The 54,553-nt window shown below is 72.0% G+C and carries 64 protein-coding genes (2 of these 64 only partly in view); 30 read left to right on the top strand and 34 right to left on the bottom strand.

Translation table 11 applies throughout. The features are described 5' to 3' along the window. The 3 genes in view from QJ852_10325 to QJ852_10315 are tightly spaced (each overlapping or abutting the next) and all read left to right on the top strand, a layout consistent with a single transcriptional unit that may run on beyond the window. Positions 1-185: the 3' portion of an alpha-1,4-glucan--maltose-1-phosphate maltosyltransferase gene (locus QJ852_10325; GenBank protein WGX98825.1), read on the top strand. It extends 1,837 nt beyond the left edge of the window; the window shows 185 of its 2,022 coding nt (coding positions 1,838-2,022); its start codon lies beyond the left edge, outside the window; the stop codon is at positions 183-185. Beyond that, on the top strand, positions 182-1,897 hold the full coding sequence (gene treS, locus QJ852_10320; GenBank protein WGX98824.1) for a maltose alpha-D-glucosyltransferase: 1,716 nt from the start codon (positions 182-184) through the stop codon (positions 1,895-1,897). The genes QJ852_10325 and treS overlap by 4 nt, the downstream gene beginning before the upstream one ends. Further along, positions 1,894-3,222, top strand: a complete 1,329-nt coding sequence (locus QJ852_10315; protein WGX98823.1) for a hypothetical protein — start codon at positions 1,894-1,896, stop codon at positions 3,220-3,222. The genes treS and QJ852_10315 overlap by 4 nt, the downstream gene beginning before the upstream one ends. A 4-nt stretch (positions 3,223-3,226) precedes the next feature. Here the strand turns inward: QJ852_10315 and QJ852_10310 are convergent, their stop codons facing one another. Continuing rightward, complete coding sequence (locus tag QJ852_10310) at positions 3,227-4,243, bottom strand: hypothetical protein (protein WGX98822.1); 1,017 nt, start codon at positions 4,241-4,243, stop codon at positions 3,227-3,229. A 118-nt stretch (positions 4,244-4,361) separates the two neighbouring features. Here QJ852_10310 and QJ852_10305 point away from each other — a divergent pair, with 118 nt between their 5' ends. Beyond that, entirely contained in the window at positions 4,362-4,742 is a 381-nt protein-coding gene (locus tag QJ852_10305) for a hypothetical protein (protein WGX98821.1), read from the top strand. 220 nt (positions 4,743-4,962) lie between these two features. Here QJ852_10305 and QJ852_10300 read toward each other — a convergent pair whose 3' ends face one another. Beyond that, positions 4,963-6,213, bottom strand: a complete 1,251-nt coding sequence (locus QJ852_10300) for a multidrug effflux MFS transporter (GenBank protein ID WGX98820.1) — start codon at positions 6,211-6,213, stop codon at positions 4,963-4,965. A 35-nt stretch (positions 6,214-6,248) separates the two neighbouring features. Between QJ852_10300 and glgB the strand changes: the two genes are divergently transcribed. Together glgB and QJ852_10290 are read left to right on the top strand one after the other, a co-directional pair. Then, complete coding sequence (gene glgB, locus QJ852_10295; GenBank protein WGX98819.1) at positions 6,249-8,195, top strand: 1,4-alpha-glucan branching protein GlgB; 1,947 nt, start codon at positions 6,249-6,251, stop codon at positions 8,193-8,195. 4 nt (positions 8,196-8,199) lie between these two features. After that, complete coding sequence (locus QJ852_10290) at positions 8,200-8,994, top strand: NUDIX hydrolase (protein ID WGX98818.1); 795 nt, start codon at positions 8,200-8,202, stop codon at positions 8,992-8,994. On the opposite strand, the gene QJ852_10285 is transcribed toward QJ852_10290, so the two are convergent. Continuing rightward, complete coding sequence (locus tag QJ852_10285; GenBank protein ID WGX98817.1) at positions 8,918-9,901, bottom strand: EamA family transporter; 984 nt, start codon at positions 9,899-9,901, stop codon at positions 8,918-8,920. The genes QJ852_10290 and QJ852_10285 overlap by 77 nt on opposite strands. A gap of 73 nt (positions 9,902-9,974) precedes the next feature. On the opposite strand from QJ852_10285, the gene QJ852_10280 reads away from it, so the two are divergent. Beyond that, positions 9,975-10,865 (top strand): LysR family transcriptional regulator, encoded by an 891-nt coding sequence (locus QJ852_10280; protein WGX98816.1) that lies wholly within the window; start codon positions 9,975-9,977, stop codon positions 10,863-10,865. 24 nt (positions 10,866-10,889) lie between these two features. Here the strand turns inward: QJ852_10280 and QJ852_10275 are convergent, their stop codons facing one another. From QJ852_10275 to QJ852_10265, 3 genes are all read right to left on the bottom strand, one after another. Further along, complete coding sequence (locus QJ852_10275; protein ID WGX98815.1) at positions 10,890-11,648, bottom strand: EI24 domain-containing protein; 759 nt, start codon at positions 11,646-11,648, stop codon at positions 10,890-10,892. Positions 11,649-12,017: 369 nt separating this feature from the next. Continuing rightward, entirely contained in the window at positions 12,018-12,971 is a 954-nt protein-coding gene (locus tag QJ852_10270; GenBank protein WGX98814.1) for a tetratricopeptide repeat protein, read from the bottom strand. 66 nt (positions 12,972-13,037) lie between these two features. Beyond that, entirely contained in the window at positions 13,038-13,805 is a 768-nt protein-coding gene (locus tag QJ852_10265; GenBank protein WGX98813.1) for an IclR family transcriptional regulator, read from the bottom strand. Positions 13,806-13,890: 85 nt separating this feature from the next. Here QJ852_10265 and QJ852_10260 point away from each other — a divergent pair, with 85 nt between their 5' ends. Genes QJ852_10260 through QJ852_10245 form a run of 4 tightly spaced genes read left to right on the top strand, consistent with a single transcriptional unit; the run spans position 13,891 to position 17,685 of the window. Continuing rightward, positions 13,891-15,039 (top strand): cupin domain-containing protein, encoded by a 1,149-nt coding sequence (locus QJ852_10260; protein WGX98812.1) that lies wholly within the window; start codon positions 13,891-13,893, stop codon positions 15,037-15,039. Then, entirely contained in the window at positions 15,036-15,884 is an 849-nt protein-coding gene (locus tag QJ852_10255; protein ID WGX98811.1) for a fumarylacetoacetate hydrolase family protein, read from the top strand. Before QJ852_10260 ends, QJ852_10255 begins: the two co-directional genes overlap by 4 nt. Then, on the top strand, positions 15,881-16,531 hold the full coding sequence (locus tag QJ852_10250) for a maleylpyruvate isomerase family mycothiol-dependent enzyme (protein WGX98810.1): 651 nt from the start codon (positions 15,881-15,883) through the stop codon (positions 16,529-16,531). The genes QJ852_10255 and QJ852_10250 overlap by 4 nt, the downstream gene beginning before the upstream one ends. Positions 16,532-16,581: 50 nt before the next feature. After that, the gene (locus tag QJ852_10245; protein ID WGX98809.1) at positions 16,582-17,685 is read left to right on the top strand and encodes an AraC family transcriptional regulator; all 1,104 of its coding nucleotides are present in this window, start codon (positions 16,582-16,584) and stop codon (positions 17,683-17,685) included. Here the strand turns inward: QJ852_10245 and QJ852_10240 are convergent. The 7 genes from QJ852_10240 to QJ852_10210 form a co-directional block, all read right to left on the bottom strand. After that, entirely contained in the window at positions 17,657-19,111 is a 1,455-nt protein-coding gene (locus tag QJ852_10240) for an aldehyde dehydrogenase family protein (GenBank protein ID WGX98808.1), read from the bottom strand. The two genes, QJ852_10245 and QJ852_10240, sit on opposite strands and share 29 nt — an antisense overlap. Beyond that, positions 19,108-19,692, bottom strand: a complete 585-nt coding sequence (locus tag QJ852_10235; GenBank protein WGX98807.1) for an NADPH-dependent FMN reductase — start codon at positions 19,690-19,692, stop codon at positions 19,108-19,110. The genes QJ852_10240 and QJ852_10235 overlap by 4 nt, the downstream gene beginning before the upstream one ends. Continuing rightward, on the bottom strand, positions 19,689-20,240 hold the full coding sequence (locus QJ852_10230) for a flavin reductase family protein (GenBank protein ID WGX98806.1): 552 nt from the start codon (positions 20,238-20,240) through the stop codon (positions 19,689-19,691). The genes QJ852_10235 and QJ852_10230 overlap by 4 nt, the downstream gene beginning before the upstream one ends. 2 nt (positions 20,241-20,242) lie before the next feature. Beyond that, complete coding sequence (locus QJ852_10225) at positions 20,243-21,385, bottom strand: LLM class flavin-dependent oxidoreductase (GenBank protein ID WGX98805.1); 1,143 nt, start codon at positions 21,383-21,385, stop codon at positions 20,243-20,245. Between the two features lie 150 nt (positions 21,386-21,535). Further along, complete coding sequence (locus QJ852_10220) at positions 21,536-22,093, bottom strand: PH domain-containing protein (protein ID WGX98804.1); 558 nt, start codon at positions 22,091-22,093, stop codon at positions 21,536-21,538. Between the two features lie 11 nt (positions 22,094-22,104). Further along, a complete protein-coding gene (locus tag QJ852_10215) occupies positions 22,105-22,275 on the bottom strand; it encodes a hypothetical protein (protein WGX98803.1) in 171 nt (56 codons plus the stop codon). Between the two features lie 122 nt (positions 22,276-22,397). Further along, positions 22,398-23,876 (bottom strand): M1 family metallopeptidase, encoded by a 1,479-nt coding sequence (locus QJ852_10210; protein WGX98802.1) that lies wholly within the window; start codon positions 23,874-23,876, stop codon positions 22,398-22,400. Between the two features lie 179 nt (positions 23,877-24,055). On the opposite strand from QJ852_10210, the gene QJ852_10205 reads away from it, so the two are divergent. Next, positions 24,056-24,907, top strand: a complete 852-nt coding sequence (locus QJ852_10205; protein WGX98801.1) for an RIO1 family regulatory kinase/ATPase — start codon at positions 24,056-24,058, stop codon at positions 24,905-24,907. 33 nt (positions 24,908-24,940) lie between these two features. Here the strand turns inward: QJ852_10205 and QJ852_10200 are convergent, their stop codons facing one another. The 3 genes from QJ852_10200 to QJ852_10190 are packed head-to-tail and all read right to left on the bottom strand — an operon-like array spanning position 24,941 to position 28,413. After that, on the bottom strand, positions 24,941-25,987 hold the full coding sequence (locus QJ852_10200) for a maleylacetate reductase (GenBank protein ID WGX98800.1): 1,047 nt from the start codon (positions 25,985-25,987) through the stop codon (positions 24,941-24,943). A gap of 22 nt (positions 25,988-26,009) precedes the next feature. Then, the gene (locus QJ852_10195; GenBank protein WGX99444.1) at positions 26,010-27,095 is read right to left on the bottom strand and encodes a homoserine O-acetyltransferase; all 1,086 of its coding nucleotides are present in this window, start codon (positions 27,093-27,095) and stop codon (positions 26,010-26,012) included. Positions 27,096-27,126: 31 nt separating this feature from the next. Then, a complete protein-coding gene (locus tag QJ852_10190; protein ID WGX98799.1) occupies positions 27,127-28,413 on the bottom strand; it encodes an O-acetylhomoserine aminocarboxypropyltransferase/cysteine synthase in 1,287 nt (428 codons plus the stop codon). Positions 28,414-28,536: 123 nt separating this feature from the next. On the opposite strand from QJ852_10190, the gene QJ852_10185 reads away from it, so the two are divergent. Then, a complete protein-coding gene (locus tag QJ852_10185) occupies positions 28,537-29,493 on the top strand; it encodes a Rossmann fold nucleotide-binding protein (protein ID WGX98798.1) in 957 nt (318 codons plus the stop codon). Here the strand turns inward: QJ852_10185 and QJ852_10180 are convergent. Then, entirely contained in the window at positions 29,474-30,637 is a 1,164-nt protein-coding gene (locus QJ852_10180) for a glycosyltransferase family 1 protein (protein WGX98797.1), read from the bottom strand. The genes QJ852_10185 and QJ852_10180 overlap by 20 nt on opposite strands. A gap of 144 nt (positions 30,638-30,781) precedes the next feature. On the opposite strand from QJ852_10180, the gene QJ852_10175 reads away from it, so the two are divergent. Further along, positions 30,782-32,500 carry a TIGR03767 family metallophosphoesterase gene (locus tag QJ852_10175; protein ID WGX98796.1) on the top strand — a complete coding sequence of 573 codons (1,719 nt, stop codon included), beginning with the start codon at positions 30,782-30,784 and terminating at the stop codon, positions 32,498-32,500. A gap of 245 nt (positions 32,501-32,745) precedes the next feature. Here the strand turns inward: QJ852_10175 and rlmN are convergent, their stop codons facing one another. Beyond that, positions 32,746-33,885 (bottom strand): 23S rRNA (adenine(2503)-C(2))-methyltransferase RlmN, encoded by a 1,140-nt coding sequence (rlmN, locus tag QJ852_10170; protein WGX98795.1) that lies wholly within the window; start codon positions 33,883-33,885, stop codon positions 32,746-32,748. Positions 33,886-33,960: 75 nt separating this feature from the next. Then, a complete protein-coding gene (locus QJ852_10165; protein WGX98794.1) occupies positions 33,961-34,332 on the bottom strand; it encodes a hypothetical protein in 372 nt (123 codons plus the stop codon). A gap of 172 nt (positions 34,333-34,504) precedes the next feature. Between QJ852_10165 and QJ852_10160 the strand changes: the two genes are divergently transcribed. Genes QJ852_10160 through QJ852_10140 form a run of 5 tightly spaced genes read left to right on the top strand, consistent with a single transcriptional unit; the run spans position 34,505 to position 37,815 of the window. Further along, on the top strand, positions 34,505-34,933 hold the full coding sequence (locus QJ852_10160; protein WGX98793.1) for a YciI family protein: 429 nt from the start codon (positions 34,505-34,507) through the stop codon (positions 34,931-34,933). Next, positions 34,930-36,204 (top strand): sigma-70 family RNA polymerase sigma factor, encoded by a 1,275-nt coding sequence (locus QJ852_10155; protein ID WGX98792.1) that lies wholly within the window; start codon positions 34,930-34,932, stop codon positions 36,202-36,204. The genes QJ852_10160 and QJ852_10155 overlap by 4 nt, the downstream gene beginning before the upstream one ends. Positions 36,205-36,214: 10 nt before the next feature. Continuing rightward, positions 36,215-37,018 carry a tryptophan 2,3-dioxygenase family protein gene (locus QJ852_10150; GenBank protein ID WGX98791.1) on the top strand — a complete coding sequence of 268 codons (804 nt, stop codon included), beginning with the start codon at positions 36,215-36,217 and terminating at the stop codon, positions 37,016-37,018. Positions 37,019-37,039: 21 nt separating this feature from the next. Next, on the top strand, positions 37,040-37,240 hold the full coding sequence (locus tag QJ852_10145) for a hypothetical protein (GenBank protein WGX98790.1): 201 nt from the start codon (positions 37,040-37,042) through the stop codon (positions 37,238-37,240). Beyond that, complete coding sequence (locus QJ852_10140) at positions 37,237-37,815, top strand: nucleotidyl transferase AbiEii/AbiGii toxin family protein (GenBank protein ID WGX98789.1); 579 nt, start codon at positions 37,237-37,239, stop codon at positions 37,813-37,815. The genes QJ852_10145 and QJ852_10140 overlap by 4 nt, the downstream gene beginning before the upstream one ends. Here QJ852_10140 and QJ852_10135 read toward each other — a convergent pair. The 8 genes from QJ852_10135 to rpsB form a co-directional block, all read right to left on the bottom strand. Continuing rightward, positions 37,808-38,680 (bottom strand): phosphatidate cytidylyltransferase, encoded by an 873-nt coding sequence (locus QJ852_10135; protein ID WGX98788.1) that lies wholly within the window; start codon positions 38,678-38,680, stop codon positions 37,808-37,810. The two genes, QJ852_10140 and QJ852_10135, sit on opposite strands and share 8 nt — an antisense overlap. 22 nt (positions 38,681-38,702) lie before the next feature. Continuing rightward, positions 38,703-39,257 carry a ribosome recycling factor gene (gene frr, locus QJ852_10130; GenBank protein ID WGX99443.1) on the bottom strand — a complete coding sequence of 185 codons (555 nt, stop codon included), beginning with the start codon at positions 39,255-39,257 and terminating at the stop codon, positions 38,703-38,705. Between the two features lie 27 nt (positions 39,258-39,284). Further along, positions 39,285-40,001 carry a UMP kinase gene (pyrH, locus tag QJ852_10125; protein ID WGX99442.1) on the bottom strand — a complete coding sequence of 239 codons (717 nt, stop codon included), beginning with the start codon at positions 39,999-40,001 and terminating at the stop codon, positions 39,285-39,287. 66 nt (positions 40,002-40,067) lie between these two features. Next, the gene (locus QJ852_10120) at positions 40,068-40,340 is read right to left on the bottom strand and encodes a hypothetical protein (GenBank protein ID WGX98787.1); all 273 of its coding nucleotides are present in this window, start codon (positions 40,338-40,340) and stop codon (positions 40,068-40,070) included. Beyond that, entirely contained in the window at positions 40,337-41,593 is a 1,257-nt protein-coding gene (locus QJ852_10115) for a hypothetical protein (protein ID WGX98786.1), read from the bottom strand. Before QJ852_10115 ends, QJ852_10120 begins: the two co-directional genes overlap by 4 nt. Before the next feature lies 1 nt (position 41,594). Further along, positions 41,595-42,815: an SPFH domain-containing protein gene (locus QJ852_10110; GenBank protein WGX98785.1), complete on the bottom strand. Its 1,221-nt coding sequence runs from the start codon at positions 42,813-42,815 to the stop codon at positions 41,595-41,597. A gap of 240 nt (positions 42,816-43,055) precedes the next feature. Continuing rightward, the gene (gene tsf, locus QJ852_10105) at positions 43,056-43,865 is read right to left on the bottom strand and encodes a translation elongation factor Ts (protein WGX98784.1); all 810 of its coding nucleotides are present in this window, start codon (positions 43,863-43,865) and stop codon (positions 43,056-43,058) included. A gap of 42 nt (positions 43,866-43,907) precedes the next feature. Next, entirely contained in the window at positions 43,908-44,807 is a 900-nt protein-coding gene (gene rpsB / locus QJ852_10100; GenBank protein WGX98783.1) for a 30S ribosomal protein S2, read from the bottom strand. A gap of 305 nt (positions 44,808-45,112) precedes the next feature. On the opposite strand from rpsB, the gene QJ852_10095 reads away from it, so the two are divergent. The 3 genes from QJ852_10095 to QJ852_10085 are packed head-to-tail and all read left to right on the top strand — an operon-like array spanning position 45,113 to position 46,385. Beyond that, on the top strand, positions 45,113-45,718 hold the full coding sequence (locus QJ852_10095) for a M23 family metallopeptidase (protein WGX98782.1): 606 nt from the start codon (positions 45,113-45,115) through the stop codon (positions 45,716-45,718). After that, positions 45,715-46,002: a type II toxin-antitoxin system prevent-host-death family antitoxin gene (locus QJ852_10090; protein ID WGX98781.1), complete on the top strand. Its 288-nt coding sequence runs from the start codon at positions 45,715-45,717 to the stop codon at positions 46,000-46,002. Before QJ852_10095 ends, QJ852_10090 begins: the two co-directional genes overlap by 4 nt. Beyond that, positions 45,999-46,385, top strand: coding sequence for a type II toxin-antitoxin system VapC family toxin (locus QJ852_10085; protein WGX98780.1), 387 nt, complete (start codon positions 45,999-46,001; stop codon positions 46,383-46,385). Before QJ852_10090 ends, QJ852_10085 begins: the two co-directional genes overlap by 4 nt. Positions 46,386-46,393: 8 nt before the next feature. Here QJ852_10085 and QJ852_10080 read toward each other — a convergent pair whose 3' ends face one another. The 3 genes from QJ852_10080 to QJ852_10070 are packed head-to-tail and all read right to left on the bottom strand — an operon-like array spanning position 46,394 to position 49,022. Next, complete coding sequence (locus QJ852_10080; GenBank protein ID WGX98779.1) at positions 46,394-47,335, bottom strand: tyrosine recombinase XerC; 942 nt, start codon at positions 47,333-47,335, stop codon at positions 46,394-46,396. Next, positions 47,332-48,480, bottom strand: a complete 1,149-nt coding sequence (gene dprA / locus QJ852_10075) for a DNA-processing protein DprA (GenBank protein ID WGX98778.1) — start codon at positions 48,478-48,480, stop codon at positions 47,332-47,334. Before dprA ends, QJ852_10080 begins: the two co-directional genes overlap by 4 nt. Continuing rightward, positions 48,477-49,022 (bottom strand): ATP-binding protein, encoded by a 546-nt coding sequence (locus tag QJ852_10070; protein ID WGX99441.1) that lies wholly within the window; start codon positions 49,020-49,022, stop codon positions 48,477-48,479. The genes dprA and QJ852_10070 overlap by 4 nt, the downstream gene beginning before the upstream one ends. 21 nt (positions 49,023-49,043) lie before the next feature. Between QJ852_10070 and QJ852_10065 the strand changes: the two genes are divergently transcribed. Further along, positions 49,044-50,393: a recombinase family protein gene (locus QJ852_10065; GenBank protein WGX98777.1), complete on the top strand. Its 1,350-nt coding sequence runs from the start codon at positions 49,044-49,046 to the stop codon at positions 50,391-50,393. On the opposite strand, the gene QJ852_10060 is transcribed toward QJ852_10065, so the two are convergent. From QJ852_10060 to QJ852_10045, 4 genes are read right to left on the bottom strand one after another with little or no spacing between them, the layout of a single operon-like run. After that, positions 50,380-50,868, bottom strand: coding sequence for a hypothetical protein (locus QJ852_10060; GenBank protein WGX98776.1), 489 nt, complete (start codon positions 50,866-50,868; stop codon positions 50,380-50,382). The two genes, QJ852_10065 and QJ852_10060, sit on opposite strands and share 14 nt — an antisense overlap. A 44-nt stretch (positions 50,869-50,912) precedes the next feature. After that, entirely contained in the window at positions 50,913-51,317 is a 405-nt protein-coding gene (locus QJ852_10055; GenBank protein ID WGX98775.1) for a DUF2510 domain-containing protein, read from the bottom strand. After that, the gene (locus QJ852_10050) at positions 51,314-51,883 is read right to left on the bottom strand and encodes a hypothetical protein (protein ID WGX98774.1); all 570 of its coding nucleotides are present in this window, start codon (positions 51,881-51,883) and stop codon (positions 51,314-51,316) included. Before QJ852_10050 ends, QJ852_10055 begins: the two co-directional genes overlap by 4 nt. Continuing rightward, entirely contained in the window at positions 51,873-52,217 is a 345-nt protein-coding gene (locus tag QJ852_10045; protein WGX98773.1) for a hypothetical protein, read from the bottom strand. The genes QJ852_10050 and QJ852_10045 overlap by 11 nt, the downstream gene beginning before the upstream one ends. A 285-nt stretch (positions 52,218-52,502) precedes the next feature. On the opposite strand from QJ852_10045, the gene QJ852_10040 reads away from it, so the two are divergent. The 7 genes from QJ852_10040 to QJ852_10010 all read left to right on the top strand — a co-directional run. Continuing rightward, entirely contained in the window at positions 52,503-52,784 is a 282-nt protein-coding gene (locus tag QJ852_10040) for a helix-turn-helix transcriptional regulator (GenBank protein WGX98772.1), read from the top strand. Next, a complete protein-coding gene (locus QJ852_10035; protein WGX98771.1) occupies positions 52,781-53,101 on the top strand; it encodes a hypothetical protein in 321 nt (106 codons plus the stop codon). Before QJ852_10040 ends, QJ852_10035 begins: the two co-directional genes overlap by 4 nt. A 79-nt stretch (positions 53,102-53,180) precedes the next feature. Then, the gene (locus QJ852_10030; protein ID WGX98770.1) at positions 53,181-53,525 is read left to right on the top strand and encodes a hypothetical protein; all 345 of its coding nucleotides are present in this window, start codon (positions 53,181-53,183) and stop codon (positions 53,523-53,525) included. Beyond that, the gene (locus QJ852_10025) at positions 53,522-53,857 is read left to right on the top strand and encodes a hypothetical protein (GenBank protein ID WGX98769.1); all 336 of its coding nucleotides are present in this window, start codon (positions 53,522-53,524) and stop codon (positions 53,855-53,857) included. The genes QJ852_10030 and QJ852_10025 overlap by 4 nt, the downstream gene beginning before the upstream one ends. Beyond that, on the top strand, positions 53,854-54,240 hold the full coding sequence (locus tag QJ852_10020) for a hypothetical protein (protein ID WGX98768.1): 387 nt from the start codon (positions 53,854-53,856) through the stop codon (positions 54,238-54,240). The genes QJ852_10025 and QJ852_10020 overlap by 4 nt, the downstream gene beginning before the upstream one ends. After that, the gene (locus QJ852_10015; protein WGX98767.1) at positions 54,237-54,461 is read left to right on the top strand and encodes a hypothetical protein; all 225 of its coding nucleotides are present in this window, start codon (positions 54,237-54,239) and stop codon (positions 54,459-54,461) included. The genes QJ852_10020 and QJ852_10015 overlap by 4 nt, the downstream gene beginning before the upstream one ends. Next, on the top strand, positions 54,458-54,553 hold the 5' portion of the coding sequence (locus tag QJ852_10010) for a hypothetical protein (GenBank protein WGX98766.1). It continues 933 nt past the right edge of the window; the window shows 96 of its 1,029 coding nt (coding positions 1-96); it begins with the start codon at positions 54,458-54,460; its stop codon lies off the right edge, out of view. Before QJ852_10015 ends, QJ852_10010 begins: the two co-directional genes overlap by 4 nt.

The following is a 54,553-nucleotide window of genomic DNA, read 5'->3' as shown; positions in this document are numbered from 1 at the left end:
ACCCGCACCAGGTCCGCGAGTCGATGGTGCACCTCGACCTGGCCGCCCTCGGCCTCCCGCCGGGCAGCTCGTTCACCGTCCACGACGAGCTGAGCGAAGCGACGTGGACGTGGGACGAGCACAACTACGTCCGGCTCGATCCCGCGCAGCCGGCGCACATCCTGACCGTGAAGGAGCACCCGTGAGCGAGGTCTCGACCGGCTCGACCACCAGGGACCTCGTCCTGGGCGACCAGCCCGAGTGGTTCCGGACCGCGGTGTTCTACGAGGTGCTGGTGCGCTCCTTCCGCGACTCCGACGCCGACGGGACCGGTGACTTCCAGGGTCTGACCGAGAAGCTCGACTACCTGCAGTGGTTGGGCGTCGACTGCCTGTGGGTGCCGCCGTTCTTCACCTCGCCGCTGCGCGACGGCGGGTACGACGTCGCCGACTACACCGGGATCCTCCCCGAGATCGGCACCGTCGAGGACTTCCACGCCTTCCTCGACGCCGCGCACGAGCGCGGGATCCGGGTGATCATCGACTTCGTCATGAACCACACGAGCGACGCGCACCCGTGGTTCCAGGCCTCCCGCGCCGACCCGGACGGCCCCTACGGCGACTTCTACGTCTGGTCCGACACCGACGAGCTCTACCAGGACGCGCGCATCATCTTCGTCGACACCGAGCCGTCGAACTGGACCTGGGACCAGGCCCGCGGCCAGTACTACTGGCACCGGTTCTTCCACCACCAACCGGACCTCAACTTCGACAACCCGGCCGTGCACGACGCGATGCTGGAGGCGATGGCCTTCTGGCTCGACATGGGTCTCGACGGATTCCGGCTCGACGCGGTGCCCTACCTCTACGAGCGGCCCGGCACCAACGGCGAGAACCTCCCCGAGACCCATGAGTTCCTGCGCAAGGTGCGCCGGTTCGTCGACGACAACTACCCGGGCCGGGTCCTGCTCTGCGAGGCCAATCAGTGGCCCACCGACGTCGTCGAGTACTTCGGCGACCCCGAGGTCGGCGGGGACGAGTGCCACATGGCGTTCCACTTCCCGGTGATGCCGCGCATCTTCATGGCGGTGCGCCGCGAGTCGCGCTTCCCGATCTCGGAGATCATGGACCAGACACCGGCGATCCCTGCCGGCTGCCAGTGGGGCATCTTCCTGCGCAACCACGACGAGCTGACGCTCGAGATGGTGACCGACGAGGACCGCGACTACATGTGGGGCGAGTACGCCAAGGACCCCCGGATGAAGGCCAATATCGGCATCCGCCGCCGCCTCGCTCCCCTGCTCGACAACGACACCAACCAGATCGAGCTGTTCACCGCGCTGCTGCTCTCGCTGCCCGGCTCGCCGGTGCTCTACTACGGCGACGAGATCGGGATGGGCGACAACATCTGGCTCGGCGACCGCGACGGCGTGCGCACGCCGATGCAGTGGACGCCCGACCGCAACGCCGGCTTCTCGTCGGCGACTCCGGGCAAGCTGCACCTGCCGGCGATCCAGGACCCGGTCTACGGCTACCAGAGCGTCAACGTCGAGGCGCAGCTGGAGAACCCGTCCTCGCTGCTGCACTGGACCCGCCGGATGATCCACATCCGCCGCCAGCACGACGCCTTCGGGCTCGGCACCTTCGCCGACCTCGGCGGCTCCAACCCGACCGTGCTCTCGTACGTCCGCGAGCACGCCGACGACGACGTCATCCTCTGCGTCAACAACCTCTCCCGCTTCCCGCAGCCGGTCGAGCTGGACCTGCGCCGCTTCGAGGGCCGGGTGCCGGTGGAGCTGCTGGGCGGGGTGCCGTTCCCGAAGATCGGCGAGCTCCCGTATCTCCTGACGCTGAGCGGGCACGGCTTCTACTGGTTCCGGTTGACGGATCCGGAGACGACGGGGAGGCCGGTGCTGTGAGTTCCTCGCCCCTCGCCGCGCACCTCGAGCGCAGCCGCTGGTTCGGCGGCAAGGGCCGCGCGTTCACCGTCTCGGGGACCCGCGAGCTGCTCCGGCTCGGCGCCGCCCCCGAGGTCGTGGTCCTGCTCGTCGAGGTCACCTATGACGACACCGGCGATCGCGACCTCTACCAGGTCCCCCTCGCGCTGTACGACGAGCCGCAGGACCGGCTCGAGCACGCCCACGTCGGGCGCTGGCCGGCGGACGGCACCGGCCGACCGGCGTACGACGCGGCGCACGACCGGGCCGCGATGACGCACTTCCTGCACGCGTTCGGCGAGCGGCCCGGCTTCGTGCGCCTGCCTGGCCACGACCTCGACCTCGACGCGCCCGGCAGCCTGTTCAGCGGCGAGCAGTCGAACTCCTCGGTCCTGTTCGGCGAGGACTCCGTGCTCAAGCTGTTCCGCAAGATCACCCCCGGGGAGAACCCCGACATCACCACGCACCGGGTGCTCACCGAGGCCGGGTCGCCGCACATCGCGCAGCTCTACGGCTGGATCGAGATCGAGGACCTGCAGCTCGGCATGCTGCAGCAGTTCCTGCGCACCGCCAGCGATGGCTGGGACCTCGCGCTGGCCAGCGTCCGCGACCTGTTCGCCGAGGCCGACCTGCACGCCGAGGAGGTCGGCGGCGACTTCGCCGGCGAGGCCGCCCGCCTCGGCACCGCCCTCGCCGAGGTGCACGCCCAGCTGGCCGCGTCCTTCCCCACCACCGAGCTGTCGGGCGCCGCCCTGGCCGCGCCCATGGCCGCCCGGCTCGAGGCCGCGATCGAGGTCGTCCCCGAGCTCGCGGAGTACGCCGACGCCGCGCGCGCGATCTTCGCCGCCGTCGCGCGCCTGGAGGTCGTGTCCGTCCAGCGGATCCATGCCGACCTCCATCTCGGCCAGACCCTGCGCACCGTGGTCGGCTGGAAGCTCGTCGACTTCGAGGGCGAGCCGGCCCGCCCGCTCGCCGAGCGCCTGCTGCCCGACTCCCCCTGGCGCGACGTCGCCGGCATGCTCCGCTCGTTCGACTACGCGCCGCACGCCGTCGCCGAGGCGATGCCCGAGGAGGACCCGGATGTGCTGCACCAGCGCGGTGTCCGCGCCGACGAGTGGGCCCGGCGCAACCGCAAGGCCTTCCTCGCCGCCTACCTCGGCGGACGCCCGCTGTTGCCGGCCGCGCGGGCCCTGCTGACGGCGTACGTCGTCGACAAGGCGGTCTACGAGTGCACCTACGAGGCGCGCAACCGGCCGACCTGGCTGCCGATCCCGCTGGCGGGCGTGGCTCGGCTGACCGCGGGCTGACCCGTCAGGCGCCCCGCAGCGCCGCGTCACACGACGGGGTGCCGCCCGGCTCACCGGTGGCCGGATCCTCGAGACCGGCGAGCAGGTCGCTCCAACTGCCGAAGTCGGCGACCTTCGCGCGGGGCGGCGCCGCGACGTGGACCACACCGCTGCCGTAGTTGCGGTAGTCGATCCGAACGCGCATCGTCCGCATGGTCGGCTCGGCCACGATCCGGCGCAGCCTGCGCGGCACACCGCCCTTGGATTGTGCGAGCGCGTCGAACAGGTCCGCGGCCTCGAACTCGATGGACCGGTAACGCGGTCCCACCCCCACGTCCGCCACCGCACGGATCCGGGCCCGCGGGTCGAGCGGCTTCGCCGTCGGTGCGACCAACTGCGGGAGCACAGCCGGCAGCGCCTCGTCCAGCCGGAGCTCCACCACCACCTGGTGACCGACGTCCGGCGCCGCCGCGTCGCCGTCGGCGAGCACCAGGAAGCCGAGCGCGACCGGCTCGAGAAGCAGCAGCGCCTGATAGGGCAACCCCACCGGGCCGCCCTCCTCCGGGGTCCCGGTCAGGTGCATCCAGCAGTCCATCGCCCTGCCGTCCACCGTCACCCGGATCCAGGTGTCCTCACCGAGCAGGCGCAGCTCGTAGCGGTCGTCCTCGCCCAGCCCGATCGTGACCTCGGCCGCGGGCTGCTCGGCGTCGAAGCGTCCCACGATCGGCGTCTCCCAGAGACCGCCGCCGGTCCAGGACACGTCGAAGTCGGCGTCCGGCTCCTCGAGCAGCCTCTGCTCGGCCGCGTCCACCAGCTCCTGGGCCTCGCGCTCGGTCCCCGGGACCACCTGCGCGCCGCGTCCGTCCTCACTCGCCGCGCCTCCCGGTCCGGCCGGCCTCGGCCCGTCGTCGAGCCGCCCCGCCGTCCCGGCGCTCAGCTCGTCGGTGAGCGCTTCGGGGACACCGCAGGCGGCCAGGACGGAGGTGAGCGCCAGGGCGCCGGCGAGCACGGTGACGGAACGGACCCGGGAGCAGGAGGCCATGTCGCATCCTCGCAGTTGCCGAGTCGCGGCGCCGGGGTTTCGCGGCGCCGGGCACCTGCACGGGATCTGCACATCTCCCGCCCACCTCCTGGCTGGCCGGCGGCCTAGCGTGCGGGATATGAGGACCTCCTCCACCTGGTACGCCGTCGGGCTGTCCCTCGCGCTCGGCACGACGCTGGTCATCGGCTTCGGCATCGCCGCCCTCGGCATCGTCGGGGACGGCGGCCCGCCCGATCTGCTGTACGCCGGCGCGCTCGCGGTCGGCACCGTGGGCGTCGCGGTCGCCCGGCTGCGACCGCACGGCATGGCGCTGGCACTCGGCGCCACCGCCGTCGCCGTCCTCCTCGCCGGGGCGGTCGCCGTGGTCGCGGGGCTCGCCGAGGACGACCAGACGCTCGACGTGCTCTGGCTCAGCGCCGGCTTCGCGGGCCTGTTCGGGCTCTCCGCGTGGGCGTTCGAGCGGTCGGACGGCGCAGGGCACGTCGCTCGACCGAGGTGACCGGCGTCGCGGCGGGCGAGCCGCCCGCGGACCCGGCAGATCACCGGCCGCGGATGCACGCGTGCCGGAACCTGGCGTCGGTGAGGGCCGGGGCCGTCGTACGCCGTCGCCCCTTTCGTCCCACGGGTCACACTGGGCGGGTACTTCCTGCACTTGTCGGGCGTTGCAACGCCCGACAAGCGCCGGAATCGCCGGTCGACCGGCGATTCCTGCGCACCGGCTACAGCAGCTCCACCGGCTCCCGGTCACCGACTCCCGGCACCGCGCAGTCACGGTCCTCGACGGCGCAGTGCCAGGCCCAACAGAGCTGGCCGGCGCCGACCCCGACCAGCGCCGCGACGGCGAACCCGAGCGCCGAGCCCCCGATGACGGGGACGACGGCGACGGCCGTGATCGCGTTGAGCACGAGGGTGATGAAGGTGGCCATCGAGACGACCGCGCCGCGACGGGCGGGGAAGCGGTCGAGCAGCATCAGCTGGAGGGTCGGGTAGGTGATCCCGTTGCCGAGGGAGATGAGCGAGACCCCGACGACGGCCCACGGCATCCGGTCGCCGAGCGGCGTGGCGGCGACGACCACCGCGACGACCCCGCCCGCGAACGAGGTCGTGCACCCCCAGGAGACCAGGCGGCGTGCGGAGATCCGGCCGGCGGCGCGGCCGCACAGCCAGGAGCCGACCATCATCGCGCCGATCATCGGGACGAACAGCTTCCAGAAGTCGAGCTCGCCCTGCCCGAGCACGTCGACGACGAAGACCGCCGCACCGCCGATGTAGAGGAACTGGGCGCCGAAGATGAGGGCGGTCGCCCAGCCGAGCCGGTGGAAGGCGCCCTCGCGCGCGACCTGGACGAGGCCGCCGAGGACCGCGCCCACCCGCAGCGGAACCCGCCGCTCCCGCGGATGGGTCTCGGGCAGCAGGAAGACGACGGCCAGGACCAGCAGGACGCCGAGTCCGGACTGGAAGGCGAAGATCAACGGCCACGGGCCGAGCTGGAGCAGAGCACCGCCGAGGATCGGGCCGATCGCGGGCGCGAGGCCGAAGATGATCGCGACCCGGCTCATCAGCCGCTGCGCCTGGGGGCCGTCGAACAGGTCGCGGATCACGGTCCGGCTCACGATGGTGGCGCCGCCGGCACTCAGGCCCTGCAGCGCCCGGAACGCGAGGAGCACCGGCAGGCTCTCGGACAGCGCGCAGCCCAGCGAGGCGAGGACGTAGACCGCGATCCCGGCGACCATCACGGGCCGCCGCCCGAGCGCGTCGGACAGCGGGCCGTGGAACACGCTCATCAGCGCGAACGAGCCGAGGTACACGGTGACGATCAGCTGGAGCGCCTCGGTGCCGGCGCCCAGCTCCCGGCCCATCTCCGGGAACGCAGGGAACGGCGTGTCGATGCTGAACGGCCCGATCATCGACAGCGCCGCCAGGACCGCGGGGACGAGGACGGCGTAGCGCCAGCCGATGCGTTCACTCACCCGCGCATCATTGCCTACCCACTAGACTCGGGGAGATGCCGCCCGTCGAGCGCAGCACGTCCGGGACCACCCTCGGGGAGGTCGACCTCCACCTCGTGGCCGAGGGTCGGCACGAGCTCCTGTGGCACGTCCTCGGTGCCCACGTCCACGACCCGGGCCCGGCGGGCGACGAGCCCGGGACCAGCTTCGTCGTCTGGGCCCCCCACGCCCGCAAGGTCAGCCTCGTCGGCGACTTCAACGGCTGGGACGGCAACGCCCACCGGATGGCGGCCGTCGGCTCCGGCCTGTGGGAGATCTTCGTGCCCGGGGTCGGGTCGGGCGCGTCCTACAAGTACGTCGTCGAGGGCGCCGACGGGATCTGGCGCCACAAGGCCGACCCGATGGCCTTCCACGCCGAGGTGCCGCCCGCGACCGCGTCTCGCGTGTTCGCCAGCGGCCACATCTGGCAGGACGACGCCTGGCTCGCCGCCCGCGCGGACCGGCAGCCGGTGAGCGAGCCGATGGCGACCTACGAGCTGCACCTCGGCTCGTGGAAGCGCCACCCCGACGGCTCGTTCTGGTCCTACGACGAGCTGGCCGCCGACCTCCCCGCCTATCTCGCCGACCTCGGGTTCACCCACGTCGAGCTGATGCCGGTCATGCAGCACCCGTTCGGCGGGTCCTGGGGCTACCACGTCACCGGCTACTTCGCCCCCGACGCGCGCTTCGGTGACCCCGACGGCTTCCGCCGGCTGGTCGACGCCCTCCACGGTGCCGGCATCGCGGTGATCCTCGACTGGGTGCCCGGCCACTTCGCCACCGACGAGTGGGCCCTGGTGCGCTTCGACGGCACCCCGCTCTACGAGCATCCCGACCCGCAGCGCGGCTGGCACCCCGAGTGGGGATCGCACATCTTCGACTTCGGCCGCCCCGAGGTCCGCAACTTCCTGGTCGCCAACGCGCTGTACTGGCTCGAGGAGTTCCACGTCGACGGCCTGCGCGTCGACGGGGTCGCCTCGATGCTCTACCTCGACTACGGCCGCAAGGACGGCGAGTGGACCCCCAACCGGTACGGCGGCCACGAGCACCTCGAGGCCGTCCAGTTCCTGCAGGAGCTGAACGCCACCGCCTACAAGCGGGTGCCCGGCATCGTGACCATCGCCGAGGAGTCCACCGCCTGGCCGGGCGTGACGGGTGCGACGTCCGGCGGCGGGCTCGGCTTCGGGTTCAAGTGGAACATGGGCTGGATGCACGACAGCCTGCGCTATCTCGCGCACGACCCCGTCCACCGCGCGTACCACCACGGCGAGATGGCCTTCTCGCTCGTCTACGCGTTCTCCGAGAACTACGTGCTCCCCCTCAGCCACGACGAGGTGGTGCACGGCAAGGGCTCGCTGGTGCGCAAGATGCCCGGCGACCGCTGGCAGCAGCTCGCCACCCTGCGCGCCTATCTCGCCTACATGTGGGCCCATCCCGGCAAGCAGCTGGTGATGATGGGCACCGAGCTGGCCCAGGAGACGGAGTGGGCCGAGGCCCGCGAGCTCGACTGGTGGCTGCTGCAGAAGCCCGACCACGCCGGGGTCCGCGACTTCGTGCGCGACCTCAACGCCCGCTACCGCGAGGAGCCCGCCCTGTGGCGCCTCGACAACGACCCGGCCGGCTTCGCCTGGATCGACGCGCAGGACGCCGGTCACAACGTCTTCTCCTTCCTCCGTCGCGCCGGCGACCCCGCCGGCGCCGGTACGCCCGATCTCGTGTGCGTCACCAACTTCGCGGCGGTCCCCCACGACTACCGGCTCGGGCTGCCGATCGCCGGCGCATGGGTCGAGCTGCTCAACACCGACGCCGCGACGTACGGCGGCAGCGGGGTCGGGAACCTCGGCGTCGTCCACGCCCGAGCCGCGGGTCCCCTGGAGTCCGGAGCCCCCGGAGGCAGTCCCGCGTACGCCGACCTCGTCGTCCCCCCTCTGGCCACCCTCTGGTTGCGCTCACCCGTAGGGTGACCCCGTGCCCGCGACCGAGCCCGAGATCAGCCACTGGACGGTCGACGACGGCATCGCCCGGCTGACCTGGACCTCCGATCTCACCGAGCGCGGCTGGCAGGCCGCCGTCGACGTGGTGCGTCGTCAGGTGGCCGCCGCCCTCACCGACCACGAGCGGGTCGAGGTCAAGGTCGCGATCGACGACTCCGAGGCGCAGCGGATCGCGACCTGGTCCGGGCTGCGGCGCGAGGGTGTGCAGCGCGGACGGGCCGGCGACGTGGTGGTCTACGCCCGCCTGGTCGACGACACCCCGGTGCACGAGCCCGGAGGCTTCCGGGCACTGCTCAACTCGTTCCTGCCGCGCAAGCGCGGGATCGGCCAGATGCTGATCCGCGACGCCGAGGTGGGCGGCGCGGCGGGCTCCGAGCCGCGGGTGCTCATGTGCAACCTGACCTACAAGACCGACTGGGACCTGCCCGGCGGCGTGGTCGAGGTCGGCGAGTCCCCGCGGGTCGCGGTGTCCCGCGAGGTCGAGGAGGAGCTCGACCTCGCCATCGAGGCGGGTCCCCTCCTGCTCACCGACTGGCTGCCGCCCTGGGGCGGCTGGGACGACGCGCTGTGCCTGGTCTTCGACGGGGGCGTGCACCCCGCGTCGATCGTGCAGCGGGTCGTGCCGCAGGCCCGGGAGATCAAGACCGCCGACTTCCTGACCCTGGCCGAGATCGACGACCGGGCAGCCGACTTCACCGCCTGGCGGGTGCGGGCCGCTCTGGCGAGCCTGGCCGGGACGGGCCCGGCGTACACCGAGTCGGGTCGCTGAGGATCGACGGTTCAACGACCGGATTCGTCGTCGCTCGGCCCGATTCACGACGATTCCGGTAGTTGCGTGACGACACAGCCACCCCGAGCACCAGGACCGCGCCGCCGACCAGCTCGCCGGCTGACGGCACCTCGTCGAGCAGCGCCCAGGCCGAGCCGATGGCGACCGGCGGGACCAGCAGGATCCACGGGACGACCGCGGCGGACGGGTTGCGCGACAGCAGCCCGTTGAAGATCCCGTAGCCGACCAGCGAGGCCAGGCCCGCGGTGTAGAGCGTCGAGATGGCGGCCCGCCACCCGAAGGCGGCCAGGCCGTCCGCGACCGCGGCCGGGCCGTCGACCACGAGCGAGAGCAGCACCAACGGCACGGGGACGACGAGCGCGGACCACACCGTGAGCGAGAGTCCACCGGTCGCGCCCGAGGCCCGGGAGACGACATTGCCGATCGCCCACATCAGCGCGGCCGTCAGACACAGCGCCAGTGCGAGCGCCGGGACGTGCCCACCGCGGCCGAGCCCGACGATCACCAGCCCGACGACGCCGAGCACCACGCCGAGGATCTGGGGACGCGTGGGCCGCTCGCGCAGCGCCGCGGCGGCCAGCAGGATCGTCAGCCCCACCTGGGCCTGCAGTACCAGGCCGGCCAGCCCGGGCGGCATCCCCGCGTCCATCGCGACGTACAGGAAGGCGAACTGACCCAGCGACATGAACAGCCCGACCGCCGCCACCGTGCGCCAGGGCACCGGCGGCGGGTCGAGCAGGAAGACCGCCGGGAGCACGACCGCGAGGAAGCGCGCGGCGAGGAACAGCAGCGGGGGCACCTCCCCCATGCCCCAGTCGATGACGACGAAGTTGAAGCCCCAGATCACGGCCACGAGGGCGGCGAGGGACTGGTCGCGGCGGCTCACGTCGTCCAGCATCGCGGCCACAACGTTGAAGCACCAGCGAATAGAAATGCTCTGAATGATGTAACGTCGCTGCATGATCGACCTCGACGCGCTCGCCGGGCTCCGCGCCGTCGCCACCCACGGCTCCGTGGTCGGCGCCGCGACCGCGACGGGCTACACCCCGAGTGCGATCTCCCAGCAGGTCAAGCGGCTCGAGCGGCAGACCGGGGTCCCTCTGTTGGAGCGGGTCGGCCGGGGCGTGATGCTCACCAGCCACGGCCGGCACCTCGTCGACGCCGGCGAGCAGGTGCTCGCCGATCTGGAGCAGCTCGAGGCCTCGCTCCAGCAGCGCGCCGGCGTGGTCGCCGGGCGGATCCGCCTGGCCGCGTTCTCGACCGCGATGCGCGGCCTGGTCGCCCCGATCGCGCGCAGCCTGCGCGACACCCATCCCGACCTCGTCCTCACCCTGCGCGAGGCGGAGCCCTGGGACGTCGTCGAACTGGTCGCCAGCGGCCAGGTCGAGCTCGGGATCGTGCACCGCTGGGGCGGAGTCCCCCTCGCCGTGCCCGACCACGTCGCGGCCACTCCCCTGCCCGGCGACGTCGCCGACCTGATCGTCCACCGCGACGACCAGCTGGCCCGCCGCGACCGGGTCACGCCGCACGACCTGCTCGACGTCGGCTGGATCGCCACCCCCGAGAGCACGATCTGCCGCCAGTGGCTCTCCCGGATGTACGACGGCACCGGCCGTCCGCCCCGGATCGCGCACGTCTCGGCGGAGTTCGAGTCCCACCTGGCCCTGGTCCGGGCCGGACTCGGCGTCGCGCTGATCCCCCGCATGGGACGCGCGGCGCTCGGCGACGACCTGGTCGCCGTACCGGTGGCGGACCCGGAGCCGGTCCGCCTCATCGACGCCCTGCACCGCCGGACGATGACCGACTCGCCGGCCGTGCAGGCGGTCTTGGACGCGTTCGCCCGGATCTGAGCCACGCACCTACCGAATTTGTCCTCAGAGCGGCCGGTTCTCGACAATTTCGGTAGGTGAACCGCCTTCCAGGGCGGCTCGGGCGAGGTACGTCGCGCCCGCGACGGCCGCGGGCATCACCAGGATGCCGCCCAGCGGCACCAGGAAGCAGGCCTGGACGCACACACCGAACCCGAGCATCGCCCCGCGGTGGCGTCGCATCAGCGCGGCCCGGGCGGCCCGGTCCATGCCTCGGGCTTCGAGCGGACGGGAGACGAGCTCGCCGGCGAGCAGTCGCCCGGCGACCACCAGCCCGAGGACCGCACCGACGACGGAGCCGACGACGGGCAGCAGCCCGACCACGAAGACCCCCACGGCGGTGAGCACGCCGAGCACCACAAGCACCAGGCCGTCGACCGCGCCGCGAACCCAGCCGACGCCGTGGTCCGGGACGTCGCCGCCGAGCGAGAGCTCGACCTCCTTCCAGATCTTCTCGTAGAAGGGGTCGCCGACGGCGAGGGTGAGGCCGGTGAAGGTGACGATGGCGAGCAGCGAGGCGCCGGCGAGCACCAGCAGGTAGAGCGCGCCGCGGAACAGACCGCGCACCGCGTCATCCCAGTCGTCGGCGAACGGTGTCGCCCAGCCGACCAGGTCGTCGGCGACGAAGATCAGGGTGATCAGCAGCGCGAGGACGACGACCCCGACGACCAGCGCCGGCAGGATGCCCAGCAGCATCAGCCGCGGCCGCTCCCGCCACAGGCGCAGGCCACGGAGCAGGAACCCGGCACCCCGCCCGAACCCCATCTCAGCCCTCGGCCGGCTCACGCCGGCCGAGGGCGTAGCGCACGGCCGCGCAGCGGCACGGCGCGCTGCCCGCGGGCCGAGCGGAGCGAGGTCCGTGCGGCAAGCGGCGTCTGCGACACGCTCGGCCCATCGAGACCGACCAGCCGGCAGCGTGGCGCACGGCCGCGCAGCGGCACGGCGCGCTGCCCGCGGGCCGAGCGGAGCGAGGTCCGTGCGGCAAGCGGCGTCTGCGACACGCTCGGCCCATCGAGACCGACCAGCCGGCAGCGTGGCGCACGGCCGCGCAGCGGCACGGCGCGCTGCCCGCGGGCCGAGCGGAGCGAGGTCCGTGCGGCAAGCGGCGTCTGCGACACGCTCGGCCCATCGAGATCAGAACAACGCGGAGGCGAGGGCCTGGCGGCCCTTGAGCACCCGCGGATCGTCGTTGCCGACCGCGCCGAACAGGCCGACCAGGTGCTCGCGGGCCTTGTCGCGGTCCTTGCCGGAGGTCCGCCGGACCAGCTCGACGAGCCGGGCGAAGGCGTCCTCGACGTGGCCGCCGAGCATGTCGAGGTCGGCGACCAGGGTCTGCGCGTCGACGTCGTCGGGGTTGGCGGCGGCCGCCGCGCGGGCGGCGTTGAGGTCGGCGCCCTGGGTGCGCTGCAGCACCTTGGCCATGGCGAGCCCGGCGGCGGCCTCGTGGTCGGCCGGGTTCGCGTCGGCGAGCTTCTGGTACTCCGCGACCGCGGTGTCGATGTCGCCGGCGGCGAGCGCGTCCTGCGCCGGGACGTAGCGCGGGTCGATCTCCGGCTCCTCGCCCTCGGCCGTCTCGGTCGCGGCGCCGCCGAAGGCGTTGGGCTGGTGACGGCCGGTGATGCCCTGCGAGGTGAGCTGCTGGGCGAGCTGGTTGAACAGGGCGCGGATGTCGTCGATCGGCGCGGCGCCGGGGATCGGCTGGGTCGCCGGGCGGCCGTCGAGCAGCACCAGCATCAGGGGGACCTGGGGGATCTGCATCGCCTGGGCGATCTGAGGCACGGCGTCCACGTCGATCGTCGCGGCGAGGAAGCGGCCGTCGTACTCGCCGGCGACCGTCGCGACGTCGAGCGCGAGCTGCGCGCTCTCGGGCGACTGCGACGGGGAGGCGAAGACCAGCACGACCGGCGCGGTCATCGACGCCTCGAGCACGGACTGGAAGTTGGCCTCGTCCACCGCGACGGCGTATGCCGACGTCGAGCCGCCGCCACCGCCGGCGGGAGCACCGGGGGCGCCGCCCGCGGGCGGCGGGGTCCGCTTGAGGGCCGACAGGTCGATCGCGCCGGGACGGGAGAACGGCTGCTGCGTCATGGGCGCAATCCTACGAAAGCGGCCCACCCCGTCCCACGCGGAGGGGACCTCGGGCCGGATCCCGGCTCAGCGGTAGCCGAGGTCCGCGGCGCAGCCGCGGGCGGCGTCCCGCAGCACCTGGACGATCCGCGGCAGGGCGTCGCGGGCGTAGCGCACGCTCGGCATGGAGACGCACACGCCGGCGACGGCCTCGCCGTCCGCCGTGCGCAGCGGTACGCCGACCGCGATGATGCCGCGCTCGGAGCGCCCTCGGTTGACGGCGAACCCCGCCCGCCGGATCCGGGCCAGCTCGGCGCCGAGCCGGGCCAGGTCGGGGCGGTCCTCGGGGTCCTCCTCCGCGAAGACCGACGCCAGTTGGTCCGGCGGGAGCTCGGCGAGCAGCAGCAGGCCGGCCGAGGTGCGGTGAACGGGGAAGACCACGCCCTCCCGTGAACCGACGCGGAGGGCACGCTCGCACTCGACGCTCGCGATGCAGCGCGAGGTGGCACCGGCGCGGATGAACAGGTTGGCCGACTCGTCGAGGTCCCGGACCACCTGGCGCAGGTGCGGAACCGCGGCCTCGCGCATCCGCGCGGTGAGGGAGCGCGAGTGCTCGGGAAGCCGCAGGACCGGCCCGACCCGGTAGGTGCGGGTCTCGTCCTGGATGGCGAAGTCCCGGTAGACCAGCATCGCCAGCAGCCGGTGCGCGGTGGATCGGGCCACCCCCAGCCGGGCCGCGACCTGGGTGACGGTGACCTCGCCCTCCATCTGGAGCATCACCGCGATCCGCAGCGCGTGGTCGACGCTGGAGACGGGATAGGGCGGCGGGGTCCGCATCTCGGGGTCCGACGACACGGGCATCTCCTCAGGTGGGCGCGCACCTGTTCTGGACAACAGAACATCGGTGCCAGACATTCGGCGATAGAGAACTCTTGCACACATGAGTGCGACCCATGCCCCCACTCCCGTCCGGCTCACCGCCGTCGACGGCCCCGATCAGCCGGCCGTGACGCCCGCGCTGGAGGCCCTGTACCGGGGCTTCGAGCAGGAGCTCCTGGTACCGCTGTGGACGGAGATCGGCGACCTCATGCCCGCCCACCCCCGATCCCGCGCGGTCCCTCACCTGTGGCGTTGGGAGGCCCTCCGGGCGCTGGCCGCGCAGGCGGGCGAGATCGTCCCGGTCGGCCGGGGCGGCGAGCGCCGGGCGATCGCGCTGGCCAACCCGTCCCTGGGCGGGCGCCCGTTCGCGACGCCCACGCTGTGGGCGGCGATCCAGTACCTCATGCCTGGAGAGGACGCCCCCGAGCACCGCCACACCCAGCACGCCTTCCGGTTCGTCGTCGAGGGCGAGGGCGTGTGGACCGTCGTGGGCGGCGACCCCGTTCCCATGCGCCGCGGCGACTTCCTCCCCCAGGCCGGCTGGAACTGGCACGCCCACCACAACGCCACCGCCGAGCCGATGGCCTGGATCGACGGTCTCGACATCCCGCTGCAGTACGCCACCGAGGCCCAGTTCTTCGAGTTCGGCCGCGACGCGATCTCGGACGCGGAGCGGACCACGCCGGACCGGTCGCGCTCCGAGCGGCTGTGGGCCCACCCGGGCCTGCGTCCCCTCGGATCCGCCCCGGTGACGCCCGGCTCGCCGCTGCTGGCCTACAAGTGGGCGTTCACCGACCGGGCGCTGGCCGACCAGCTCGCCGTCGAGGCCGAGGGGTACGGCGGCACCGTCGAGCCCGGGCACGCCGCTGTCCGGTTCACCAACCCCGCCACTGGTGCCGACGTCCTACCCACCATCCGCGCCGAGATGCACCGCGTCGTCCGCGGCGCGGAGACCGCCCCCGTCCGGGAGACCGGATCCTCGGTCTACCAGGTCTTCGACGGCTCCGGCACCGTCACCGTCGGCGACCGCGCCTGGTCGGTGACCCGGGGCGACCTGTTCGTGGTCCCGTCGTGGCAGCCCTTCTCCGCCCGCTCCGAGGCCGGCGCCACCGACTCCGACACCTCCGGCGGTGCCCTGGACCTCTTCCGCTTCTCCGACGCGCCCGTGTTCGAGGCGCTCCGGCTCGACCGACAGGAAGTCACCCGATGACCAAGCTCGCCACCATCCGCACCCCCCAGGGCACCCGGGCCGTCCGCCTCGAGCGCCGCGACGGACAGGAGGTCCTGGTCGACCTCGGGTACGACGACCTCGGGGCCTACCTGGCCGCCGGCGCGCCCCCCGCCGACGCCGCCGATGCCACCGGCACCGCGACCTACGACGTCGAGGGCGCCGACTTCGCCCCCGTCGTGCCCGCCCCCTCCAAGGTCGTCTGCGTGGGGCACAACTACACCAACCACATCAAGGAGATGGGCCGCGAGCTGCCCGCCTATCCGACCCTCTTCCCCAAGTTCGCCGACACCCTCGTCGGCGCGCACGACGACATCGTCAAGCCCGCCGAGACCGATGCCCTCGACTGGGAGGTCGAGCTCGTCATCGTGATCGGCCGGCAGGTCCGCCGTGCCACCGAGGCCGAGGCCGAGGCGGCGATCGCCGGCTTCACCGTCATGAACGACATCTCGGTGCGCGACTGGCAGTTCCGCACCATCGAGTGGACCCAGGGCAAGATCTGGGACTCCTCCACTCCCGTCGGGCCCTGGGTGGTGACCCCCGACGAGCTCCCCGGCGGCGTCCGCCCGGCTCTCACGGTGACGACCACCGTCGACGGCCGGGTGATGCAGCAGGACGACACCGCCACGCTGCTCTTCGACCCGGTCCACCTCGTCCGGTACATCTCCACCATCACCCGCCTCAACCCCGGCGACCTCATCGCCACGGGCACCCCGGCGGGCGTCGGCCACGCCCGCGACCCGCAGGTCTACCTGGTCGGTGGCGAGACCGTCACCACCCGGATCGACCACCTCGGCGCCTGCACGAACCGGATCGTCAAGGAATGACCGTGCCACCCGCGGACGCCCTGCGCTGGATGCGCCAAGGGCAGCGGATCTTCGACGCGACGGCCGCACGCCTCGACGCCACGGCCTGCGCCGCGCCCAGCCTGCTGCCCGACTGGACCCGCGGCCACGTGCTGGCCCACGTCGCCGCCAACGCCGACGCCCTGCTCAACCTGGCCCGCTGGGCGAGCACCGGCACCGAGACGCCGATGTACGCCTCCCCCGAGGAGCGGGCCGCGGGCATCGCGCAGGGCGGCCTCCTGCCGGCCGCGCGGCTGGCGGACTGGCAGGCCCGCTCCGCGGGCGTCCTGGACACGACGCTGGCCGGGCTCACCGACGAGCAGTGGCGCCACGAGGTGCGCACCGCCCAGGGCCGGACGGTGCCGGCCACCGAGATCCCCTGGCTGCGCGCCCGTGAGGTCATGGTGCACGCCGTCGACCTCGACCTCGGGACCGCCTTCACCGACCTGCCGGCGGACTTCCTGGCGGCGCTGGACGCGGAGGTCAGTGCCCGGCGCGGCCCGGACCTGCCCCCCGTGACCGGCCCGCTCGCCGACCGGGTCGCCTGGCTGACCGGCCGCCCACACCGGCGGGACCGACTGAGCCGACCGGACGGCACGCCGGCCCCCGACCTGGGGCCGTGGCTGTGACACTGCCTGGTGTGCATCCCGCACCAGGCACGGGCTGAGAGGAGATCCGGGTGACGCACCAGATCGTGGAGCCGCACGCCCCCGCACCCGACCACGAGCCGCTCCACCAGTACGGGAGGCTGCGGACCAGCGACCCGGACGAGGCGCAGCACGTCGTCGCCGACGTGTTCGAGCCGCATGTGCTCAGCCTGGACCGCTCGACCACGCTCCAGGCCCGGATGAACGCCGTGCAGAGCGGCGAGCTCACCATCGGTTACCTCACCTACGGGCTGGCGGCCGGCATCGATCTCCCGCCTAACGACAGTTGGTACCACATCAACGTCACCCTGCGCGGCGACAGCACGGTCACCCGCTCGGACGGCGCCACCACCGCCACGACCGGCCGGCGAAGCGCGGCGGTGCTCCTCCCCCACCACCGGCAGGCCATCGCGTGGAACGCCGACACCGAGCAGCTCGCCGTACGCATCCCCCGCGAGGCGCTGGAGTCCCAGGTCGCCACGCTGCTCCAGCGTCCCGTCCAGGGACCGCTGGAGCTCGGGCTGTACGTCGACCTCACCACGCCGGCCGGGCGCGGACTGCTGCGGGCACTGGACTTCGTCGTCTCCGAGTGGGATGCCGACGGCCTGATGGCCCACAACGCCCTGGCCCGCCGCCAGCTGGAGTCGCTGGTGCTCAGCAGCCTCGTCCTGGCCGCGACCGGGCCGCACCAGGCGGTGCTGGAGGACGACTCCCCGGCCCGGCCCGACCTGGTCCGGGTGGTGTGCGACTACATCGATGCCCGAGCGGCGGAGCTCCCGACACTGGCCGACCTGGTCGCCGTGGCGGGCGTCGGCGCTCGCACCCTGCAGAGCCAGTTCCGCGCCGCGCTGGGCTGCACGCCGATCCAGTACCTGCGTCAGGAGCGGCTGCGCCGCGTACGGGCCGAGCTCGACGCGCCCCCTTCGGGGACCACGACGGTGACCGAGGTGGCGACCCGGTGGGGCTTCTACCACCTCGGCCGGTTCTCCTCGACCTATCGCGCGACGTTCGGGGAGCTGCCCTCCCAGACCCTGGAACGCGGCCTGCGCGGGCACGGGTGCGGGCGGCCGGTCGACGCCGACCGGCCGCCCCACGACGCCGACCTCCTCAGCCGAGCACCTGCACCAGGTGCTTGACCTCCTGGAACTCCTCCACCGCACGGTGCCCGTTGAGCCGGCCCAGGCCGCTCTGCTTGACCCCGCCCTCCTCGAACTGGTCGAGCACGACCGCCCAGGCGTTCAGCCACACGGTGCCCGCCTCCAGCGCGTCGGCCATCCGCAGACCGCGCTGGCCGTCGGCGGTCCAGACCGACGCCGCCAGGCCGTACTCGGTCGCATTGGCCCGCGCCGTCGCGTCGGCCTCGTCGTCGAACACCTCGAAGGTGGCCACCGGCCCGAACAGCTCGCGCTGGACGAGGGGCGAGGCGAGGTCCGCGACCTCCAGCAGCGCCGGCCGGTAGTAGGCGCCCGCGGCGAGCGCCTGCTCGTCCGGCACCCCGCCGGGCACCAGCACCGTGGCGTCGCCGAGATGTCCCTCGACGAGGGCCACCAGCCGGTCCCGGGAGTCCCGGTCGATCATCGGGCCCATCTGGGACTCCGGGGCGTCGCCGGGGCCGACCCGGACCGCCGACAGCGCCTCCACCAGCCGGGACCGCACCTCGTCGGCGACCCCGCGCTGCACCAGCACCCGGCTCCCGGTCATGCAGAACTGACCGCTGAAGGTGGTGATGCCGGCGACGATGGTGCCGACGGCCCGGTCGAGGTCGGCGTCGTCGAAGACGATCATCGGCGTCTTGCCGCCGAGCTCGAGCGAGACTCGCTTGAGGCGTGGTGCGGCCGCCGCCATGATCTGGCGGCCGACCGCGGTGCTGCCGGTGTAGCTGATCGCGTCCACGTCCGGGGAGTCGACGAGGTGCTTCGCGATGTCACTGCCCGACTCGGTCAGGACGTTGAGGACCCCGGGCGGCAGCGAGGGGCAGGCGGCCAGGATCTCGGCCAGGCGGGCGTTGACGAGGGCCGTCTGCGCCGCCATCTTCACCACGACGGTGCAGCCCGCGGCCAGTGCGGGGGCGAACGAGCGCACCGCGAGCACCACCGGGGAGTTCCAGGGCACGATCACCCCGGCCACGCCGACCGGGACGGGCACCAGCGTCGACAGCACCCCGGCCTTCGCCTGGTCGCCCCGGCCGCTGCCGGTGAGTGCCATCGCCGCGTAGTACCGCAGCTTCGACGGCGTCAGGCTCAGCTCGAAGTGCGCCTCCGGCAGGATCTTGCCGTTCTCCCTGGCCAGCGCCATCGCCAGCTCGTCGGTGGCGGCCTCGATCGCGTCGGCCATCTCGTTGAGGACCTTCGCCCGCAGCTGGCGGTCCCGTGCCCAGGCGGTGGTCGCGAACGCGCGGCGGGCGGCGGCGACCGCCTGCTCGCCCAGCGGCAGCTGGGCGTCGTCGTACTCCCCGAGGACGGAGCCGTCCGCCGGTGAGTGGGAGGTGGCCGTGACGCCGGAGGTGAGCCACTGCCCGTCGATCAGATGGGCAGCAGGGGTGTGCGCGAGGGTGATGCTCATGTCGTGGGTTCCTTTCGGGGATCGGGGTGCGGGGGACGGTCGACTCGCGGCGCTCGCCGGGCCGCCAGGGGGGCCGGCCCGAGCCGGATCCCCTCCGGGAGGACGGCGAGCGAGACGACCTGGTCGACCAGGGCGCCGAGGTCCGCACGGACCTCGGCATCCAGCTCCGGGCCGGCGAGCAGCCGGTCGCGGAGGAACAGCGGATGAGGTGCGGTCAGCGCGCCGAACCAGGCCAGGACGTCGCGCAGGTGACGCTCCGCGCCCAGCGCGTGCTCGGGGGCGGCCGCCACCGTGAGGATCGCGACCGGCCGCGACCCGAAGGCCTCGACCGGGAGCTGGTCGAGGAGCTGCTTGAGCGTCGCCGGGAAGGAGGCGCGGAAGACCGGGCTCGCCACCAGCACGCCCGAGGCCGCCGCGACCTGCTCGGCGGCGTCCTCGGGCCAGGCGGTGGGGGTCAGCGGGCTGAGCCGGACGGCCCGCCACCCGGGCCGGCCGGCCGCGTGCGCCTCGGCCACGTCGAGCGCCCGGGCCAGCTTCCCCGGCGGCGTGGGGCTCCCGTACACGGTGAGCAGGGTCCTCACGACGCACCTCCGGCGGGGAGGAAGTCGCCGCGGAAGTAGAGCAGTGGCGCCGCGGCCGGGCCGGCCTCGAGGCTGCTGACCGCGGCGATCGCGAGCAGGTGGTCGCCCGCGTCGACCTCCCGCACCAGGGCGCACTCGATCCACGCGAGCAGCCCGTCGGGCCGCGGCAGTCCGGTCGCCGACGGCCGCCAGGCCACGTCGCGCAGCTTGTCCCGGCCGCTGCGGGCCAGGGCCCGGGCGAGCGCGTCCTGGCCGGCAGCGAGCACGCCGATCCCGAAGCGGCCGTGCTGCCGGATCCGGGGCCAGGTCGTCGAGGTCCGCTGGACGCTCAGCAGCACCTCGGGCGGGTCGAGGGAGAGCGCGCTGAACGCCTGGCAGGTGAAGCCGACCGGTTCGTCGCCGTGGAGCGAGGTGACCACCGTCAGGCCGGTGCAGAACCGGCCGAGCACATCCTTGTACGTCGCCGGGTCCGGCGCGCCGGCCGCTGCCGGCGCGCCCGGGCCGGAGCGGAGGTCGTGCTCCGGCCCGGCCCCCAGTACGCCGGCCACGCTCACTCCCGCAGCCCCGCCTCGCGCATCAGCGGCAGCACGGCCTCACCGAAGTAGGGCAGCTCCTCGACGTAGTCCAGGAAGCCGACCATCATGCCGCCGATGCCCGCCTGCTCCAGCTCGAGCAGCTGCTCGACGATCTGCTCCGGTGTGCCGATGAGGGGGTAGCCGCCGTACCCGAGGATGAAGCGCTCCTGCAGCGCCTTGACCTTGTCGAAGGATCCGCTCTCCGAGCCCAGGCCGGCGGAGACCATCTCCGCGACGGCCCAGTCGCCCTTCTCCAGGATGTGGTCGAGGAGCTGCTTGGTCTCCTTCTCCGTGTCGCGGCAGATGATGTTGCCGTAGCCGAGGATGCCGAGGTCGCGGCCCTGGGCCTGAGCGATCCCGCGCACCTGCGCGGCCGTCGTGCGCGCCTCGTCGACGTCGGCGAAGGCGATGAAGTTGAAGTCGCACTCCCGGGCGCAGAACTCCAGGCCGGCCGGCGAATTGCCGGCGTTGACCAGCACCGGCCACGGCTCCTGGATCGGCTTGGGGTCGGACATCGCGTCCTTGATCTCGAAGAACTCGCCGGAGAAGTCGACACGGTCCTGGGTCCACATCCGCTTGGCGATCTCGATCCACTCCGAGCCGAAGCGGTAGCGGGCGTCGTGCTCGCGCTGGGTGCCGCCGAACATCTCCATCTCGGCCTTGTACCAGCCCATGGTCATGTTCAGCCCGAAGCGGCCACCGGAGATGTGGTCCACCGTGACCGACTCCTTGGCCGCGACGATCGGATGCTTCGTCGGCACGTGCGTGGTCGAGAAGACCATGATCTGCTCGGTCGCCTGCGCGATGCCGGCCGCCCAGGTGTGGGTCTCGTAGTTCTCACCGTTGAAGTTCGTGTCGCCGCCCATGCCGCGGTAGCGCGCCACCGGGAGCATCGCCTCGAAGCCCAGGCCGTCGGCGATCTGGGCGATCCGCTGCGTGTGCTCCCAGGTCAGCTCGTAGCTGCTCTCGGCATGGGTGGCCATCAGGCCGTGGCTGCAGTTCGCGCCGAAGATGCCGAGCTTCATCTTGTTCCGGTTGTACATCGCCACGCCGCTGGCTCGTCGGGCCTCGACCAGCTCCTCGTAGGAGAGATCGGGGCGAACGGTGGTGACGGTCATTGCTCCTCCTCGTCTGACGGCGCCGGCCCGGTGGCCTATGACAGCCATCACATTCACTGGGTCGCGCCACAGTAGGAGCGGCCCGGCGGGCCGGACTATCCGTCAAGACGCGCGGCGGATAGCCACTTTGCGCAGCCGGAGGGACCGTGGTCAGTTCGGGACGCGGGGGCCACGCAGGCCGGAGCGCTGGACGACCCGCTGGATGGCGAGGTCGCGCTCGTCGGGGCGCCCGACATACCGGATGTCGCGCAGGCCCTGCTCCTGGGCGGCGGACTCGAAGCAGAAGTGGCCGAAGCCGAGGAGCCGGCCGTGCAGCGGCTTCTTGACCGAGATGTCGAGGATCCGGCTCAGCGGCATGGTCGCGAGGCTCTGGGACAGCACGCCGTGCACCCGGAAGACCCGCATGTTCGTGATGACGAACCGGTCGCGGAGGACACCGAGGGCGACCCAGCCGGCCCGGGTCAGGAGGATCGCGGCGACGATGATCAGGAACCAGGCGATCTGGACCGAGACGAACCAGCTGGCGACGAGCAGCACCGTCGCGAGCGTGGACAGCAGGGCGGGCCGGACGTAGGCGAACCAGTGGTGGGTCACCTCGTCGACGACGACCTCGCCCTCGTCGCGCAGCAGGTGCTTGCCGATCTTCGGGTCGCCGAGCCGGGCCACGAAGCCGGGAGCGGCTCGGGGGGCCGCGGGCAGGGAGGGCATGGCGGCGCGGGTCAGTCCATCGCGCCGACGAAGTCGATGACCCCGTCGAAGGCCTTCGTCGCGAGGTCCCAGCCGTTGCTCGCGGCCGATTTCGAGGTGTCCGCGAGGCCGGAGGGGTCGGTGAACATCCAGAACCCGAGGAACACGATCACCACGAGCGCGATCAGCTTCTTGGCGTCCATGTGCGGGCGTCTCCATCCATGTGCGGGCATGCCCCCGAGGGCACAGATCCCCACATTCGTACCAAAGGCACCACGGGTCACACGGGAGGCGCGCCCGAGGTGCCTGCCGGCACGGGAAGCACTCAGGGGCAGACCGCGGTGGCGAGGCCGTTGGCGGCCGTCGGCTCCGGCGCCCGGCCGCCGCGCAGCCACGCGTCGAAGAAGCCGTCCAGGTCGCTCTGCCCCGACACCGTCCTCGCCAGCGCCTGGAACTGCTCCACGGTCGCGTTGCCGTCGTGGTGCTCGGCGACCCAGCGTCGCAGCAGCGCGTCGAAGTCGGCAGGGCCGATCCGGTTGCGCAGCGCGGCGACCACCATCGCGCCCCGGTCGTAGACCGGCTCGGCGAAGATCTGCGCCGGCCCGGGGTTCGACAGGTCGAGGCGCCAGAACTCCGACGTCGGGGTGCGGCAGGAGCGGGCCCACATCCGGTCGAGGTAGGTCTCCACGCTCACCCCGCCGTGCGCGGCGGCGTACTCCGCCTCCATGTAGGTCGCGAAGCCCTCGTTGAGCCAGATGTCGCGCCAGCGCTGCACGGCGACACTGTCGCCGAACCACTGGTGGGCCATTTCGTGGACGACGACGCCCGGATAGATCCAGCGCCCGTACGTCGGCCGCGACTGGTTCTCGAGGGCGAAGCCGACGTCGAGGCCGGTCACCAGGCCGCCGGTGGTGGCGAACGGGTAGGGACCGAGCCGGGTCTGCAGCCAGTCGGTGATGGCGGCGGTGCGGGCGAGAGTGCGGCGGACCTGCCGACGCTCCGCGCCCGGGATGCCCTTCGAGACCGCGTTGTAGAACGGGATGCCGGCGGCCGTGGTGCCCCGGTCGATCACGTAGGGCCCGGCGGCGAAGAACGCGAGGTAGGTCGCCATCGGGTCGGTCATCCGCCAGCGGGTGGTGGCCAGGCCGCCCTTGACCTTGCGGCCGGCGCGCACGCCGTTGCTGACGACCTGCTTGCCCTTCGGGGCCGTGACCCGGATGTCGAAGGTCGCCTTGTCACTGGGGTGGTCGTTGGACGGGAACCACCACGGCGCCATGTGCGGCTGGTTCATGGCGACGACCTCGCTGCCGTTCGCCAGCCAGTTGCGCTCACCGGCGTAGCCGTAGCGGGCCGGCCTCCCGGCGTATTTCACGACGACCTTGAACCGGGCGCCGGCCGCGATCGGCCGCTTCGGGGTGACCCGCAACTCGTGCTTGCCCGCCCGACGGAACTTCGCGGCGCGGTTGTCGACCCACACCGCGGTCGCCGGCAGCAGCAGGTCGAGGGAGAGGCTGCTCAGGTCGGCCGTCGCGGTCATGGTGATCGCGGTGCGGCCGGTGAGCCGGCCGCTCGCGAAGTCGTAGCCCACGGTGATCCGGTAGTGCTGGGCGTCGGTGCCGCCGTTGCCGTCCTGCGGCCAGTACGGGTCGGTGCCCTGTGCCGACCCGGGAGCGGGCTCCCCGACGCGCCCGGAGCGCTCCGGGCCGTCGGCGCGGGCGACCGGGAGCCCGGACATGGCGACGAGGGCGGGCAGGCCCATCAGCAGGACGAGGAGCAGGGCCAGCGGGGCGGGAGGTCGGCGCACCGGGTCAATGTACGCCGATGCGGGCGCCGATAAACCAGTTGCCGGGCCACCCGCGGATCGAGCAGGGTGTCCGGTGTCCGTCCGCGTGATCGCGCGGACCCGTCGAGAGGAGCGTGACATGTCGATCGCTGTCGCCGGCCTGCCCTCAGACCGCATCCTCTCGACCCCAAGGAACCACCGTGTCCCAGGAGAACCTCTCCCCCGACTCTGATCTCGACCCGCGCTTCGTCTTCGACTACGTCGCCTACGACGACCTCGAGGACGGCCAGCGCTGGTCCACCTGGCTCGACGTCGAGCCACTGTCCCGCGGCCCCGAGCCGCGCCCCGCCTGGGTCGTCACGTCCCAGGGCGCGATCGACACCGACCTCGGCATCCTCAAGACCGGCAAGGAGGCCGACGTCTTCCTGCTCGACCGGACCGATCCCCACGACCCGGCGCAGAGCGTCGTGATGGCCGCGAAGCGTTACCGCTCCCCCGAGCACCGCAGCTTCCACCGGTCGGCGGCCTACACCGAGGGACGCAGCATGAAGCGCTCCCGCGACGAGCGGGCGATCAAGCGCAAGAGCACCTTCGGCCGGGAGGTCGCCGCCGGCGAGTGGGCGGTCGCGGAATGGACGGCGCTCAACCGATGCTGGTCGCTCGGGCTGCCGGTGCCCTACCCCGTGCAGGTCGACGGGACGGAGATCCTGATGGAGTGGATCACCGTCGACGGCGACACGGCGCCCCGGCTGGCGCAGACACGGCCGGAGCCGGCCCTGCTCGCGTCGTACTTCGACCAGCTGCGTGCCGTCCTGCTCACGCTCGTCGAGGCCGGGCTGGTGCACGGCGACCTGTCCGCCTACAACATCCTGGCCACCGGCGAGCGACTCGTGGTCATCGACCTGCCGCAGCTGGTCGACCTGGCCGGCAACGCACAGGGCTTCGAGTTCCTCCTGCGCGACTGCACGAACGTGTGCGCGTGGTTCGCCCGCCGGGGCCTGGAGGTCGATCCACAGGAGCTGTTCGGCGAGCTGATGGCCCAAGCGTTCTGAGCCGTCGGGGCGAGTGCGGACGACGGGGAGCCGCTAGGAACCGCCCTGCCAGGCGGCCTCGAGGATCGCCTCGAGGTCGCCGCGGGTCGGCGTGCGCGGGTTGCGGTACGGCGCGGCGAGGACCTCGTCCACGACGCGGGCGAGGTCGGCGTGGTCCACCCCGAGGGCGCGGAGCCCGTCGGGGACGCCGACCTGCCGGGCGAGGGCGCGCAGGGCCGCGGCGACGTCGTCGGTCTCGAGCGTGCGGCGCAGCACGGCCTCCGCCTCGGGGGCGACCGCGAGGTTGTAGGCGGCGACATGGGGCAGCACGATCGCGTGGGTCTCGGCGTGGGGCAGGTCGAGCATGCCGCCGAGCGCGTGACACAGCTTGTGGTGCAGGCCCATCGTGGTCGCTCCGAGACAGGCGCCGCACAGCCAGGCACCCTCCAGCGCCCGGCTGCGCGCCTCGGCGTCGCTCCCGTCGGCGACGACCGACGGCAGCGCGGTCACCAGATCGCGGACCCCGCGCTCGGCCAGCGCGCTGACGACCGGGGTGCCGTCGGGGGCGTAGAGCGCCTCGACCGCGTGCGCGATCGCGTTCAGCCCGCTCGGCCCCGACACGGCGGCAGGCAGGTCGTGGGTCAGGTCGGGGTCGTAGACCACCGAGCGCGGCAGCACCACGGGATCGCGACCGGTGGTCTTCCGCCCGTCCTCGGTCAGCCCCCAGATCGGTGTCATCTCGGAGCCGGCATAGGTCGTGGGGACGACCACCGACGGGAGGCCCAGCCGCAGCGCGAGCGCCTTGGCCAGCCCGATCGTCGATCCGCCCCCGATCGCCAGACAGCCGTCCGCGCCGGTCGCGGCGACGACCGCCTCCGCCGCGACGACACTCGCCACGGGAACGTGCATCCGGGCACCGTCGAAGGTGCCGGCCGCACGCTCGCCCAGCAGCGCCGTCACCCGGGCGGCGAGTACCCCCTGCCGGGGCGTCGAGAGCACGAGCACCCGGCGCAGGCCGAGACGGTCGACCTCCTCGGCCACCCGTTCGACGGCGCCGGACCCGAAGACCACCCGCATCGGCTGGGCGTCATGGACGAACACGCCGCCAGTCTGCCCGATGGGGTCAGGCCAGGAAGGAGCGCACCAGGTCGTGGTAGCCGGGCGGCTCCAGCAGGAAGGAGTCATGGCCCCACGGCGAGGCCAGCTCGGTGTGCTCCACGCTGACGCCGCGCGCCGCCAGCTGGTCGCGGATCCGCAGCGAGTGGGCGGTCGGGAAGCGCCAGTCCGAGTCGAAGGACACCAGCCGGAAGCGGGTCGTCGGGACGACGTCCGGGTGGGTGCCGAACGGATCGAAGTAGTCCATCGGCCGGGTCAGATGGAGATACGACAGAGCATCGAAGCGGTCCAGGAAGCTCTCGCCCTGGTGCTGGAGGTAGTGCTCGACCTCGAAGTCCGTGCCGAGGCGCCGGTCGAGGCCCGTGGTGTCGCGCCGGTGGCCGAACTTGGTCTCCAGCGACATGTCGGAGACGTAGGTGATGTGGGCCATCATCCGCGCGATCTTGAGCCCGTGCCGGGGCGTGACGCCGTGCTCGGCGTACCGGCCGCCGTGGAAGTCGGGGTCCTCCATGATCGCGGCCCGGGCGACGGCGGAGAACGCGATGTTCTCGGTGGTCAGCCGCGAGCTCGCGGCGACCAGGACCGCCCGCTCGATCCGCTCCGGCTCCCGCAGCGCCCACTCGAGGATCTGCATGCCGCCCATCGAGCCGCCGACCGCCGCGTGCAGCCGGCCGATGCCGAGGTGGTCGAGCAGGCGCCGGTGAACGGCGACGAAGTCGGCCATGTCGAGGGCCGGGAAGTCCGGTCCGTAGGCCCGGCCGGTGGCGGGGTCGACCGACGAGGGACCGGTCGTGCCGGCGCAGCCGCCGAGCAGGTTGGCGCTCACGACGAAGAACCGGTCGGTGTCCACGGCCTTGCCGGGGCCGATCAGGTTGTCCCACCACCCGCGCCGCTTGGCGCCGAGGTGCAGGCCGGCCGCGTGGGCGTCGCCCGTCAGGGCATGGCACACCATGATCGCGTTGTCACGCGCGGCGTTGAGCTCGCCGTAGGTCTCGTACGCGACCTCGAGGTGCTCCAGTGCCGTACCGCCTGTCAGGACCAGCGGGTCGCGCTCGGTGGCGAGCACGACCCGCTGGGTCTCGACGTATCCCATCGTCCCCACGGGCGATGAACCTACCTCCGCCTCACTTCGACGCGGCGAGGGCCTGCTCGAGGTCGGCGATGATGTCGTCCACGTTCTCGATGCCGATCGAGAGCCGGACCATGTCCTCCGGCACACCGGCCGCCTCGAGCTCCTCCGGGGTGAGCTGCGAGTGGGTGGTGGTCGCGTTGTGGATCGCCAGCGACTTGGTGTCGCCGATGTTGGCGAGGTGGCTGAACAGGCCGAGCGCCTCGACGAACCGCTTGCCCCCGTCGCGGCCCGACTTCACGCCGAAGCTGACCAGGCCGCCGTACCCCTTGCCGGTGAAGGTGCGGTCGGCGACGGCCTTGTAGGGGCTGTCCGCGAGACCCGGGTAGCTGACCCAGGAGACCGCGTCGTGGGCCTGGAGGTACTCCGCGACGGCGAGCGCGTTGGCGCTGTGCCGCTCCATACGCAGGTGGAGGGTCTCCAGGCCCTGCAGGAAGAGCCAGGAGTTGAGCGGCGCGACGGCGGCACCGGTGTTGCGCAGCAGCACGGTCCGGGCCCGGATGATGTAGGCGAGGTTGCCGACCGCCTCGGTCCACACCACGCCGTGGTAGGCGCCGTCGGGCTGGGTGAGGCCGGGGAAGCGCTCGGCATGGGCCGCCCAGTCGAAGTTGCCGGAGTCGACGATGATGCCGCCGATGGAGGTGCCGTGGCCGCCGATGTACTTGGTCGCGGCGTGCACCGCCACATCGGCGCCCTGGTCGAAGATCCGCGCGAGGTACGGCGTCGGCGCGGTGTTGTCGACGATCAGCGGCAGGCCCTGGGCGTGGGCCGCGTCCGCCCAGGCCCGGATGTCGACGACGTTGATCTTCGGGTTGCCGACGGTCTCGGCGAAGACCAGCTTGGTCTTCTCGTCGACGTGCTTGGCGAGGTCCTCGGGGCGGTCGGGGTCGACGAAGCGGACCTCGATGCCGAACTGGGGCAGCGTGTGCGCGAAGAGCGCGTAGGTGCCGCCGTACAGCGTGGAGAGGGCGACGATGTTGTCGCCGGCGTAGGTCAGGTTGAGCACCGAGTACGTCACGGCGGACGAGCCGGACGCGGTGGCGAGCGCGCCGACGCCGCCCTCGAGCTGGGTCATCCGGTCCTCGAAGACCGACTGCGTCGGATTCATGATCCGCGTGTAGATGTTGCCGGGCTCGGCGAGCGCGAACAGGTTCGCGGCGTGCTCGGTGTCGTTGAAGACGTACGACGTCGTCTGGTAGATCGGCACCGCCCGCGCGTTGGTGGCGGGGTCTGCCTGCTCCTGGCCGGCGTGGACGGCGAGGGTCTCGGGACGATAGGTCATCGGTGGCTCCTGTCGCTGGCCCCTGGGTCACACGGGGCGATGTCTCACCAAGGTTAAAGTCAAGTTAATCACTAGACAAATGGCATCCCACAGAGCAGACACCGGGCAGGTAGCGTCCGGGCCGTGAGGAGCACCCGCACCCGGAGCCTCGTCGTCGCCTGCCGCACCGACGCCGACCACGCCCTCGAGGCCGGGGCCGGCGCCGCGGCGGCCGATCACGTCGCGGGCCTCGACGTCACCCGGACCCGCCTCTACACGCCCGGCGAGCTCTACGACGCGCCCGGCTACGCCGACTCCTTCGACAGCCGCGCCTACCACTGGGCGCTGGCCACGTCCGGGCCCGCCGAGGCGCTCGCGGAGGTGCTGCACGACCAGGCCATCGACACCGCCCTCGGCAGCTGGGTCGACGAGCACGCGACGACCGGGCTGGTGGGCGTCATGGGCGGCCACGCGGCCGACCGCGGCACCCCGGCGTACGACGAGGCGGCGCGCCTGGGTGCCCTGCTCGGTCGCGACCATGTCGTCGCCACCGGCGGCGGACCCGGCGCCATGGAGGCCGCCAACCTCGGCGGCCGGATGGCCGCCGCGCCCCGGGCCGCCCTCGCCGAAGCGTTGCGCCGGGTCGCCGACGTGCCGTCCTTCCGGCCCTCGGTGGACGCCTGGGCCGCCGCCGCCCGAGAGGCCCTCGCGCTCGCGCCGGACCCGAGCCCGTCGCTCGGCGTACCCACCTGGCACTACGGCCACGAGCCGCCGAACCTGTTCGCGACGGCGATCGCGAAGTACTTCCGCAACGCGCTGCGCGAGGCGATCCTGCTGATGGTGTGCGACGCGGGGATCGTGTTCCTGCCCGGTGCCGGCGGCACGGTGCAGGAGATCTTCCAGGACGCCTGCGAGAACTACTACGCCGCCGATGAAGACGTGGCCCCGATGGTGCTCGTCGGCCGCCGCTACTGGACCGAGGAGCTCCCGGCCTGGCCGCTGCTGCGGGCCCTGGCCCGCGGCCGCGCGATGGAGCAACACGTCCATCTCGTCGACACGGTCGAGGAGGCCGCGGCGCTGTTCACGCCACGCGGGCGCTGACCTCTCCCCCGGCCACCGCACGGTAGTGCGCGACCAGCTGCTCGTTGATCGCGTACCAGGACCGCTCCTGCACCGCCCGCAACGCGGACGCTGACATCCGGGCCCGCAGCTCGGCGTCGCCGACCAGCCGGTCCACCGCCGCGGCCAGGTCCGCGCCGTCACCGGGGCGGTACAGCAGGCCGGAGGCGCCGTGCGCGACGACGTCGACCGGGCCACCGGCGGCGGGGGCGACCACCGGGACGCCCGAGGCCAGCGCTTCCTGGGCCGACTGGCAGTAGGTCTCGTAGCGGCCGGTGTGGACGAACACGTCCAGTGAGGCGTAGGCGCGGCTCAGCTCGTCGCCATGCAGGAGGCCGAGGAAGCTCGCCCGAGTGCCGAGCAGGCTCCGCAGGCGCTGTTCCTCGGGGCCCGCGCCGACGACCACCAGGGTGTGGCGCGGGTCGTCGGCGAGATGCCGCAGCAGATCGAGCTCCTTCTCCGCGGCCAGCCGGCCGACGTACCCGACCAGGAGCCGGCCGTCGGGCGCGATCCGCCGGCGCAGCTCCTCGTCGCGGTGTCGCGGATGGAAGGCGACCAGGTCGACGCCCCTCCCCCAGCGGTGGACCTCCGGGACGCCGAGCGCGCGGAGCTGGTCGATGCTGGCCGTCGACGGGGCGAGGGTGCGGTCGACCTGATGGTGGATGCGGCGGGTGAGTCCGGCCGCGGCCCGCACGCCGCCCGGCACGTCGTACCGCTCGGCGAAGCCGACCAGGTCGGTCTGGTAGATCGCCACCGTGGGGATGCCCAGCTCGCCGGCGGCCCGGGCGGCCTGGTAGCCGAGGGTCGCGGGCGACGCGATGTGGACGACGTCGGGACGGAAGCGGACCATCCGCTGGCGCAGCCGACGACGGGTCTCCAGACCCAGCCGGAAGTCCGGGTAGAACGGCAGGTTCGCGCCCCGGGCGCGACGGACCCGGAATCCGGCGTACGTGTCCGGGCCGGTCGGCGCCACGAGCTCGGCATGGTGCCCCTCGGCCGCGAGGTGCTCGAGCACCCGGCGTACCGAGTTGGTCACTCCGTTGATCTGCGGGAGGAAGGACTCGGCGACCACCAGGACGCGGAGTCTGCTCGCCTCACTCATCGCCTCGCTCATGACCTCAGCCATGACACCGACGCTAGGGAGGGCGCGCCAACGGGCCGTCACGGTTGCGCGAGTGTCCGGCGACCCGTTCGTGAACGCCAGGCATCGCAGGGCGTGCCGCCCGCGGCAGGACGTGACCCACCTCGGCCCCGGCTCGTTGCCCGGTTCGTGGAGATCTCTCGCCGGAACCTGATCCGCAACGCCATCGCCGCCGGCGGCCTCGCCGCCGCGGCCACCGCGCTCCCGGGCGTGCTGCGCTCGGCCGCCGCGGCGCCCACGGACCCCGCCACGCTGGCCCGGACCTATGTCCCCGGCCCTCCCGGAGCCGGCGGCTACCGCGCTGTCATCGCCGCCGCCGGCGAGCCGCACCGTCCACGGACCGCGCTCGGCGTCGTCAGCGACGCCGGCCGCGCCACCCGCCGCCAGGGCCTCCTCTCCTTCGTGCAGCTCAGCGACATCCATGTCGTCGACGCCCAGTCGCCGCTGCGCCTGGAGTGGACCGACCGGCTCGACGACCCGAGCCCGCTCCCCGCGATCGGGCTGTTCTCCTCGTCGTACCGACCGCAGGAGATGCTGACCGGCCAGGTCGCCGACTCGATGGTGCGCGCGATCAACCGGATCGGCAGCGGTCCGGTCACCGGCACGCCGTTCGCGCTGGCCATCCAGACCGGCGACAACTCCGACAACTCCCAGCTCAACGAGGTGCGCTGGAATATCACCGCCCTCAACGGCGGCACGATGCGCGTCGACTCCGGTCGCCTCAACAAGTGGGAGGGCGTCGCCGACAGCTTCAAGGCGACGTACGACGGCGCGTACTGGCACCCCGAGGGCAATCCGAGCGGCCGGCCCGTGGATCGCCCGAGCGCGGAGTACGGCTTCCCCGTGATCCCCGGCCTGCTCGACGCCGCCCGCCGCCCCTTCACGGCCGAGGGCCTGAACATCCCGTGGTACTCCGTCTTCGGCAATCACGACGGCCTCGCGCAGGGCAACTTCCCCGCGTCCACGCTGCAGCTCAACCTGATCGCGCTCGGTGCGCTCAAGATCATCTCGCCGCCGCTCGGCCTCGACCCGGGCCAGCTGCTGCAGGATCTCACCGGCGATCCCGCCGCGCTGCTGACCACCCTGCTCAGCGGAGCGACCAGCGCCACCGTCCGGCTGGTCACCCCCGACCGCGACCGCCGCCTGCTCAACCGCAAGCAGATCGTGGAGCAGCACTTCCAGCTCGGCGGCCTTCCCTTCGGCCACGGCTTCACGAGCACCAACCGGCAGCAGGGCACGGCGTACTACCACTTCGACCAGGGCCGGTTCCGGTTCGTCGTCCTCGACACCGTCAACCCCAACGGCTACGCCGACGGCTCCCTCGACACGACCCAGTTCGCCTGGCTCAGCTCCTTGCTGGCCCAGTCCGGCGACAAGGTCGTGCTGGTCTTCAGCCACCACACCTCCGACACCATGGGCAACCCGCTGATCGCCACCGGCGGCTCCCTGGAGGGCCGGGTCACCGGCGGCACCGTCCTCGACCGGCTGCTCGCGACCCCGTCGGTCGTCGCCTGGATCAACGGCCACACGCACCGCAACAAGATCACCCCGCGCCCTCGTCCGGGAGGCGGCGGCCTGTGGGAGATCACCACCGCCTCCCACATCGACTGGCCCCAGCAGGCCCGGATCATCGAGATCGCCGACAACCTCGACGGCACCCTGTCGGTCTTCACCACCATGGTCGACCACGCCGGCCCCGCCTCGGCCGGCGCCGGCACCGCCACCCCCGAGCAGCTCGCCGGCCTCGCCCGCGAGCTCGCCGCCAACGACTGGCACGACCACGACGGCGGCCTCGGCACCCTCGACGACCGCAATGTCGAGCTCCTGGTCGCCAACCCCCTGGCGTAGCGGGCGCCGCCGCTTGTAACTAAGGGTTACAGCACGAAAGACGGCGCAATATCGCCCGGGTAGGTGTCACAGCACCGAGGTAGATGCCCCCGCACCTCCGGTACGGCGGCCGCCCGCGGCTGACGGGCGTACGACGGGCACCGGACGCGACTACCCGGGCGTTGTTGCCACTACCCGGGCGTTGTTGCACCGCAATCAGTGCTGTAACCCTTAGTTACAAGCCGAGCCGGTGCGCGTGCGGGCGCTCAGGCCTGGGCGGCGAGCTGCCCGCAGGCCGCGTCGATCTCGCTGCCCCGGGTGTCCCGCAGGGTCGTCGCGATGCCCCGGGCCTCGAGGCGGCGGACGAACTCGGCCATGTCCTCCTCGCGGGAGCGGGTGAACTGCGATCCCGGCACCTCGTTGAGCGGGATCGGGTTGATGTGGACCCAGCCCGTGCCACGGCCCTCCGCGGACAGTACGTCGGCGAGCAGGTCGGCCCGCCAGCCCTGGTCGTTGATGTCGCGCATCAGGGCGTACTCGATCGAGACCCGCCGCCCGGTCCTCTCGAAGTACTCGTAGGCGGCATCGACCGTCTCGGCGACGGAGAAGCGGGTGTTGATCGGCACCAGGTCGTTGCGCAGCTCGTCGTCGGGAGCGTGCAGGGACAGCGCGAGTGTGACGGGGATGCCCTCGCCGGCGAGCTGCCTGATCCGGGGCACCAGGCCCACGGTGGAGACCGTCACGTGGCGGGCCGACAGGCCCAGCCCGGACGGCGCCGGCTCGGTGAGACGGCGTACGGCGCCCAGGGTGGCCTTGTAGTTGGCGAGCGGCTCGCCCATGCCCATGAAGACGACATTGGACAGCCGCCCGGGGCCACCCGCGACGTCGCCGTTGGCCATCGCCCGGGCGCCGACCACGACCTGGTGCACGATCTCCGCGGTCGACATGTTGCGCTGCAGGCCGCCCTGTCCGGTCGCACAGAACGGACAGGCCATGCCGCAGCCGGCCTGGCTCGAGATGCAGATCGTGGCGCGGTCCTTGTAGCGCATCAGGACCGACTCGACGAGCGATCCGTCGAACAGCTTCCACAGCGTCTTGACCGTCGTGCCCTTGTCGGCGCTCTGCTGCCGGATCGGGTCCATCAGGTCCGGCAGGAGGGCGTCGACCAGCTCAGCACGCTGGGTGGCCGGCAGGTCGGTCATCTCGGCGGGGTCGTGGACCAGCCGGCCGAAGTAGTGCATGCCGAGCTGCTTGGCCCGGAAGCCGGGCAGGCCCATCTCGACCAGCAGGTCCTTGCGCTCCGCGTCGCTGAGGTCCGCGAGGTGCCGGGGTGGCTTCCTACGACCCCGGGGCTCGGTGAGGACGAGGGGAAGCGGGCGCGGCTGCGCGTCGGGCTGCTCGGACATGTCCCCACGATCCTCCCACCCGGGAGCACAGGCGCCCAATCCCCCGGGATCGACGCCGAGACGCGCAAAGGCCGCTCAGGCGTCCTTGTTGAGCAGGAACCAGACGACCGCCACGCCGACCGCCACGACGACGAGCAGGGTGGAGACCATGCCGAGCAGCAGGTAGCGGCCGAACCGGCGGGTGTGCTGCGGCACGAGCATGCCGATCGGGACGACGAACATGAGCAGGACGAAGGGGAACAGCTCCTCGACCCGCTGGTAGCCCGCGAGCCACTTGACGATGGCGGCGTACAGGCCGGGGACGACGATGACCGCCACCATGCCGGTGAAGAAGCCGGCGAGCGGGAAGAACACGGGGTGCCCGCGGTGGAACCAGTCGGGGCGCCGGGACCTGTCGTCCGGTGCGTCCACCTCGCCGCCCGCGCGGCCCTCGCCTGCCTCAGTCATGTCCGGGCGATCGTAGCGGCCGGAGGCCAATCAGCCGGTATCAGCCGCCGGTCGCGACCCGAAATCGCCGCGCGGCGAGAAAGTCGTCCGTCGATGTCGATCCACCGGTTCCCCGATCGACCGAGGAATGGAAGGGTCGAGACGCGACCCCCGACCACCAACGGAGAACATCATGAAGTACATGCTGATCATGCGGTCCACCGACGAGGCCGAGGCGGCCTTCGCCGACAGCGACATCCCGTTCGAGGAGATCATGGAGGCGATGGGCCGCTTCAACGACGAGATGGTCCAGGCCGGCGTCCTCATCGCCGCGGAGGGCCTCGACCCCGATCCGGCCACCGGCGTGGTCGTCGACTACTCCAGCCAGCCGCCGGTCGTCACCGACGGCCCGTACGGCGAGACCAAGGAGCTGTTCGGCGGCTACTGGATCGTCGACGTCGCGTCCCTGGAGGAGGCCACGGCGTGGGCGAAGCGGGCCCCGCTCGCGGGCCCGGGCATGAAGGCCGAGATCCGCCGGGTCAGCTCGATCGACGAGTTCCCGCAGGACAACGTGTGGATCCAGAAGGAGCGGGCCTGGCGCGAGGCGACCGGCCAGCTGTGACCGCGTCGTCCCGGGGTGCCGAGGGTCGGCGCGCCGTCGAGGCCGTGTGGCGGATCGAGTCCGCACGGATCGTCGGCGCGCTGGCCCGGTACACCGGCGACTTCACCCTGGCCGAGGACCTCGCCCAGGAGGCGTTCGCCGAGGCGCTCGTCGCGTGGCCGCGCGACGGCGTCCCGGCGAGCCCTGCGGGCTGGCTGCTGACCGTCGGTCGGCGCCGGGCGATCGACGGGTTCCGGCGCCGCGCCGCCCGCGACGAGCGGTACGCCGTCCTCGGCCACGACCTGGCCTCCCGCGCCACCGCGGTCGACGACGGCGACCTCGACCTGCTCGCCGACCCCGGCCGCATCGACGACGACCTGCTCGCGCTCGTCTTCATCGCCTGTCACCCCACCCTCTCCCCCGAGTCCCAGGTCGCGCTGACCCTGCGCGCCGTCGGCGGCCTCACCAGCGACGAGATCGCCCGGGCGTTCCTCGTGCCGACCGCGACCGTCCAGGCCCGGATCACCCGCGCCAAGAAGACGCTGGCGGCGGCCCGGGTCGCCTTCGTCGTCCCTCCGCCGCAGGAGTGGCGCGACCGGCTCCGGGCGGTCCTCGGCGTCGTCTACGTCATCTTCACCGAGGGCTCGTCCGCGACGTCCGGCGACGCCTGGATCCGGGCCGACCTGGCCCGGGAGGCGATCCGGATGGCCCGGGTCCTGGCCCGGCTGGTGCCCGACGAGCCCGAGGCGCACGGGCTGCTCGCCCTGCTGGAGCTGACGGCAGCCCGGTTCCCGGCCCGGACGACGCCGGCCGGCGCTCCGGTCCTCCTCGAGGACCAGGACCGCCGCCGTTGGGACCGTACGGCGATCCGGCGCGGCCAGGCCGCCCTGGACCGGGCCGAGCGGGTCGGCCAGGGCCTCGGCGCCTACGGCATCCAGGCCGCCATCGCCGCCTGCCATGCCCGGGCCGCGTCGGTGGCGACGACCGACTGGGACCGGGTCGTGTCGCTCTACGAGGCGCTCGGCCGGATCGCCCCCTCCCCCGTCGTCGAGCTCAACCGCGCGGTCGCCGTCTCCATGGCCGCAGGTCCCGCCGCCGCGCTTCCACTGGTCGACGCCCTGGCCGCGCAGGGGGCCCTCGCCGGCTCCCCGCTGCTGCCCGGTGTGCGCGGCGAGCTGCTGCGCCGGATGGGCCGCACGGACGAGGCCCGGACCGATCTGCAGCGCGCCCTGGACCTGTGCGGCAACGAGTCGGAGCGCGTCGTACTGGCCGGGAAGCTCGCCGACCTGTGACAGTAGGTCGGTGACCGAGCAGACCCCGGGACAGCACCCGTCCCTCACCTACAGCAGCTACCTCGCCCTCGACGACGTCCTGTCCGCGCAGCACCCCCGCTCGGACGAGCACGACGAGCTGCTCTTCATCGTGATCCACCAGGTCTACGAGCTGTGGTTCAAGCAGATGCTGCACGAGCTGACCGGGCTCCAGCAGCGGCTCGAGGCGGGCGACACCCCGCGCGCCCTGCACACGCTCGGGCGGGTGCTCACGATCCTCAAGGTCAACGTCGCGCAGGTCGACGTCCTGGAGACGATGACCCCACGCCAGTTCACCAGCTTCCGCGGCCGCCTCGACGCGTCCAGCGGCTTCCAGTCCGCGCAGTTCCGCGAACTCGAGGCGACCCTGGGCCGCCGCGACGCGCGGGTGTTCGAGCACTACCCGGCCGGCAGCCAGGGCCGGGAGCGGATCGCCGCGGCGATGGCGCGGCCGTCCGTGTTCGACTCGTTCCTGCGCTACCTCCTCACCCAGGGGTACGACGTCCCGCGGACCGCGCTCGACCGTGACCTGAGCCTCGCCTGGGAGCCGTCCCCCGACGTGCAGCGCCTGCTCCTGACGGCGTACGCCGACGACGGTGGCGCCGCGCAGGTCGCCGAGCGGCTGGTCGACCTCGACGAGGGCCTGCAGGAGTGGCGCTACCGGCACGTGAAGATGGTCGAGCGCACCATCGGCGCCAAGCCCGGTACGGGCGGTTCCTCGGGCGCGACCTACCTGTGGAGCACCGTCACCCGGTCGCTCTTCCCCGACCTGTGGGCGATCCGCAGCGAGATGTGACCGGCTCCCTAGACTGTGGCCATGGTCGTCGAGGGGCTGGCGCTGGCTCTGGAGTTGAGCGAGGCCGGGATGCAGATGCGTGAACTCCGGTACCGCCGCGAGCACCCGGGAGCCTCCGATGCCGAGGTCGAGGGGTTCATGCGCGCCTGGCTGCGCGAGCGGCCAGGTGCCTCCGACGGCGACGCCGTCGGACGTCGTGTCGACCTCCCCCGGTCGCCGTGACGCTGCTCGGCGACGAACTGGCGACCGCCGCGGCGGCGCTGCGGTCGCTCGAGGTCGACTTCGCCCTCGTGGGCGGGCTCGCCGTCTCGGCGCGGTCCGAGCCGAGGTTCACCCGCGACGCCGACCTCGCCGTGGCGGTCGCTGACGACGCGGGCGCCGAGGCGCTCGTGTTCGCCCTCCGTTCCCTGGGCTATGAGGTGCTCGGCACCGTCGAGCACGAGACGACGGGGCGGCTTGCCACGGCGCGGCTGGGGCGCCCCGGCGCGGGTAGGTCGGCCGTCGTCGATCTCCTCTTCGCCTCGTCGGGAATCGAGCCGGAGATCACCGCGGCCGCCGAGACCATGGACGTCCTGCCGGGCGTGACGATCCCGGTCGCCAGCACCGGCCACCTCATCGCCTTGAAGCTGCTCTCGACGGTCGATGCGCGACCTCAGGACGCGCCCGACCTCCGTTCGCTGGCCGAGGTCGCGACCGACACCGACTGGGAGGCCGCGGCCGTCGCGGTCGGACTGATCACCCTGCGTGGCTACGCACGTGGGCGCGACCTCCCCGCCGCACTGACCGCGCTCAGGTGAAGATGCCGTAGTGCAGCAGCAGCCAGATCGGTGCGATCGTGGCGAGCAGCGAGTCGAGTCGGTCCATCAGACCGCCGTGGCCCGGGATCACCTGGCTCATGTCCTTGATGCCGAGGTCGCGCTTGATGACCGACTCGCACAGGTCGCCGAGGGTGGCCATGACGACGGCGATCAGGCCCAGGGCCACGCCGATCCACCAGTCGCCGTCGAGCAGCCACACGACGAGCGCGACACCCGCGCCGACGGTGGCCAGCGCCGATCCGGCGAAGCCCTCCCATGACTTCTTCGGGGAGATCACCGGTGCCATCGGGTGCTTGCCGAAGAGCACGCCGGCGACGTACCCGCCGATGTCGGAGGCGATCGTCACGAGGATGAAGGTGATGATCCCCTTCACACCCGGGTCGTCGAGGCCACCGCCGTCACGGCCGCCCTCGGCGAGCATGAGCGCGACGAACGAGCCCAGGAAGGGCACGTAGACGAGCGCGAAGACGGAGGCGGTGGCGTTCTTGACGTAGCCGTCGATGCCGCGGCGCAGCAGCCACAGCATGATCACCAGCGCGCTCACCGCGGTCGCCGTCACCAGGGCCGCGGAGCCCCAGAGGTAGGCGACGACCACCATCACGACGCCGCCGACCATCAGTGGCTGCTCGGGCAGGTCGATGTCCTTGGCGAGCAGGCCCTTGCGCAGCTCCCACATCGCGACGACGACGGCGATCGCGACGATCACCATGAACGCCGGCTTCCAGAACAGCAGGGAGGCCGCGATCGCGCTGAGCAGCACGACCGCGGACCCGACCGCCGCCTTCAGGTCGCGGCCGGCGCGGCCGTGGTCCTTCGTCGGGGCAGCGTCGGACGTCGAGGACATGGAATGTGGGAGCGGGTCGAGGTCAGACCTCGAGCAGCTCGGCTTCCTTGTTCTTGAGCAGCTCGTCGATCGCCTCGGTGTGCTTCTTGGTCAGGCCGTCCAGGCGCTTCTCGGCACCGGTGACGTCGTCCTTGCCGACCTCGCCGTCCTTCTCGAGCTTCTCCAGGCTCTGCTTGGCCTTCTGGCGCACCTGGCGTACGGCGACCTTGCCGCCCTCGGCCTTCTCCTTGGCGAGCTTGATGAACTCCTTGCGGCGCTCCTCGGTGAGCTCGGGGAAGACGCAGCGCAGCTGCTTGCCGTCACTGGACGGGTTGACGCCCAGGTCGGAGTCGCGGATCGCCTTCTCGACGTTGTTGAGCGCGCCCACGTCGTACGGCGACACGATGATGATCCGCGCCTCGGGAGCGGTGAACGACGCCAGCTGCTGCAGCGGCGTGGGCGTACCGTAGTAGTCGACGAGGATCTTGCTGAACATGCTGGGGTGCGCGCGCCCGGCGCGGATCGCCGCGAACTCCTCGCGGGTCGCGTCGACCGACTTGCCCATCTTCTGGTCGGCCTCGTTGAGGGTGTCGTTGATCACCGGTTCTCCTTCGTTGCCTTCTGCTCAGCCTGCGCTGACCCGCGTGCCGATCCTCTCACCCTGCACGACACGCAGGATGTTGCCCTCGGGCTCCATGCCGAAGACGATCATCGGGAGCTTGTTCTCGCCGCACAGGGCGAACGCCGTCTGGTCCATGATCCGCAGGCCTTGGGCGATGGCGTCGTCGTAGGTGAGCTCGTCGTACTTCACCGCGTTCGGGTCGACGTTGGGGTCGGCGCTGTAGACGCCGTCGACGCCGCTCTTGGCGACCAGCACCACGTCGCACTTGCTCTCCAGGGCCCGCTGGACCGCGACCGTGTCGGTCGAGAAGTACGGCAGGCCCATGCCGGCGCCGAAGATGACGACGCGGCCCTTCTCCATGTGCCGGATCGCGCGGCGCGGGATGTAGGGCTCGGCCACCTGGCCCATCGTGATCGCGGTCTGCACCCGGGTCTCGACGCCCTGCTTCTCCAGGAAGTCCTGGAGGGCGAGGCAGTTCATGACGATGCCGAGCATGCCCATGTAGTCGGCCCGGACCCGGTCCATGCCGCGCTGTTGGAGCTCTGCACCGCGGAAGAAGTTGCCGCCACCGGTGACGACGGCGATCTGGACGCCCGCGTCGGCGACCGCCTTCACCTCGCGCGCGATGGCCTGCACGACGTCGGGATCGACCCCGACCTTGCCACCGCCGAAAACCTCACCCGAGAGCTTCAGGAGGACTCGCTTGTAGCCGGCCACCAGGGTCCTTCCGGTCGTTCGTCCGTTCATCGTTCGGGCGGACCCGAGGTTACCGTGTCGGCGCGCCGCTCAACGAACCCGCTGCACCCGCCTGCGGTAGTCGCCGCCGTTGTCCCCGTCGATGCCCGAGCTGCGGGTCCGGGCGATGTGGTCGATCTGCTCCTCGCCGCCCTGGACGGGCTGCGCCTCGATGATCGTGTCGCGCTCGAACTCGTGGGACTTGTCGGTGTTGCGGTAGTAGCGGTAGAAGGCCCAGTACGTCGCGACGCCACCGGCCGGTCCCGCCGCGAGCAGCCAGATGCCGCCGTCGTCGGACGCCTGCGCGAGGATGTCGGCGATCATGCCGTCGCCACCAGGATGGCGCCCGCGATGCCCTCGAGGACGGTGCCGACGGTGAAGGCCGCAAGCAGCAGCTTGGGCTGCGAGACCGGGATGCTGCCCATCGTCTCTCCTGTCCGGGCGTTGACCGCGATGTAGTGGAGCAGCCCGTTGCTCTCCTGGCGGTAGGAGTACAGCCACACGGGCAGGTACATCGAGACCCAGCGCGACCCGCCGACGTCGACCTTCTCCTGCTCCCAGCGCACGCCGCGGTCGAACCTGCCCAGCGACCCGCGGACCTCCGACCTGCCGATGGAGAGCAGCTGGTCCTCCAGGACCGGCTTCATCGCCTCGACGTTGACGTCGCGCTTCTCGCTGGTGAAGCCGACGAGGTAGCTGGCGTTCCAGCGCACGGCGTTCTTGGTGTCGAAGGGCAGGACCGAGTTGACGATGTTGTTGGTGTTCGACGTGCCGAAGGACGCCCGCTCGGAGGAGCCCTCGACGGTGAGGTCGTCGACGGTGAAGCTGACCTGCCGCGAGAGGCGGTAGACGTCGGCCGCGTAGTAGGTGACCCGGTCGTCGCCCTGCTTCTCGGTCCATCGCCGGGTCTCGACCTCACCCTTGCCCCAGTACTCGGATCGGGCCCGCGCGTCGATCACGAGATAGGGCAGGTAGACGCCCAGGACGTTCTCCGGGACGAACTCCTTCTTGAACCGCTTGTGGGCGAAGAGCCGCCGCTTGGACGCGAAGGCGCGGATCTTCTCGACCGCCTCGTCCTTGGTCAGCCGGAAGGGCAGGACGGCGTCGGGGACGGCGCCGTTGGGGATCTGCTGGTTGACGTTGAGCGTGTGCCGGCACCAGTGGCACCGGGCGTTGAGGGCGTGAGCCGTGTCGACCACGACCTCGGCCCCGCATGCCTCGCACTTGAAGGTGAGCATGTCGGCCGCGTCGGCCGCGATGTCCTCGGCCCCACTGGCGATGACGGTGCCCTCGAGCTGGTCGATGCCCTCGCCGAGCCCGAACTCCTCCTCGACCCGGGCCTCCTGCCACTCGTTGCGGCAGAAGAGGCAGATGAGCATGCCCGTGGAGCCGCGGAGCTGGACGTCGGTCGAGCCGCACTTCGGGCAGCGGTTGAGCCCGTCCTTGAGGGACTCGTTGACCGTCTCGATGCTCGGCTTCGGCTCCGGCTCGGCCTTGGCGGCGGCGAGCTCCTCCTCCAGCGACAGCGGTGGCCCGTCGAAGGTGGGCTGCTGCGGCTCAGCGGACTCCTGGGACATGTCAGAGACCGAGCGCCTTCGCCTTCGCCGCGTCGTAGTCGGTCTGGGTGATCAGCCCGGCGTCGAGCATCTCCTTGGCCCGCTTGAGCACCGCCATCGGATCCTCCGCGGGCGGCTCGGCGGCGGCCGGCGCCGCGGGTGCGGCCGGAGCCGCGGGTGCCGCCGGAGCTGCGGGCGCGGCCGGCGCCTGGGCCGGCGGAACGGGCTGCTGGAGGCCGCCGAGGCCGATGCCACCGGCCGCCATGCCCATCCCGATCATGCCGCCGGGGCCGGCGTTCTCACCGGCCGCCTCCATGCCGGCGGCGACCGACGCCTGCAGGTTGGAGTTGCCGCGGGAGCCGGACAGCGCGTCGGCCCGCTGGACGTTCTTGAGCAGCTCGCGCGTGTTGGCGTCGTACTCGATCGAGATGATCGCGGTCTTGACGATCTCCAGGCCGCGGTCGGTGCGCCACTGGTAGTTCTCCTCGACGGCGGCGGACAGCGACTGGGCGAACCCGATCGAGTCCTGCTGCAGGCGCGAGATCCGGTTCCCCTTGGCGGGGTCGTTGGTGTACATCGAGAACGCCGGGGCCAGCGAGCCGACGACCTCGTTGAACAGCTGCTCGCCCGCCGGGTTGTCCATGTCGGTGAAGTCGAACGACCTGCGACCGCCGATGACCTCGGCGGGCACGAAGTTGCGGATGAAGGTCAGCGGGTCGGTGATCTTCAGGGTGTAGGTGCCGCGGGTGATCGCGCCGACCTGGGTGTTGAGGAAGGCGTCGTCCCAGTAGATCTCCGACTGGGTGCCGAACTTGTTGTTGGGCAGCTCCTTGAGCGTCACGAAGACGGCGTTCTGCTGGGCCGACGGACGGCCGCCGAACTTGAAGCGCTCCCAGCTCTGCTTGATCAGCGAGTCGACGAGACCGCCACCGGTGAAGATCGACTGCGACGCGGGATCGTCGGAGTTCCAGATGTAGGCGCCCGGCTCGGCGGCGAAGCCGGTGAAGGCGCCGTCCTCGAGGAGGACCAGTCCGTAGCCCTCCGGCACGACGATCTTCGAACCGTTGGTGATCACGCCCTCGGAGCCCTGCGTGTTGCTGCCCCGGCCGGCGTTCTGTCCCTTGGGCACGGCCGGGAAGACCGCGACGGTCGAGCCGACGCCGTCAGGGACGCCGTAGAAGTCGACCCACTGGTCGGCGAGGGTGCCGCCGATCGCGCCGATCGCGGCCTGAATGAGTCCCATTTGACGATCTCCTTCACCTGACACCGAGGTGCGCCCCGCGAGCGCGGGACGCTGGGTCCGACACATGTCCGATGGCCGGGCGCGACAAACCTACCCCGTGAGCCGTCCCGGCACGGCCGGAAAAGCCGGACGGCCGGTGATCACCTGGGTGACCACCGGCCGTCCGGTGCGTTCTCTCGTTCTGACGGTTCAGCGCGCGTGCCCGGCAATGCCGCCAGGTGCGTGCTGTGGGCCGTCAGGTCAGGCGCCGACCTCGAAGCGGGCGAAACGCTTCACGGTCGTGTTGGCGGCGTCGAGGACGGCCTTGACCGTCTTCTTCGACTCCGAGACCGACTCCTGCTCGAGCAGGACGATCTCCTTGAAGAAGCCGCCCAGACGGCCCTCGACGATCTTGGCAACGGCAGCCTCGGGCTTGCCCTCCTCGATCGTCTTCTTGGTCAGGACGTCCTTCTCGGCGGCGACCATGTCGGCGGGCACCTCGTCACGGGTGAGGTACTGCGCCTTGAGGGCGGCCACCTGCATCGCAGCGCCGCGGGCGGCGGCCTCGTCGCCGTCGTACTCGACGATGACGCCGACGGCCGGCGGGAGGTCGGCCGCACGCTTGTGCAGGTAGACCGCGACCGGGCCGTCGAAGTAGGCGACGTTGCCGAGCTCGATCTTCTCGCCGATGGTGATGGCGAGGTTCTCGACGACCGCACCGACGGTGCTGTCGCCCAGCGGCAGCGCCTTGGCCGACTCGGTGTCGGTCGCCTTGCCCGCGGCGATCGCGTCGGCGATCTGCTGGGCAGCCTTGATGAACTCCTCGTTCTTGGCGACGAAGTCGGTCTCCGACTTCAGCTCGACGAGCGCGCCGCCGGAGTTGGCCACCAGACCGGCCGACGTCTCGCGCTCGGCACCGCGGGCGGCCGCCTTGGCGGCACCCTTGACGCGAAGCAGCTCGACGGCCTTGTCGAAGTCGCCGTCGGTCTCGTCGAGCGCCTTCTTGCAGTCCATCATTCCGGCGCCGGTCAGCTCACGGAGCTTCTTGACGTCAGCAGCAGTGAATGCCATGGATCCTCGTTCGGTTTCTCGAAAGGGTGGACGTGGGGTGGCTCAGGCCTCGGCCGGAGCGTCGGCCGCGGGGGCCTCCTCGGCAGCGGCCTCGGCGGCGGGCGCCTCCTCGGCGGCGGCTTCAGGAGCCGCCTCCGCAGCGGCCTCGGCCGGCGCGGCCTCGGCGGCCGGAGCGGCGTCACCCTCGAGGAGCTCGCGCTCCCACTCGGCCAGGGGCTCCTCAGCGGCCGGGCTCGCGGCGGAGCCGGCGCCGGAGCGGGACATCAGGCCGTCGGCCGCGGCGTCGGCGATGACGCGGGTCAACAGGCCCACCGCGCGGATGGCGTCGTCGTTGCCCGGGATCGGGAAGTCGACGTCGTCCGGGTCGCAGTTGGAGTCGAGGATCGCGATGATCGGGATGCGCAGCTTGCGCGCCTCCTCGACCGCCAGGTGCTCCTTGTTGGTGTCGACGATCCACACGGCCGACGGGACCCGGGACATCTCGCGGATGCCACCCAGGGTCTTGTCGAGCTTGTCGCGCTCCCGCTTCATCTGCAGGAGCTCCTTCTTCGTGCGGCCGGACCCGGCGACGTCGTCGAAGTCGATCTCGTCGAGCTCCTTGAGGCGGTTGATCCGCTGGTGCACCGTCGAGAAGTTGGTGAGCATGCCGCCCAGCCAGCGTTGGTTGACGTAGGGCATCCCGACGCGGGTCGCCTGCTCGGCGATCGCCTCCTGGGCCTGCTTCTTGGTGCCCACGAACATGATCGTCCCGCCCTTGGCCACGGTCTCCTTGACGAAGGCGTAGCTGCGGTCGATGTAGGCCAGCGACTGCTGCAGGTCGATGATGTAGATGCCGTTGCGGTCCGTGAGGATGAATCGCTTCATCTTCGGGTTCCAACGACGGGTCTGGTGTCCGAAGTGGACGCCGCTCTCGAGGAGCTGGCGCATGGTCACGACAGCCATGATTTCTCCTGTTGTGTTTTCTCAGTTGGGGCCTGTCGTCCACGCGCGATCCGACCGCGCGACGCGAGGTCGCACGGACTGGGGATCGACGCCCACGGGCGGCCGGGACCGGAGCGGCCCCGTCGTGGTCTGCGGACGAGCGAATTCCGGTCCAGGCGGACCGGTGCCTCCCAGCGTACGACGTGAGGCGCACCGCGTCCCAATCCGTGCCCTCGTCCCTCCACAGCCCCGTCCTCGCCACCCCTCCTCCACAGCCCCTGGCGCCCCGGCCACCCACCGTCCCATCTCCCTCGCATCCTCCTCCCATGACCCGCTCACTCCTCCGGCCCGCCCTGCTCCCCGTCCTCCTGCTTCTCCAGCTCGGACTGCTCCTCCCCATCGGCCCCATCGGCCCCGTCGTCCCCGCCCGCGCCGCCCCCGCGGGCGATCCGGTCGGCGTCTGGCCGCTCGAGCCGGTGCCCGAGGTCGTGCGCTCCTTCGACCCTCCCGACCTCCCCTACGGCGCCGGGCACCGCGGCGTCGACCTCGCCGGGCACGCCGGCCAGCCGGTCCGCGCCGCCCTTCCCGGCGTCGTGGTCTTCGCCGGCCCGATCGCCGGTCGCGGCGTGGTGGTCGTCGGCCACGGCGCCACCCGCACCACCTATGAGCCGGTGGCCGCGACGGTCGGAGTCGGGGCCGCCCTCGCCGCCGGAGCGACGATCGGCAGCCTGCAGTCGTCCGGGTCGCACTGCCTCCCGCGGACCTGCCTGCACTGGGGCTGGATCGCCGGGCAGACCTACCTCGACCCGCTCCGGATCGTCGGCACCGGCCCCGTCCGCCTGCTCCCCCTGTGGCGCGACGAGCCGGTCGCCCGCGCCATCACCCGACCCATCTTTGCTACGATTGCTACGCCTTTCGGGGCGAACCGATGAGCGCGACGATCGTCAGGAGCGGGGCCGTGGAACGCATTCCCCACCGCGAGCTGCGCAACAACAGCGCCGCGATCCTGCGGCGGGTAGCGGCGGGCGAGTCCTTCGAGATCACCAATCACGGCGAGGTGGTGGCGATCCTGCGTCAGCCCGTCGCGGACGACCTCTGGTATGCCGAGATGGCACGGCCCGCGACGAGGAGCCGAGGTTGGAACGACATCGAGCGCGTCAGGGCGAGACGCCCGATGCAGGAAGTGCTCGACGAGCTTCGCGAGGACCGGCTGTGAACGTCTATGTCGATACCTCGGCCGTGGTGAAGCTCATTGCCGAGGAGGCTGAGAGCGACGCGCTCAGGGACTACTTGAACGGGCTCGACCCCAGGCGCGTCTTCTCCTCCGAACTCCTCGTGACCGAAGTCCGTCGAGCCGCGATGCGCAACGACGTCGAGCAGAGTCTGGCAACCGAGGTGCTCGAGTCGATCAACCTGTTCGAGATGACCTCTCCCCTGCTGCAGCACGCCGGCCTGCTGCCAGACCCCACGCTTCGCAGTCTGGACGCGATCCATCTGGCGACAGCGCTGCGGCACGGCGCGGAGGTGCTGGTCTGCTACGACCTCCGTCTTCGCACGGCTGCCGAACGACAAGGACTCGTCGCGGCGTCCCCGGCGTGATCCCGGGGTCATGCCCGCGGATGCGCCTGCTGGTAGGCCCGGCGCAGTCGATCGGTGGTGACGTGCGTGTAGCGCTGCGTGGTCGCCAGGGAAGCGTGGCCCAGCAGCTCCTGCACCGAGCGCAGGTCGGCCCCGCCCTCGAGCAGGTGGGTGGCCGCGGTGTGGCGGAGTCCGTGCGGCCCGAGGTCCGGCGCCCCCGGGACCTCGGCGAGCCGCCGGTGCACCAGCGTGCGGACGGCCCGCTGGTCGATCCGACCACCGCGGGCACCGAGGAACAGTGCTGGTCCCGACCCGCCGCGCGCCAGCAGGCCCCGGCCCTGAGCCAGCCACCGGTCGAGCGCGACGGCGGCCGGCTGGCCGAAGGGGACGGTGCGCTCCTTGCGCCCCTTGCCGAGCACTCGGACGACATTGCGATCGCGATCCAGGTCGTCGACGTCGAGACCACAGAGCTCCCCGACCCGCATGCCGGTGGCGTACAGCAGCTCGAGCATGGCGACGTCGCGCAGCCCCACGGCGCTGCCATCGTCGGCCAGGTCGGTCGCCGCACCGATGAGCTGGGCCGCCTCGTCGACCCGCAGGACGTCCGGCAGGGTGTGGTGCGGGCGAGGTGAGCCGAGGGCCGAGCCGACGTCGCTGACGGTCCGGCCGGTGCGGGCCAGCCAGGCGGTGAACACCCGGGCAGCAGTGGCCCGGCGGGCCAGCGTGGTGCGCGACAGGCCGAGACTCTGCTGCTTGGCCAACCAGCTGCGCAGGCTGCGCAGGTCGAGCTCGGTGACCTCGACCAGGCCGAGCCGGCCGGCATGGTCGAGGAGTCCGGCGACGTCGCCGAGATAGGCCCGCACGGTGTGGGGCGTCAGGTCCCGCTCCGCGACGAGATGACGCTCGTAGTCGGCGAGGGTGCGCGCGAACACCTCCGGCAGGGAGTCCTCGACTGCGGCCTCGTCGCTCATTGATCGATCGTAGAACGCACCTCCTCTCCCAGCCGCCAGCCCGACGGCATGTGCTCGACGTGTCCGTCGAGCGCGAGCCCACGCAGGAGCTGCTCGACCTCCTCGGTCCCGAGCCCGGCGACCCGGGCGACCGAGGCGGCGCTCGCCGGCGACGCGACCGGGACGGCATCGAGGACCTGCCGTGCGCGGATGGTCAATCGGTCCCGCGGGCCGTCGGGGGCCCGGCGCACGTCAAGCAGGTGCTCGCCGGGCGCGCCCAGCAGCTCGAGCACGTCCTCGCCACGGGTGACGAGTGTGGCGCCGCCGGACCTGACCAGCTCGTGCGCCCCCTCGGAGGCGGCACTGGTGACCTGGCCGGGCACCGCCATCACGGTCCTGTGCAGCCGGTCGGCCCAGGATGCCGTGTTGAGCGCACCGCTGCGCAGGGCCGCCTCGACCACGACGGTGCCATCGGTGAGGGCGGCGATGAGACGGTTGCGGGCCAGGAAGCGGACCCGCAGCGGCGCGGACCCGGGTGGCGCCTCGGACACGATCGCGTGGTGCCGCCCCAGATGGTCGAGCATCGCGGCATGGGCGACCGGGTAGGCCCGGTCCACCCCGCAGGCGAGGACGGCGACGGTGCGACCCTCGGCGGTGACGGCGCCACGGTGGGCGGCGTAGTCGACGCCGTAGGCGGCACCCGAGACCACGGTCCGCCCGGCCGCGCCGAGGATGGCGGCCATCTCGCCGGCGACCTCGTCGCCGTAGGAGGTCGACGAGCGGGAGCCCACGACGGCCACCGCGGGACCGAGCCGGTCGAGCCGGAGGGGGCCTCGCACCCACAGACCGACGGGGACCTCGCCGCGGGCGTGCAGGACTCCGGCGCCGGCGAGGTCGTCGAGCGACCCGGGCCATTCGTCGTCGCCCGGGACGACGAAGCGGATCTCGCGCCGGGCGGCCTCCTCGAGGACCCGCTCCGGGTGGGCTCGCGCCAGTCGTCCGGCGGCCGCGAGGAACTCCGGGCGCAGGTCCGGCTGCTCGCGCAGCACCTCGAGGAACCGGACGCCGCCGAGCTCGCGGGTCAGCCCCAGGCACCGGACATCGCCCGGCTCGGTGATCAGGTTGATGGTGGCCCGGGCGAGCCGTTCCTCCTCGGCGACGGTCATGCCGCACCCTCCGCGCCGGGCCGCTGCTGGAACATCGCGAGGTCGAGCGGTTGGCCGGACCGCAGGCGCAGCGCGGTCGCGACCTCGTCGACACCCGGCTCGAGATCGCGGCCGGTGCGCACCGAGCGGACGTCGGCCACGGTCCAGGCCAGCCGGTGGACCCGGACGGCTCCGCGGGCGCTGAGCCGTCCGGCGAGCACCTCGGCGTCGATCAGCTGCTGGGCGGGGGCGGGCAACGGCCAGGTGTCCTTGAGGCGCGGGCTCGGCACGTGGGCGTTCAGCCGCCAGCTCCGACCGGCGAACCGTTCGCGCTGCCGCGCTCGCGCGGCCGCGACACGTTCGCGCACCTCGGCCGACGACTCGACGGGGCGGAAGGGGTCATCGCTGGCCGGCGACCCGGGCCGGACGTGGCGCACGATGTCGATCCGGTCGACGATCGGACCGGACATCCGGGCCCGGTAGGCGCGCCGAGCGGTCTCGGCGCAGGTGCAGTGGTTGGACCGCGCCGCCCTCGTCCAGTTGCCGCACGCTAATCGTCGAATGTCTCAGGTACCCTCCGACCCATGCGAGCAGCGATCTACGTCCGGATCAGCCGGGACTACGCCGGAGAGCAGCTCGGCGTCCAGCGCCAGCAGGAGGACTGCGAGGCACTCGCCGGTCAACTCGGCTGGCAAATCGTCGACGTCTACATCGACAACGACGTCTCCGCCACCGGGAAGAAGCCACGCCCGGCCTACCAGCGGCTCCTCGCAGACCTACGCGCTGGGACAGTCGACGCCATCGTCGCGTGGCACGCGGACCGGCTGTACCGGCGCGCGATGGACCTGGGCGAGCTCGTCGAGGTCTGCAAGGCGACCAACGCCCAGGTCGCGACCGTCAACGCCGGCAGCGTCGACCTCACCACCCCGACCGGCCGGCTCGTCGCGGGACTGCTCGCCCAGGTCGCGACGTACGAGGTCGAGCACAAGACGGAGAGGTGGGCCAGGTCGTGGCAGCAAGGCCGCGAACTCGGCGCCCCCGTGACGAACTCGAACCGGCTCTTCGGGTACGAGCGTGACGGCGCGACCGTCGTGCCGACCGAGGCCTCCGTCGCCCGCGAGATGATTGACCGGCTGCTCGCCGGCGAGTCCCAGGGCAGCGTCCTGCGATGGCTCGACGACGCCGGCATCCGCACCACGCGTGGCAAGGTATGGAGAGCCTCGGGACTCAAGGTGTACTTGCTCAACCCGAGGATCGCCGGGTGGTCCACCCACAAGGGCGAGATTGTCGCCGAGGGCAACTGGCCCGCGATCGTCGATCGCGACCGATGGGAGCAGGCGCGCGCCTTCCTGAGCAGCCGCACGCGCGCGTACGTGCCGCGGAAGAACCTGCTGCCCGGGCTCTTGTTCTGCGGAAAGTGCAAGATGCGGATGATCTCGGGCGGGTCGACCCGCCAGGCCGCCTACCGGTGCCCGTCCCGGCCCAACATGCCCGGCTGCGGCGGGGTATCGGTGTCGGTGCGGTACGTGGAGGACATGGTCGAGAGCTTCGCCCAAGAGCGGCTGGAGAACCCCGTCGTACGCCGGCGCCTCACCCGGCTGCGCTCCCAGCCCAACCGCGGGCGCAACAAGGAGCTGGCCGACCTCGACACGCGGATCCTGGAGCTTGAGCAGCAGCTTGAGGAGCCAGGCACCCCCGTGCCCACCCTCGTCCGCGCGATCAACCGAGCGAAGGCCCGCCAGGAAGAGCTGCTCGAGGACATGAACACCCTCCCCCGTGTACCGCTGCCCGTCCAGGGCGGACCGTGGCCGGAGGATCTGGGTCGGCGGCGCGAGCTGGTCGAGCTGGTCGTTTCTCGGATCGAGATCAAGCCGCTGACGAAGCCGACGCGGAACGTCTTCGATCCCGATCGTGTCGTCATCACGGAGAGGTAGCGATGTCGTCGTAGCCCCAGTCCGGCCACTGCACGTCGTCGTACACCTCGTCGGGGAAGCTCGTCTCGGCTTCATCGAGCCGGGCCTGAATCTCACGGCCCTCGGCCTCGGTGAGGGTCTGCAGCCGGGTCCTCACGGTCGCCTCGTCGACCCAGAGGACGACGGCCAGCTCGTCGACGTCGTAGGCCCAGACCATCCCGTCGACCAGGTCGTCCAGGCTGATCAGCCGCCGGGCCGCCAGCTCGTTGACGATCCGCTCTTCCCACTCCTCCCACCCCTCGGGGATCGGGCCCCGCTCGAGGTGGATGACCTCGTGTGTGACGGTGCCGCGCTCCTGGGGCTGGTCTTGGTCGGGGTCCAGGCTCACCGTCAGGTCGTGCCAGGTCGTGTGGCCGAGCCGATCGGGGAGACGGCACCAGCGGACCTTCCAGCCCTGGAGCCGGTACCGCTCGAAGTCGTCCCACGGGTCGTACATGGCGCCGGACCTTAGGGAGGGGGTCCGACACGAGGTTGGTGGGGCTACTCGACTTCCCAGGACATGCCGCAGTTCGAGCAGCTCAGGCGAGTCACCCAGCCCTTGCGGGCGAGACCTGTGGCGAATAGCGACGCTCCGCCCGTGAGGATCGCCCCCGTCGCCTTGCCCCCGCTGATGCCGTGGTTCTTCCTCGCCGCGCCGACGGTCACGTGCCCAGCTGTCTGGCAGTGGGGACAGATGAGCCGCTTTCGGGCCTCCTCCTGCTCCCGTCGCGCGACCTCGTCTACCTCACGCTCATGCTGGCGTTGTGCGGCCTTGACCTCGCCCTTCACGCGCGATCGACTCGTCCACCGCTCGCCGTCCCACCAGCGCTCCTGGCCCGTGAGTGTCGGGTGGGGATACCAGCCGGCCTGACCCTGCCTCGGTCGCTTCTTGCCGAACAGCCTCACGCTCGTTCACGTCCGATCTGTTCCTCGTGGGCATACCCAGCACTCGCCTGCTTGGCGAGCGCGATCTTCGCATTGACGAGGCGCCTGCTGACCCGCGCTTCGATCTCGTCACCGTTCGCCGGGCGGCGCGCCGTGTCCATACGCCGCAGGTAGCGCTCGAGGATCTCCGCTTCGAGGTCGAATCTCTGCTGCTTGTGGTGAATGATCGCCGCCTGCTCGTAGTACCAGGGGGGAGGCAGTGCGGGCCCATGTCGGCGATGCTCCGCGGCGAGCTCGGCGCGTAGTTCAGGATCGACGATCTCGACTACTCGCGCAGGTCCACTTCCCTGAGTGCCGCGGCTGACGCGGATTGGCTCGTCGGCCTCGGTCTCGGCTGCATCGATGAGAGCGGCGAGCAGTCCGAGCGCCAAGTCGTACTGCTCCGATCTCTTCAGATGCTTCACGCGGTCGACCCATTGGGTGTAGTGGCGACCGCTGAAGTACCCCGGGATCGGCTCCTCGGCCGGGTTGACCATCCGCGCGACATCCGGCGACCCATGGGAGGTCGCTTCACAGTCAGGCTCCATGCTCTGGCCCCTCTGGGTCTGGCGCCTCGCCGGCCTCGTCCTGGCGCCGCTTCGCCTCTCGCAGGTTGGGGGTGCCCTTCCGGGCCGCGGCGGGCAACTCGTCGGCCTGCAGGTACCCGATGTCCTCCAGCAGGGCGTCCAGGACCCGCTGGTACGGCACCTTCGTCACCTCGCTGATCGCGATCAGGTGCCTCTTGTCGATTAGCCCGGTGGGGGCCCGCCAGTTCAACAGGGTCTGGCGGGACACCCCGACCTCCTGGGCCACTCGGGCCAGAGAGGGCGGATAAGGCTGGGCCTGGCGGTGCGCCTCGATCAGCTCGAACAGCCGGCCCATGCCTTGGTGGTCCCCTCGCTCGTGTCGTCATGCGGCCACGATCGGCCCGTCCAGAACGCCTTGTCCATCTGGGTGGGCATATGCACGCCGCCCTGTGTCGGGCACAACGCTACCCGCGGAATCTTCGCGCATTTCCGCAGGTCAGAGCCGACCTGCGGAACTACAACGATGCAATCTCTTGACAGCCGGGCACAAGTGATCGACGCTTTGTCCAGACTTACTGGACACATAGACAAGAACGGATCTACAGTGAAGCCACCGAACCAGCGCCCCCCGGAGATCTACATGCGAGTCATCGATCCGAAGCGGATCCTCAAGCTCATGGCCATCCAGGACGTGTCCGCACGAGCCCTCGCCCAGGCCGTCGGGTACTCGTCGCACTCATACGTCACTCGCATCCTCCGGGGCGAGATCACAACGGTGACACCCGAGCGCGCGGCGCGCATCGCGAGGTTCTTCGGCGTGGGCATCGACGATCTTTTCGTGCCTCGACTGTCCAGTGACTCTGGACATTCCGTCTCTCGTCGCGGAGCAACGAAGCCCGCCGGAGCGGCGGTGGCGTCGTGAGCAGCGCGAGCAGCCGCTCCGCGGCCGAGACGAACTGGGACCGCGCGTGCCCGCACTGCAAGGCCGAGGCCGGCGAGCCGTGCCGACGGCCCAACGGCGACAAGTTCACCCGCTCGTCGGGCGCCCCACGGTTCCACGCCGCGCGGGCCCGCCCCGTGGCGCCGAAGCCGCTGAGCCCGGCGGAGTACGGCCGGATGCTCGCGCGGAAGTCGAAGCCTCTGACCGAGGAGCAGATCGAGCGTGCCGCTCGGATCCTCGCGACGGTCGAGGTGCCCGCTGCTCGTCTCCGGCCGGGGTCCGCCCCGGACGCCGCCTGACCAGAAAGGCCGAGAGCCCCCAGCGCTCGCCGTCGGAAGCCGCGCCAGGGGTCTCGAACACCAACGGAAGGAGTCTCCCATGACGGAGACCAGCACCACCAGCAACACCACCGACCAGCGTGCCCCCTACGGCACGGCCCTGGACCACCAGTACCGCCGCCACGTCGACGTGATCGGCGAGGTCGAGCAGAGCATCGCGGGCAACGCCCTCCTGCGGGTCGGGTCCTTCGACCGCGCCGAGGGGCACTGGCACCAGACGGCGCACGTCGTGCTCACCCCGGACGAGCGGGAGCGGCTGATCGCCGCGCTCGTCGCTCAGCGTGAGGCCGCTGGCGATCCCGGCTGCGCGTGCGGCATGTCGGCCGGGCCCCGGTGCCCGGACGCCGCGGGCCGCCCGCTGTGCACGTTCGAGGGCACTCGATGAGCACCGTGACCACGACCCAGCGGGCCGGCGTCGTCGCCCACGCGCTCCGTGCGCTGGCCGACCACGTCGAGCGGTACCACCTGCCTGAGCCGGGGTCGATCGAGATCGAGGCCGATCACGTGGAGTTCGCGATCCAGGGCGCTGACGTCGCGGTCTGGGCGGCGTCGCTCCGCGGTGGCGTCGACAAGGTCGACGAGGCGCCGGCGTCCAACGGCGTCTTCGCGTGCCGGGCGGAGGGTCGGCTCCCCGATTCCGGTGTGCGGGTCGCGTTCGAGTGGGTCTGGACCCTCTCCCTCAACCCGGCCGTCGCGCTGCTGCGGAGGACGGCATGAGCATGTCTCCCGACCAGTGGGCCGGCCTCGGCTCGCTCGTGTACCTCGGCTCGATCGGCCTCGCCGGCTATGGCCTGTACCGGCTGCTGCTCTGCCCGCCCCGCCCGGAGGCGGCGCTGGTGGTGCTGCCCGGGCCGACGCTCGCCGAGGGCGTCACCGCGCTGCTGGCCGACGTCGTCACCCCGGCAGCCCACGCCGACGCGCACCCGGTCGTCGACCACAGCCTGTGCGCGGCGTGCTCCGACGAGCTGTGCGGCTGCGAGACCTCGTGCGAGGAGTTCCAGCGCGACGTCTGCTCGCACTGGGGCAAGCCGTTCTGCGCGTCGTGCGCTCCGCACAACTGCCCGGACTGCCGGGACGAGCAGGCGAGGTGGGACCGATGAGCGACCTCGCCTACTCGTGCCCAGACTGCGGCGCCGCTGGGGGCGACGAGTGCGCCACCGGCTGCCCGTCCGCGGCCGTCGCGTACGCCGCCGCGGTCGTCGACGAGCTCGCCGAGCCGGTGTGCCACCCCGACGTCGTCTCGGCGGCCGCCGACGGCTGCTACTGCCACGGCACCGCCGGGCGCGCCTTGGTCCCGACGAGCAGGAAGGCAGCAGCATGAGCGACCCCGGCGAGATGGCCCAGGACGGGCCGCTGCTCATCGACACCGTCAACCCGCCCGAGGTCTCGGGACGGCCGATGGACCACCGTCGG

The sequence above is a fragment of the Nocardioides sp. L-11A genome (assembly GCA_029961745.1).
Taxonomy (GTDB): Bacteria; Actinomycetota; Actinomycetes; order Propionibacteriales; family Nocardioidaceae; genus Nocardioides.
Note: the sequence above shows the minus strand (reverse complement) of the source record. Positions and strands in the feature narration are given on the sequence as shown.

Bases quoted from the DNA above. Each gene is read 5' to 3' on its own strand.
- QJ852_10310 (WGX98822.1), bottom strand. From the start codon at position 4,243: ATGGCCTCCTGCTCCCGGGTCCGTTCCGTCACCGTGCTCGCCGGCGCC.
- QJ852_10305 (WGX98821.1), top strand. From the start codon at position 4,362: ATGAGGACCTCCTCCACCTGGTACGCCGTCGGGCTGTCCCTCGCGCTC.
- glgB (WGX98819.1), top strand. From the start codon at position 6,249: ATGCCGCCCGTCGAGCGCAGCACGTCCGGGACCACCCTCGGGGAGGTC.
- QJ852_10280 (WGX98816.1), top strand. From the start codon at position 9,975: ATGATCGACCTCGACGCGCTCGCCGGGCTCCGCGCCGTCGCCACCCAC.
- QJ852_10275 (WGX98815.1), bottom strand. From the start codon at position 11,648: ATGGGGTTCGGGCGGGGTGCCGGGTTCCTGCTCCGTGGCCTGCGCCTG.
- QJ852_10270 (WGX98814.1), bottom strand. From the start codon at position 12,971: ATGACGCAGCAGCCGTTCTCCCGTCCCGGCGCGATCGACCTGTCGGCC.
- QJ852_10260 (WGX98812.1), top strand. From the start codon at position 13,891: ATGAGTGCGACCCATGCCCCCACTCCCGTCCGGCTCACCGCCGTCGAC.
- QJ852_10255 (WGX98811.1), top strand. From the start codon at position 15,036: ATGACCAAGCTCGCCACCATCCGCACCCCCCAGGGCACCCGGGCCGTC.
- QJ852_10250 (WGX98810.1), top strand. From the start codon at position 15,881: ATGACCGTGCCACCCGCGGACGCCCTGCGCTGGATGCGCCAAGGGCAG.
- QJ852_10240 (WGX98808.1), bottom strand. From the start codon at position 19,111: ATGAGCATCACCCTCGCGCACACCCCTGCTGCCCATCTGATCGACGGG.
- QJ852_10225 (WGX98805.1), bottom strand. From the start codon at position 21,385: ATGACCGTCACCACCGTTCGCCCCGATCTCTCCTACGAGGAGCTGGTC.
- QJ852_10220 (WGX98804.1), bottom strand. From the start codon at position 22,093: ATGCCCTCCCTGCCCGCGGCCCCCCGAGCCGCTCCCGGCTTCGTGGCC.
- QJ852_10215 (WGX98803.1), bottom strand. From the start codon at position 22,275: ATGGACGCCAAGAAGCTGATCGCGCTCGTGGTGATCGTGTTCCTCGGG.
- QJ852_10195 (WGX99444.1), bottom strand. From the start codon at position 27,095: ATGGGATACGTCGAGACCCAGCGGGTCGTGCTCGCCACCGAGCGCGAC.
- QJ852_10190 (WGX98799.1), bottom strand. From the start codon at position 28,413: ATGACCTATCGTCCCGAGACCCTCGCCGTCCACGCCGGCCAGGAGCAG.
- QJ852_10180 (WGX98797.1), bottom strand. From the start codon at position 30,637: ATGGCTGAGGTCATGAGCGAGGCGATGAGTGAGGCGAGCAGACTCCGC.
- rlmN (WGX98795.1), bottom strand. From the start codon at position 33,885: ATGTCCGAGCAGCCCGACGCGCAGCCGCGCCCGCTTCCCCTCGTCCTC.
- QJ852_10165 (WGX98794.1), bottom strand. From the start codon at position 34,332: ATGACTGAGGCAGGCGAGGGCCGCGCGGGCGGCGAGGTGGACGCACCG.
- QJ852_10160 (WGX98793.1), top strand. From the start codon at position 34,505: ATGAAGTACATGCTGATCATGCGGTCCACCGACGAGGCCGAGGCGGCC.
- QJ852_10145 (WGX98790.1), top strand. From the start codon at position 37,040: ATGGTCGTCGAGGGGCTGGCGCTGGCTCTGGAGTTGAGCGAGGCCGGG.
- QJ852_10135 (WGX98788.1), bottom strand. From the start codon at position 38,680: ATGTCCTCGACGTCCGACGCTGCCCCGACGAAGGACCACGGCCGCGCC.
- QJ852_10120 (WGX98787.1), bottom strand. From the start codon at position 40,340: ATGATCGCCGACATCCTCGCGCAGGCGTCCGACGACGGCGGCATCTGG.
- QJ852_10115 (WGX98786.1), bottom strand. From the start codon at position 41,593: ATGTCCCAGGAGTCCGCTGAGCCGCAGCAGCCCACCTTCGACGGGCCA.
- QJ852_10110 (WGX98785.1), bottom strand. From the start codon at position 42,815: ATGGGACTCATTCAGGCCGCGATCGGCGCGATCGGCGGCACCCTCGCC.
- tsf (WGX98784.1), bottom strand. From the start codon at position 43,865: ATGGCATTCACTGCTGCTGACGTCAAGAAGCTCCGTGAGCTGACCGGC.
- rpsB (WGX98783.1), bottom strand. From the start codon at position 44,807: ATGGCTGTCGTGACCATGCGCCAGCTCCTCGAGAGCGGCGTCCACTTC.
- QJ852_10095 (WGX98782.1), top strand. From the start codon at position 45,113: ATGACCCGCTCACTCCTCCGGCCCGCCCTGCTCCCCGTCCTCCTGCTT.
- QJ852_10090 (WGX98781.1), top strand. From the start codon at position 45,715: ATGAGCGCGACGATCGTCAGGAGCGGGGCCGTGGAACGCATTCCCCAC.
- QJ852_10080 (WGX98779.1), bottom strand. From the start codon at position 47,335: ATGAGCGACGAGGCCGCAGTCGAGGACTCCCTGCCGGAGGTGTTCGCG.
- dprA (WGX98778.1), bottom strand. From the start codon at position 48,480: ATGACCGTCGCCGAGGAGGAACGGCTCGCCCGGGCCACCATCAACCTG.
- QJ852_10065 (WGX98777.1), top strand. From the start codon at position 49,044: ATGCGAGCAGCGATCTACGTCCGGATCAGCCGGGACTACGCCGGAGAG.
- QJ852_10060 (WGX98776.1), bottom strand. From the start codon at position 50,868: ATGTACGACCCGTGGGACGACTTCGAGCGGTACCGGCTCCAGGGCTGG.
- QJ852_10050 (WGX98774.1), bottom strand. From the start codon at position 51,883: ATGGAGCCTGACTGTGAAGCGACCTCCCATGGGTCGCCGGATGTCGCG.
- QJ852_10045 (WGX98773.1), bottom strand. From the start codon at position 52,217: ATGGGCCGGCTGTTCGAGCTGATCGAGGCGCACCGCCAGGCCCAGCCT.
- QJ852_10040 (WGX98772.1), top strand. From the start codon at position 52,503: ATGCGAGTCATCGATCCGAAGCGGATCCTCAAGCTCATGGCCATCCAG.
- QJ852_10030 (WGX98770.1), top strand. From the start codon at position 53,181: ATGACGGAGACCAGCACCACCAGCAACACCACCGACCAGCGTGCCCCC.
- QJ852_10025 (WGX98769.1), top strand. From the start codon at position 53,522: ATGAGCACCGTGACCACGACCCAGCGGGCCGGCGTCGTCGCCCACGCG.
- QJ852_10020 (WGX98768.1), top strand. From the start codon at position 53,854: ATGAGCATGTCTCCCGACCAGTGGGCCGGCCTCGGCTCGCTCGTGTAC.
- QJ852_10015 (WGX98767.1), top strand. From the start codon at position 54,237: ATGAGCGACCTCGCCTACTCGTGCCCAGACTGCGGCGCCGCTGGGGGC.